At 73.4% G+C, this 55,545-nt stretch carries 52 protein-coding genes and 2 tRNA genes (2 of these 54 only partly in view); 28 read left to right on the forward strand and 26 right to left on the reverse strand.

What is annotated here, in order from left to right:
• The 3 genes in view from CNQ36_RS03655 to CNQ36_RS03665 are tightly spaced (at most 43 nt apart) and all read right to left on the reverse strand, a layout consistent with a single transcriptional unit that may run on beyond the window.
• Positions 1 to 392: the beginning of an acetate and sugar kinases/Hsc70/actin family protein gene (locus CNQ36_RS03655; protein WP_050782564.1), read on the reverse strand. It extends 412 nt beyond the left edge of the window; only the first 392 of its 804 coding nucleotides appear in the window; its start codon is at positions 390 to 392; the stop codon falls past the left edge of the window.
• Positions 389 to 760 carry a TraR/DksA family transcriptional regulator gene (locus CNQ36_RS03660; protein WP_004935162.1) on the reverse strand — a complete coding sequence of 124 codons (372 nt, stop codon included), beginning with the start codon at positions 758 to 760 and terminating at the stop codon, positions 389 to 391. The genes CNQ36_RS03655 and CNQ36_RS03660 overlap by 4 nt, the downstream gene beginning before the upstream one ends.
• Positions 761 to 803: 43 nt before the next feature.
• Positions 804 to 1,130 carry a TraR/DksA family transcriptional regulator gene (locus CNQ36_RS03665; protein WP_004935159.1) on the reverse strand — a complete coding sequence of 109 codons (327 nt, stop codon included), beginning with the start codon at positions 1,128 to 1,130 and terminating at the stop codon, positions 804 to 806.
• Positions 1,131 to 1,402: 272 nt separating this feature from the next.
• On the opposite strand from CNQ36_RS03665, the gene CNQ36_RS03670 reads away from it, so the two are divergent.
• From CNQ36_RS03670 to secD, 4 genes are read left to right on the forward strand one after another with little or no spacing between them, the layout of a single operon-like run.
• Positions 1,403 to 2,380, forward strand: coding sequence for a HAMP domain-containing sensor histidine kinase (locus CNQ36_RS03670; protein WP_121544911.1), 978 nt, complete (start codon positions 1,403 to 1,405; stop codon positions 2,378 to 2,380).
• Positions 2,377 to 3,063, forward strand: a complete 687-nt coding sequence (locus CNQ36_RS03675) for a response regulator (protein ID WP_121544912.1) — start codon at positions 2,377 to 2,379, stop codon at positions 3,061 to 3,063. Before CNQ36_RS03670 ends, CNQ36_RS03675 begins: the two co-directional genes overlap by 4 nt.
• Positions 3,060 to 3,470 carry a hypothetical protein gene (locus tag CNQ36_RS34585; protein WP_163013191.1) on the forward strand — a complete coding sequence of 137 codons (411 nt, stop codon included), beginning with the start codon at positions 3,060 to 3,062 and terminating at the stop codon, positions 3,468 to 3,470. Before CNQ36_RS03675 ends, CNQ36_RS34585 begins: the two co-directional genes overlap by 4 nt.
• 43 nt (positions 3,471 to 3,513) lie before the next feature.
• Entirely contained in the window at positions 3,514 to 5,847 is a 2,334-nt protein-coding gene (gene secD / locus CNQ36_RS03680; protein WP_163013192.1) for a protein translocase subunit SecD, read from the forward strand.
• 59 nt (positions 5,848 to 5,906) lie between these two features.
• Here the strand turns inward: secD and CNQ36_RS03685 are convergent, their stop codons facing one another.
• On the reverse strand, positions 5,907 to 7,793 hold the full coding sequence (locus CNQ36_RS03685) for an ABC transporter ATP-binding protein (protein ID WP_121544913.1): 1,887 nt from the start codon (positions 7,791 to 7,793) through the stop codon (positions 5,907 to 5,909).
• A 156-nt stretch (positions 7,794 to 7,949) separates the two neighbouring features.
• On the opposite strand from CNQ36_RS03685, the gene CNQ36_RS03690 reads away from it, so the two are divergent.
• The 4 genes from CNQ36_RS03690 to CNQ36_RS03705 all read left to right on the forward strand — a co-directional run bounded on the left by CNQ36_RS03690 (position 7,950) and on the right by CNQ36_RS03705 (position 13,457).
• On the forward strand, positions 7,950 to 8,849 hold the full coding sequence (locus CNQ36_RS03690) for a lysylphosphatidylglycerol synthase transmembrane domain-containing protein (protein ID WP_121548353.1): 900 nt from the start codon (positions 7,950 to 7,952) through the stop codon (positions 8,847 to 8,849).
• 179 nt (positions 8,850 to 9,028) lie between these two features.
• Entirely contained in the window at positions 9,029 to 10,126 is a 1,098-nt protein-coding gene (locus CNQ36_RS03695; RefSeq protein WP_121544914.1) for a mechanosensitive ion channel family protein, read from the forward strand.
• 146 nt (positions 10,127 to 10,272) lie between these two features.
• Complete coding sequence (locus tag CNQ36_RS03700) at positions 10,273 to 12,492, forward strand: NADP-dependent isocitrate dehydrogenase (protein WP_004935145.1); 2,220 nt, start codon at positions 10,273 to 10,275, stop codon at positions 12,490 to 12,492.
• A gap of 167 nt (positions 12,493 to 12,659) precedes the next feature.
• Positions 12,660 to 13,457: an N-formylglutamate amidohydrolase gene (locus CNQ36_RS03705; RefSeq protein ID WP_121544915.1), complete on the forward strand. Its 798-nt coding sequence runs from the start codon at positions 12,660 to 12,662 to the stop codon at positions 13,455 to 13,457.
• Positions 13,458 to 13,479: 22 nt separating this feature from the next.
• On the opposite strand, the gene CNQ36_RS03710 is transcribed toward CNQ36_RS03705, so the two are convergent.
• From CNQ36_RS03710 to CNQ36_RS03720, 3 genes are read right to left on the reverse strand one after another with little or no spacing between them, the layout of a single operon-like run.
• Positions 13,480 to 13,953 carry a hypothetical protein gene (locus tag CNQ36_RS03710; RefSeq protein ID WP_228313120.1) on the reverse strand — a complete coding sequence of 158 codons (474 nt, stop codon included), beginning with the start codon at positions 13,951 to 13,953 and terminating at the stop codon, positions 13,480 to 13,482.
• 5 nt (positions 13,954 to 13,958) lie between these two features.
• Positions 13,959 to 14,534: an RNA polymerase sigma factor gene (locus CNQ36_RS03715; protein WP_004935135.1), complete on the reverse strand. Its 576-nt coding sequence runs from the start codon at positions 14,532 to 14,534 to the stop codon at positions 13,959 to 13,961.
• A gap of 59 nt (positions 14,535 to 14,593) precedes the next feature.
• On the reverse strand, positions 14,594 to 16,024 hold the full coding sequence (locus CNQ36_RS03720; RefSeq protein ID WP_121544916.1) for a S8/S53 family peptidase: 1,431 nt from the start codon (positions 16,022 to 16,024) through the stop codon (positions 14,594 to 14,596).
• 166 nt (positions 16,025 to 16,190) lie between these two features.
• Here CNQ36_RS03720 and CNQ36_RS03725 point away from each other — a divergent pair, with 166 nt between their 5' ends.
• Entirely contained in the window at positions 16,191 to 18,764 is a 2,574-nt protein-coding gene (locus tag CNQ36_RS03725) for a CHAT domain-containing protein (RefSeq protein WP_228313121.1), read from the forward strand.
• 151 nt (positions 18,765 to 18,915) lie between these two features.
• On the opposite strand, the gene CNQ36_RS03730 is transcribed toward CNQ36_RS03725, so the two are convergent.
• Positions 18,916 to 20,607, reverse strand: a complete 1,692-nt coding sequence (locus tag CNQ36_RS03730; protein WP_121544917.1) for a LuxR family transcriptional regulator AbsR2 — start codon at positions 20,605 to 20,607, stop codon at positions 18,916 to 18,918.
• Positions 20,608 to 20,705: 98 nt separating this feature from the next.
• Here CNQ36_RS03730 and absR1 point away from each other — a divergent pair, with 98 nt between their 5' ends.
• On the forward strand, positions 20,706 to 21,791 hold the full coding sequence (gene absR1 / locus CNQ36_RS03735; RefSeq protein WP_121544918.1) for a beta-glucuronidase AbsR1: 1,086 nt from the start codon (positions 20,706 to 20,708) through the stop codon (positions 21,789 to 21,791).
• A gap of 151 nt (positions 21,792 to 21,942) precedes the next feature.
• On the opposite strand, the gene CNQ36_RS03740 is transcribed toward absR1, so the two are convergent.
• The 7 genes from CNQ36_RS03740 to CNQ36_RS03770 all read right to left on the reverse strand — a co-directional run bounded on the left by CNQ36_RS03740 (position 21,943) and on the right by CNQ36_RS03770 (position 27,781).
• Positions 21,943 to 22,016: transfer RNA gene (locus CNQ36_RS03740), tRNA-Pro, on the reverse strand.
• A 68-nt stretch (positions 22,017 to 22,084) separates the two neighbouring features.
• Positions 22,085 to 23,413 (reverse strand): MFS transporter, encoded by a 1,329-nt coding sequence (locus tag CNQ36_RS03745; RefSeq protein ID WP_121544919.1) that lies wholly within the window; start codon positions 23,411 to 23,413, stop codon positions 22,085 to 22,087.
• A gap of 169 nt (positions 23,414 to 23,582) precedes the next feature.
• Positions 23,583 to 24,533: a VOC family protein gene (locus CNQ36_RS03750; protein ID WP_121544920.1), complete on the reverse strand. Its 951-nt coding sequence runs from the start codon at positions 24,531 to 24,533 to the stop codon at positions 23,583 to 23,585.
• Positions 24,514 to 25,629, reverse strand: a complete 1,116-nt coding sequence (locus tag CNQ36_RS03755) for a 4-oxalomesaconate tautomerase (RefSeq protein WP_228312910.1) — start codon at positions 25,627 to 25,629, stop codon at positions 24,514 to 24,516. The genes CNQ36_RS03750 and CNQ36_RS03755 overlap by 20 nt, the downstream gene beginning before the upstream one ends.
• Positions 25,626 to 26,333: a 4-carboxy-4-hydroxy-2-oxoadipate aldolase/oxaloacetate decarboxylase gene (locus CNQ36_RS03760; RefSeq protein WP_121544921.1), complete on the reverse strand. Its 708-nt coding sequence runs from the start codon at positions 26,331 to 26,333 to the stop codon at positions 25,626 to 25,628. Before CNQ36_RS03760 ends, CNQ36_RS03755 begins: the two co-directional genes overlap by 4 nt.
• On the reverse strand, positions 26,330 to 27,082 hold the full coding sequence (locus tag CNQ36_RS03765; protein ID WP_121544922.1) for a PIG-L deacetylase family protein: 753 nt from the start codon (positions 27,080 to 27,082) through the stop codon (positions 26,330 to 26,332). The genes CNQ36_RS03760 and CNQ36_RS03765 overlap by 4 nt, the downstream gene beginning before the upstream one ends.
• Before the next feature lie 48 nt (positions 27,083 to 27,130).
• Entirely contained in the window at positions 27,131 to 27,781 is a 651-nt protein-coding gene (locus tag CNQ36_RS03770; RefSeq protein WP_121544923.1) for a GntR family transcriptional regulator, read from the reverse strand.
• Between the two features lie 186 nt (positions 27,782 to 27,967).
• On the opposite strand from CNQ36_RS03770, the gene CNQ36_RS03775 reads away from it, so the two are divergent.
• A complete protein-coding gene (locus CNQ36_RS03775; RefSeq protein WP_121544924.1) occupies positions 27,968 to 29,122 on the forward strand; it encodes a Gfo/Idh/MocA family protein in 1,155 nt (384 codons plus the stop codon).
• Positions 29,123 to 29,274: 152 nt separating this feature from the next.
• On the opposite strand, the gene CNQ36_RS03780 is transcribed toward CNQ36_RS03775, so the two are convergent.
• Positions 29,275 to 30,309, reverse strand: a complete 1,035-nt coding sequence (locus CNQ36_RS03780) for a LacI family DNA-binding transcriptional regulator (RefSeq protein WP_121544925.1) — start codon at positions 30,307 to 30,309, stop codon at positions 29,275 to 29,277.
• 107 nt (positions 30,310 to 30,416) lie between these two features.
• On the opposite strand from CNQ36_RS03780, the gene CNQ36_RS03785 reads away from it, so the two are divergent.
• The 3 genes from CNQ36_RS03785 to CNQ36_RS03795 are packed head-to-tail and all read left to right on the forward strand — an operon-like array spanning position 30,417 to position 33,445.
• A complete protein-coding gene (locus tag CNQ36_RS03785; RefSeq protein ID WP_121544926.1) occupies positions 30,417 to 31,592 on the forward strand; it encodes a phytanoyl-CoA dioxygenase family protein in 1,176 nt (391 codons plus the stop codon).
• A gap of 18 nt (positions 31,593 to 31,610) precedes the next feature.
• Positions 31,611 to 32,387 carry an SDR family oxidoreductase gene (locus CNQ36_RS03790; RefSeq protein WP_004935096.1) on the forward strand — a complete coding sequence of 259 codons (777 nt, stop codon included), beginning with the start codon at positions 31,611 to 31,613 and terminating at the stop codon, positions 32,385 to 32,387.
• A 53-nt stretch (positions 32,388 to 32,440) separates the two neighbouring features.
• Complete coding sequence (locus CNQ36_RS03795) at positions 32,441 to 33,445, forward strand: Gfo/Idh/MocA family protein (RefSeq protein WP_121544927.1); 1,005 nt, start codon at positions 32,441 to 32,443, stop codon at positions 33,443 to 33,445.
• Positions 33,446 to 33,488: 43 nt separating this feature from the next.
• On the opposite strand, the gene CNQ36_RS03800 is transcribed toward CNQ36_RS03795, so the two are convergent.
• Genes CNQ36_RS03800 through CNQ36_RS03820 form a run of 5 tightly spaced genes read right to left on the reverse strand, consistent with a single transcriptional unit; the run spans position 33,489 to position 38,423 of the window.
• Entirely contained in the window at positions 33,489 to 34,508 is a 1,020-nt protein-coding gene (locus CNQ36_RS03800; RefSeq protein WP_121544928.1) for a Gfo/Idh/MocA family protein, read from the reverse strand.
• Between the two features lie 25 nt (positions 34,509 to 34,533).
• On the reverse strand, positions 34,534 to 35,436 hold the full coding sequence (locus CNQ36_RS03805; protein WP_004935087.1) for a sugar phosphate isomerase/epimerase family protein: 903 nt from the start codon (positions 35,434 to 35,436) through the stop codon (positions 34,534 to 34,536).
• A 1-nt stretch (position 35,437) separates the two neighbouring features.
• On the reverse strand, positions 35,438 to 36,322 hold the full coding sequence (locus CNQ36_RS03810) for an ATP-binding cassette domain-containing protein (protein ID WP_004935084.1): 885 nt from the start codon (positions 36,320 to 36,322) through the stop codon (positions 35,438 to 35,440).
• Positions 36,323 to 36,327: 5 nt separating this feature from the next.
• Entirely contained in the window at positions 36,328 to 37,404 is a 1,077-nt protein-coding gene (locus tag CNQ36_RS03815; protein ID WP_040907871.1) for an ABC transporter permease, read from the reverse strand.
• Positions 37,404 to 38,423, reverse strand: a complete 1,020-nt coding sequence (locus tag CNQ36_RS03820) for a sugar ABC transporter substrate-binding protein (protein WP_121544929.1) — start codon at positions 38,421 to 38,423, stop codon at positions 37,404 to 37,406. The genes CNQ36_RS03815 and CNQ36_RS03820 overlap by 1 nt, the downstream gene beginning before the upstream one ends.
• 316 nt (positions 38,424 to 38,739) lie before the next feature.
• On the opposite strand from CNQ36_RS03820, the gene iolC reads away from it, so the two are divergent.
• Genes iolC through CNQ36_RS03845 form a run of 5 tightly spaced genes read left to right on the forward strand, consistent with a single transcriptional unit; the run spans position 38,740 to position 44,236 of the window.
• Entirely contained in the window at positions 38,740 to 39,732 is a 993-nt protein-coding gene (gene iolC, locus CNQ36_RS03825; protein ID WP_004935076.1) for a 5-dehydro-2-deoxygluconokinase, read from the forward strand.
• Positions 39,733 to 39,745: 13 nt separating this feature from the next.
• Positions 39,746 to 40,621 carry a Cgl0159 family (beta/alpha)8-fold protein gene (locus CNQ36_RS03830; protein ID WP_121544930.1) on the forward strand — a complete coding sequence of 292 codons (876 nt, stop codon included), beginning with the start codon at positions 39,746 to 39,748 and terminating at the stop codon, positions 40,619 to 40,621.
• A gap of 37 nt (positions 40,622 to 40,658) precedes the next feature.
• The gene (iolB, locus tag CNQ36_RS03835) at positions 40,659 to 41,549 is read left to right on the forward strand and encodes a 5-deoxy-glucuronate isomerase (RefSeq protein ID WP_121544931.1); all 891 of its coding nucleotides are present in this window, start codon (positions 40,659 to 40,661) and stop codon (positions 41,547 to 41,549) included.
• Positions 41,546 to 43,417, forward strand: a complete 1,872-nt coding sequence (gene iolD / locus CNQ36_RS03840) for a 3D-(3,5/4)-trihydroxycyclohexane-1,2-dione acylhydrolase (decyclizing) (protein ID WP_121544932.1) — start codon at positions 41,546 to 41,548, stop codon at positions 43,415 to 43,417. The genes iolB and iolD overlap by 4 nt, the downstream gene beginning before the upstream one ends.
• Positions 43,418 to 43,450: 33 nt before the next feature.
• The gene (locus CNQ36_RS03845; protein ID WP_121544933.1) at positions 43,451 to 44,236 is read left to right on the forward strand and encodes a GntR family transcriptional regulator; all 786 of its coding nucleotides are present in this window, start codon (positions 43,451 to 43,453) and stop codon (positions 44,234 to 44,236) included.
• Between the two features lie 12 nt (positions 44,237 to 44,248).
• On the opposite strand, the gene CNQ36_RS03850 is transcribed toward CNQ36_RS03845, so the two are convergent.
• Entirely contained in the window at positions 44,249 to 45,229 is a 981-nt protein-coding gene (locus tag CNQ36_RS03850) for an aldo/keto reductase (RefSeq protein ID WP_121544934.1), read from the reverse strand.
• A gap of 190 nt (positions 45,230 to 45,419) precedes the next feature.
• Between CNQ36_RS03850 and CNQ36_RS03855 the strand changes: the two genes are divergently transcribed.
• Positions 45,420 to 46,388: an endonuclease/exonuclease/phosphatase family protein gene (locus CNQ36_RS03855; protein WP_228313122.1), complete on the forward strand. Its 969-nt coding sequence runs from the start codon at positions 45,420 to 45,422 to the stop codon at positions 46,386 to 46,388.
• Positions 46,389 to 46,620: 232 nt separating this feature from the next.
• On the opposite strand, the gene CNQ36_RS03860 is transcribed toward CNQ36_RS03855, so the two are convergent.
• A tRNA-Pro gene (locus tag CNQ36_RS03860) sits at positions 46,621 to 46,694 on the reverse strand.
• A gap of 99 nt (positions 46,695 to 46,793) precedes the next feature.
• Between CNQ36_RS03860 and CNQ36_RS03865 the strand changes: the two genes are divergently transcribed.
• Positions 46,794 to 47,318, forward strand: a complete 525-nt coding sequence (locus tag CNQ36_RS03865) for a DUF309 domain-containing protein (RefSeq protein ID WP_121544935.1) — start codon at positions 46,794 to 46,796, stop codon at positions 47,316 to 47,318.
• A gap of 55 nt (positions 47,319 to 47,373) precedes the next feature.
• The gene (gene cobF / locus CNQ36_RS03870; RefSeq protein ID WP_121544936.1) at positions 47,374 to 48,147 is read left to right on the forward strand and encodes a precorrin-6A synthase (deacetylating); all 774 of its coding nucleotides are present in this window, start codon (positions 47,374 to 47,376) and stop codon (positions 48,145 to 48,147) included.
• 38 nt (positions 48,148 to 48,185) lie between these two features.
• On the opposite strand, the gene CNQ36_RS03875 is transcribed toward cobF, so the two are convergent.
• Positions 48,186 to 48,935, reverse strand: a complete 750-nt coding sequence (locus CNQ36_RS03875; protein ID WP_121544937.1) for a cobalt-precorrin-6A reductase — start codon at positions 48,933 to 48,935, stop codon at positions 48,186 to 48,188.
• A 120-nt stretch (positions 48,936 to 49,055) separates the two neighbouring features.
• On the opposite strand from CNQ36_RS03875, the gene CNQ36_RS03880 reads away from it, so the two are divergent.
• Positions 49,056 to 50,474 carry a diacylglycerol/lipid kinase family protein gene (locus CNQ36_RS03880; protein WP_121544938.1) on the forward strand — a complete coding sequence of 473 codons (1,419 nt, stop codon included), beginning with the start codon at positions 49,056 to 49,058 and terminating at the stop codon, positions 50,472 to 50,474.
• On the opposite strand, the gene CNQ36_RS03885 is transcribed toward CNQ36_RS03880, so the two are convergent.
• Entirely contained in the window at positions 50,460 to 51,233 is a 774-nt protein-coding gene (locus CNQ36_RS03885) for a sulfite exporter TauE/SafE family protein (RefSeq protein ID WP_121544939.1), read from the reverse strand. The two genes, CNQ36_RS03880 and CNQ36_RS03885, sit on opposite strands and share 15 nt — an antisense overlap.
• Before the next feature lie 76 nt (positions 51,234 to 51,309).
• Positions 51,310 to 52,497: a thiolase family protein gene (locus CNQ36_RS03890; protein ID WP_121544940.1), complete on the reverse strand. Its 1,188-nt coding sequence runs from the start codon at positions 52,495 to 52,497 to the stop codon at positions 51,310 to 51,312.
• A gap of 270 nt (positions 52,498 to 52,767) precedes the next feature.
• Here CNQ36_RS03890 and CNQ36_RS03895 point away from each other — a divergent pair, with 270 nt between their 5' ends.
• From CNQ36_RS03895 to CNQ36_RS03915, 5 genes are all read left to right on the forward strand, one after another.
• A complete protein-coding gene (locus CNQ36_RS03895; protein ID WP_004935043.1) occupies positions 52,768 to 53,250 on the forward strand; it encodes a Dps family protein in 483 nt (160 codons plus the stop codon).
• Between the two features lie 42 nt (positions 53,251 to 53,292).
• Positions 53,293 to 53,625, forward strand: a complete 333-nt coding sequence (locus CNQ36_RS03900; RefSeq protein WP_004935039.1) for a DUF3140 domain-containing protein — start codon at positions 53,293 to 53,295, stop codon at positions 53,623 to 53,625.
• Positions 53,626 to 53,627: 2 nt separating this feature from the next.
• Positions 53,628 to 54,284 (forward strand): HhH-GDP family DNA glycosylase, encoded by a 657-nt coding sequence (locus CNQ36_RS03905; protein WP_121544941.1) that lies wholly within the window; start codon positions 53,628 to 53,630, stop codon positions 54,282 to 54,284.
• Positions 54,285 to 54,398: 114 nt separating this feature from the next.
• Complete coding sequence (locus CNQ36_RS03910) at positions 54,399 to 55,211, forward strand: SAM-dependent methyltransferase (RefSeq protein ID WP_121544942.1); 813 nt, start codon at positions 54,399 to 54,401, stop codon at positions 55,209 to 55,211.
• Between the two features lie 31 nt (positions 55,212 to 55,242).
• Positions 55,243 to 55,545 carry the 5' portion of an NUDIX hydrolase family protein gene (locus CNQ36_RS03915; RefSeq protein WP_040907868.1) on the forward strand. Its footprint extends 225 nt past the window's final position, so the window shows 303 of its 528 coding nt (coding positions 1-303); its start codon is at positions 55,243 to 55,245; its stop codon lies off the right edge, out of view.

A 55,545-nucleotide genomic window follows, 5' to 3' on the forward strand; every position in this document is an offset into this window, starting at 1 on the left:
GCCACCGCCCGCGCGCCCGGGACCGTCAGCACCGCGCGCGGACGGAGGACCTCGACCGCCGTGCGGGCCTCGGTCCGGAAGGCGAGCCCGTCCAGGACCGGCGCCGTGACGACGACCAGCGGGCGGCCGATGCGGGGCAGCCGGTGCCCCAGCAGCCGGTCCAGCATCCGGGCGGTGCCGGGGGTGTCCACGATGGTGCCGCGCTGGATGGGGTGCACGGCCCCCGAGCCGGGGAAGGTCACGGTGGGCACGTCGAGGACCATGCCCCGTCCGGCGATCCACGCGCGTGTGCGGGCGCTGCCCAGGTCGAGAGCGATACCTGAGCAGCGCCGGCACAGCGGCCAGTACCGGTGCCGTGGCGGAGCCGTGCGGGGGCGCCGGATCACGGTCACCGGCCGGCCTCCCTCACCTGCTGGCAGCGCCCGCAGTAGCGGGCCTGGGGGACGATCAGCAGGCGGTGGCGTTCGACGGTCCGGCGGCACAGGTGGCAGACGCCGTAGTCGCCGGAGTCCATCCGGGCGAGCGCCGCCTCGACGTCGGCGAGCACCATGCGGGCGGAGGCCGCCAGCTTGATGCCGACCTCGATCTGGGCGGCGTCCGACTGCCGGCGCCGGTCGTCGGCACGGCTCGAGGAGTAGGTGGCGAACTGCCGCAGCTGCTCCTGCCGGAACAGCTGCTGCTCGTGCAGGTTCTCGCGCAGCGCGGCGAGGTCCTCGGAGGTGAGGACCGAGTCGCGCTCACCGATGGTCTGATGGGTCACCACTGCACCCCTTGGGCAGAGCGGGAGAGGAGGACGGATGCGGTCAGGCCGCGCGGCGCTGGCAGGCCACGCAGTACCGGGTGTGCGGGAGGATCTCCAGCCGCTCCGGCGGTACGGCCTTGGAGCAGCCGAGGCAGGTGCCGTAGGTGCCGCCGTCGACGCGGGCGAAGGCGTCGTCGATCTCGGCGAGGACCCGCTTGATGGCGTCCTTCTGCGTCGACATCAGGTGGTCCTCGGGGCTCTGCCCGGTTTCGTCGAGGGCCTTGAGCTGCGCCAGCCGGGTCGAGCGGGCGTGTTCGAGGCGCTGCCGGACCTCGTCTGCGGCCGGGTTCGCGGAACGGGGTTCGGTGCGGGGCAGGTCGAGCGACACGGAAGGTCCTCCTTCATGGCGTACGGGTGTTGAGTCCACCCTCGCCCGTTTCCCGCCCCCCGCCCATTGGGCGCGGTACCCATCTGTGCCGGGTCCGAGGACCCACCCCGTTGGGAGTGGGTCGGGCGGGCCTCGGGAAATGGGGCGCGTGGCCCATCGACCCGGGGGCGGTCCCCGGTGCACCCTGGCCGGTGTCCGCCGGGACATGGGGCCCGCTGCCACGAAACGGGGCGGAGTGACCGACAGTAGAGGCAGACGAGAAAGAGGAAGGCGTGACCTCCGTGTCCCTGTACTGGCGGATCTTCGGGCTCAACGCGGTGGTGCTGGGTGGTGCCACCGCGCTGCTGCTGTGGGCCCCGGTGACCGTGTCCGTTCCGGTGCTGCTCACCGAGGCGGTGATCCTGGTGGGCGGCCTGGGCGTCATGCTCGTCGCCAACGCGGCGCTGCTGCGCATCGGGCTGGCCCCGCTGGACCGGGTGACGCGGCTGATGACCACCGTCGACCTGCTGCGTCCCGGTCAGCGGCTGCCCGTGCGCGGCGGCGGTGAGGTCGCCGAGCTGGTCAGCACGTTCAACTCGATGCTGGAGCGGCTGGAGGGGGAACGCGCCGCGAGCAGCGCCCGCGCGATCCTCGCCCAGGAGGCCGAGCGGCGCCGTATCGCCCAGGAGCTGCACGACGAGGTCGGGCAGAGCATGACCGCCGTGCTGCTGGCCCTGAAGAGGGCTTCCGACGAGGCGTCTCAGCCGCTGCGCGGTGAACTGCAGCAGGCGCAGGAGATCACCCGGGAGAGCCTGGACGAGGTGCGCCGGCTGGTGCGCCGGCTGCGTCCCGGCGTACTGGACGATCTCGGGCTGGTGAGCGCGGTCACCTCGCTCGCCACGGAGTTCGCCACGCACACCGGGCTGCGCGTGCGGCGCCGCTTCGACTCCGATCTGCCCTCCCTCGACCACGAGACGGAGCTGGTGATCTACCGGGTGGCGCAGGAGAGCCTGACCAATGCCGCGCGGCACGCCGAGGCGCGGAGCGTGGAGGTGAGCCTGCGCGGCGCCGACGGGTGCGTCGTCCTGGAGGTGGGCGACGACGGCCGCGGCATCGGCGCCGCGCGCGAGGGCGCCGGACTCCGCGGGATGCGGGAACGGGCCCTGCTGATCGGGGCGGGCCTGGACATCACCAGCCCCGACAGCACCTCCGCCACACCGGCCGGCACCCGCGTCCGGCTGACCGTGCCCGCCGTCAGGAAGCAGTCATGAACCACCAGGACACCCACGACGACCACCGGACGCACGCGCCGATCCGGATCCTGCTCGCCGACGACCACGCGCTGGTGCGGCGCGGTGTCCGGCTCATCCTCGACCGGGAGCCGGACCTGCGGGTGGTCGCGGAGGCGGGTGACGGGGCGGAGGCGATCGCCATGGCCCGCACCCACGACGTCGACCTGGCCGTCCTGGACATCGCCATGCCCCGGCTGACCGGTCTGCAGGCGGCGCGCGAGCTGACCGCGCTGAAGCCGGGGCTGCGCATCCTGATGCTGACGATGCACGACAACGAGCAGTACCTGTTCCAGGCGCTCAAGGCCGGGGCCGGCGGCTATGTGCTGAAGTCCGTCGCGGACCGGGATCTGGTCGCCGCCTGCCGGGCCGCGATGCGGGACGAGCCGTTCCTGTACCCGGGCGCGGTGACCGCGCTGATCCGCAACTACCTCGACCGGGTCCGGCACGGCGAGGAGGCTCCCGAGCAGCTGCTGACCCCGCGCGAGGAGGAGGTGCTCAAGCTCGTCGCCGAGGGGCACTCCTCGAAGGAGATCGCCGAACTGCTGTTCATCAGCGTCAAGACGGTGCAGCGGCACCGTGAGAACCTGCTGCACAAGCTGGGTCTGCGGGACCGCCTCGAGCTGACCCGCTACGCGATCCGAGCCGGGCTCGTCGAGCCTTGACGACCTGCCGGCGGCGACGCTCCGCCCTCCTTCCGTTCCGGGCCGCCTCGGCGGCCCTCGCCGCGTTCGCGGCCGTACTGCTGACCCTCGGGTTCACCGGCGGCACGGAACCCGTGTCCGCCACCGGTGCGTTCTCCGCGCCGGTCTCCCGCTCGGCGTACTCCTCCGACACCCTCCCGCACGGCGACGACGCCTACGTCGGCGCGCGCACCCTGTTCAGCAGGCCGGAGCGGGACGCCGGCGAGCGGACGGTGCCCGCCGGGCACCTGCTCTTCACCGCGGCGCACACTCCGCCGGTGCCGCCCCGCCCGGCCCGGCCCGCGCCGGTGGCCGGGCACGCGCCGCCGGCCGCCGCGCACGTCCCGTCGGATCTCGGGCGGGCACCGCCCCCGGCCTCCAGCACCTGAGATCCCTCTTCTTCCTTTTTCCGCGTGCCTGCTGGAGGCATCTGTGAAACGTCCCGCCCGCGTCAGGGCGTTGTTCGCGCTCGCCGTGATCGCCGTATCCGTGTTCATCGCCGTCACCGTGCCGGTCCGTCTGGGTCTCGACCTGCGGGGCGGCACCCAGATCGTGCTGGAGACCCGCTCCACCGAAACCCTCGACGCCGACGCCGAGGCCACCGACCGCACCCTGGAGGTCCTGCGCGGCCGTATCGACGCGCTCGGTGTCGCCGAACCGGGCATCGTCCGCTCCGGCGACAACCGGATCATCGTCGAGCTGCCGGGCCTGCAGGACCCGCGGCAGGCCGCCGAGGTCCTGGGCCGCACCGCACAGCTCTCCGTGCACCCGGTGCTCGGCCCCGGCGCCCAGTCGGACAAGGAGCTGCCCGAGGGCGAGCGCGTCCTGGCCGACGAGGAGGGCGAGGCGCTGCACCTGGGGAAGGCCTCGCTCACGGGCCAGGACGTGAAGGGCGCCGAGGCGCTCTTCGACCAGCAGGGCGGCGCCGGCTGGCACGTCACCGTGGACTTCCGGGACAGCAAGGGCTGGGCCGGGCTGACCGGCGAGGCCGCCTGCCATCCGGCGGGCGATCCGCAGCGCCGGGTCGCGATCGTGCTGGACAACAAGATCATCTCCTCGCCGCAGGTCGACCCGTCCGTCGCCTGTGGCGCGGGCATCACCGGAGGGTCCACCCAGATCACCGGCTCCTTCACCAACGAGGAGGCCAAGGAGCTCGCGCTGCTCGTGCACGGCGGCGCCCTGCCGGTGCCGGTCGAGACGGTGGAGCAGCGGACCGTGGGCCCGACGCTGGGCGCCGAGGCCATCGAGGCCAGTGCCTGGGCCGCCGTCGTCGGCACCGCCCTGACCGCGGTCTTCATCATCGTGGTCTACCGGCTCATGGGTGTGCTGGCCACGCTGGCCCTGCTCTGCTACGGCCTCATCTCCTACGCCGGTCTGGCGGCCCTGGGCGCGACCCTGACCCTGCCCGGTCTCGCCGGCTTCGTGCTGGCCATCGGCATGGCCGTGGACGCCAACGTGCTGGTCTTCGAACGGGCCCGGGAGGAGTACGGCGCCCGCAACCGGCCCAGCAGCCGCTCGGCGCTCACCGCCGGGTTCAAGGGCGCCTTCAGCGCCATCGCGGACTCCAACGTCACCACGCTGATCGCGGCGGCGCTGCTGTTCGTGCTCGCCTCCGGTCCGGTGAAGGGCTTCGGTGTCACCCTGGGCATCGGTGTCATCGCCTCCATGATCAGCGCCCTGGTGATCACCCGGGTGCTCGCGGAGTTCGCGGTGGCCCGCCGCTGGGTGCACCGCCGTCCCCGGACGACCGGTCTGGCCTCCATCGGCCGGGTCCGCACCTACCTGACCCGCCGCGACCCGCAGCTGATGCGCCGTCCGCGGCGCTGGCTGGCGGTGTCCGCCGTCGTGCTCGTCGTCGCCGGCGCGGGCATCGTGGTGCGCGGGTTGAACTTCGGCGTGGAGTTCACCGGCGGCCGTCTGATCGAGTACTCCACCAGCGACGCCGTGGACCCGGACCGGGCCCGTGAGGCGCTGGCGGACGCGGGGTTCCCGCAGGCCGTGGTGCAGTCCTCCGGGGAGAACCGGCTGACGGTGCGCACCGAGGAGCTGACCAACGCGCAAGCGGTGGAGGTGGCCGACGCCGTCGCCGGGGTCGGCGGCGGTGCGGAGAAGGTGCGCGACGAGCTGATCGGCCCGAGCCTCGGCGACGAGCTCCGGCGCAACGCGCTGATCGCGCTCGGTCTGGCGCTCGGCGCGCAGCTGCTGTACCTGGCCTTCCGGTTCCGCTGGATGTTCGGCGCCGGCGCGGTGAGCGCGCTGGCCCACGACGTGGTCATCCTCACCGGCATCTTCGCCTGGCTGGGGAAGCCGATCGACGGGGTGTTCCTGGCCGCGCTGCTCACCGTGATCGGTTATTCGGTGAACGACTCCGTGGTGGTCTTCGACCGGATCCGCGAGCTGTGGCGGAAGGACGGCAAGGCGCCGCTGGCGCAGGTCACCAACCGGGCGATCCTGCAGACGGTGCCGCGCACGGTCAACACCGGTATTGGTGTGATCTTCATTCTGGCCGCGCTGGCCGTGCTGGGCGGTGACTCGCTCACCGACTTCGCGCTCGCCCTGCTGATCGGCATGCTCGTGGGCACGTACTCGTCGGTCCTGACCGCCTCGCCGCTCGCCGTCGAGCTCGACGCGCGCTCGGGCGGGGGCAGGGGCGGGGGCAGGGGCGGCCGGGGCCGCGGCCGGGGCCGGGGCTCCGCCGGGCGGACGAAGACCGCCGCCGCGGAGGACCGTCCGGACCGGGCCGGGGCGGCCACGCGGGCCCGGTGAGTGCGTGCGGGGTGGGTGCCGTCTCCGGACGGCACCCACCCCGCGGGGATCCCGTGGTCCTACACCGCCGCCGCGGACTCCCCCGCCTGCTGCTCGAACTGGGTGCGGTACAGCTCGGCGTAGCGGCCGTCCGCGGCGAGCAGTTCCTCGTGGGTGCCGCGTTCCACGATCCGGCCGGCCTCGACCACCAGGATGAGGTCGGCGGCGCGGACGGTGGACAGCCGGTGGGCGATCACGATCGCCGTCCTGCCCTCCAGCGCCTCCGTGAGCGCCTCCTGCACGGCCGCCTCGGAGGTGTTGTCCAGGTGGGCGGTGGCCTCGTCGAGGATGACGACGCGCTGGCGGGCGAGCAGCAGCCGGGCGATCGTCATGCGCTGGCGCTCCCCGCCGGAGAGCCGGTAGCCGCGCTCGCCGACCACCGTGTCGAGGCCGTCGGGCAGCGACGTCACGAGGGTGTCGAGGCGGGCCCGGCGCAGCGCGTCCCACAGGTCGGCGTCGGCCGCGTCCGGGCGGGCCAGCAGCAGGTTGGCGCGGACCGTGTCGTGGAAGAGGTGACCGTCCTGGGTGACCATGCCCAGGGTGGCCCGCAGCGACGCCGCGGCCAGGTCCCGGACGTCGACGCCGCCCACGCGCACGGCGCCGGCGTCGACGTCGTACAGGCGCGGCAGCAGCTGGGCGATGGTCGACTTGCCCGCTCCCGAGGAGCCCACGAGGGCGACTGTCCTGCCCGGCTCGGCGCGGAAGGAGACGCCGTGCAGGACCTCGTCGCCGCCGCGCTGGTCGAGGGTGGCGACCTCCTCCAGGGACGCCAGGGAGACCTTGTCGGCCGACGGGTAGCCGAAGCGGACGTCGTCGAACTCGACGGAGACCGGACCGTCGGGCACCTCGCGCGCGTCCGGCCTCTCCCGGATCAGCGGCTCGAGGTCCAGCACCTCGAAGACCCGCTCGAAGCTGACCAGCGCGCTCATCACCTCCACCCGGGCGCCGGCGAGCGAGGTGAGCGGCGCGTACAGCCGGGTCAGCAGCAGCGCCAGGGCCACCACCGCGCCGGGCTCCAGGGTGCCGGCGAGGGCGAGCCGCCCACCGAGGCCGTAGACGAGGGCCAGGGCGAGGGCGGAGACGAGGGTCAGCGCGGTGACGAACACCGTCTGCGCCGTGGCCGTACGGATGCCGATGTCCCGCACGCGGCGGGCGCGCAGCGCGAACTCCAGCGACTCCTCCTCGGGGCGTCCGAACAGCTTCACCAGGGTGGCGCCCGGTGCGGAGAACCGCTCCGTCATCCGGGTGCCCATGGCCGCGTTCAGGGCGGCGGCCTCGCGCTGCATCCCGGCCATCCGGCGGCCCATGCGCCGGGCCGGGACCACGAACACGGGCAGCAGCGCCAGGGCGAGCAGGGTGATCTGCCAGGACAGGGTGAGCATCACGGCGAGGGCGAGCACCAGGGTGACCAGGCTGCCGACCACGGTCGACAGGGTGTTGCTGAAGGCGCGCTGCGCGCCGATGACGTCGTTGTTGAGACGGGAGACGAGCGCTCCCGTACGGGTGCGTGTGAAGAACGCGACGGGCATCCGCTGCACATGGTCGAAGACCGCGGTCCGCAGGTCGAGGATGAGTTCCTCGCCGAGCGCCGCCGACAGTCTGCGGCCGAGTACGCCGAGGGCCGCCTCCACGACCGCGATCACGGCGATGAGCAGGGCCAGGCGGACCACCCGGCCCCCGTCGCCGCCGGAGACGATGGCGTCCATCACGCGCCCGGCGAGTACGGGGGTCGCGACGGCGAGCGCCGCGGTGGCCGTGCCGAGGAGCACGAAGAGGGTGAGACGGCGGCGGTGGGGGCGGGCGAAGGCGCCCACGCGGCGCAGCGTCTCCCTGGTGAGGGGACGGTGTTGGTCCTCGGCGGTCATGACGCTGCGCAGCTGTGTCCACGCTGTGGTCTCCATGCTCATGCAGGAGAACGTAGGACCTCGACCATGATTGAGGTCAAGGAGGCCCCCGCCCCGCCACCCGGCCGTCGGCGGACGTCCGCGCCGGGGCCATCCGCCGTTGGCGCCGGGCGCGCAGGATCGGTGGTCGTGACGGGGACGATCCGCCGGATCCTGTGCGTGCTGCCGCTGCTGCTGGTCACCGTGGTCGCGGTGCGGCACCGGTCGGTGCTGGCCGAGGGCTTCGCCCAGCTGGCGACCGCCCGGTGGCCCTGGCTGCTGGCCGCGGCGGGCGCGACGTGTCTGACCTGGGTGGCCGCCGCGTGCACCCGGCAGGGCGCGGTCCCCGAGCGGCTGCCCGGGCGGCGGCTGCTGGCCACGCAGTTCGCGGCGGGCGCGGCGAACCACCTGCTGCCGACGGGGCTGGGCGCGAGCGCGGTCAATCTGCGGTTCATGACGGTGTGCGGGCTGTCGCCAGCCCGCTCCTCGGCCGCCCTGGCGCTGTATCTGCTGGCGGAGTCCGTCGGCCGGGTGGGGCTGCTGGCGGCGCTGCTCGTCGCGTTCCCCGGCGCGCTGGACCCCGGCTCGCTGCTGCCCGACGGGGCGTTCGGTCCGCTGCTGCTGGTGGCCGTCGCCGTGCCGGTCCTCGCGGCGGGCGTGCTGGCGTGTGTACGGCGGCTGCGGGCGGCGGTGTGCTCGTTCCTGCGCACCGCGCTGGGCGAGGCGCGGTCGGTGCACGCGCTGCCCTCCCGGGCGCTGGCGCTGTGGGGCGGTGCGCTGGCCTTCCCCGCGCTGCAGGCGACCGCGCTGGTCCTGGTGGGTGTGGCGTTCGGGCTGCCGGTGCCGCCGGCGCACATGGCGGTGGCGTATCTGGCGGCGACGGTCGCGGTGGCGCTGGTGCCGACTCCGGGCGGGCTCGGCTCGGTGGAGGCGGCGCTGGTCGTGGCGCTGGTGACGGTGGGCGGGGCCGCGGCGGCCGCCACGGCGGTGGTCCTGGTGTTCCGGGTCATCACGGTGTGGCTGCCGCTGCTGCCGGGGGCGCTGACCCTGGGCGCGCTGGTGCGGCTGAAGGTGATCTGACCCGGGCGACGGGCGGGCCGGTACGAACTCCCCGCGGAATACGGCAGGATGAGCGCTCGCGCCGACCGCAGGTCAGGGGCGGTCGGCACGACGTACATCCCGTGGAAACCGAGCAGGTGACGATACGTGACACGATTTCACATACGGCCGTGGGCCAGGGCGTTCGCCGGAGGTGAGCGGTGACCCGCGCGCTCACCGGGCAGGACCTGCTGTACGCCGGCATCGCGGTGGCGGCCGGACTGCTGGCGGCGTTCCTGCTGCGGGCCCTGCTGCGCTGGCTGGGCCGGCACGCCGACCGCACCCGCTGGCGCGGCGACGACGTCCTGGTGGACGCGCTGCGCATGATCGCGCCGTGGGCGGCGATCGCCGGCGGCGCGGCCTCCGCGGCGGCTGCGCTGCCGCTGACCCGGACCGTGCAGCACAACGTCAACCAGGTGCTGACGCTGCTGGTCATCTTCGCCGCGACCATCTCGGCGGCACGGGTGGTGGCGGGGCTGGTGCGGTCGGTCACCCAGTCCCGGTCGGGTGTCGCCGGGTCGGCCACCATCTTCATGAACATCACCCGGATCCTGGTCCTCGCGATCGGCTTCCTGGTGGGCCTGCAGACGCTGGGCATCTCGATCGCCCCGCTGCTCACCGCCCTGGGCGTCGGCGGTCTCGCGGTCGCGCTGGCGCTGCAGGACACGCTCGCCAACCTGTTCGCGGGCATCCACATCCTCGCCTCCAAGACCGTGCAGCCCGGTGACTACATCCGGCTGAGCAGCGGCGAGGAGGGCTACGTGGAGGACATCAACTGGCGTCAGACGACCGTCCGCGCGCTCTCCAACAACCTGGTGGTCATCCCCAACGGGCAGCTCGCCAAGACGAACATGACCAACTTCATGCGCCCCGAGCAGAAGCTGACGATCCTGGTGCAGGCCGGGGTGTCGTACGACAGCGACCTGGAGCAGGTGGAGCGGGTCACGACGGAGGTCGTCGCCGAGGTGATGACGGGGATCACCGGCGCCGTGCCGGAGCACGAGCCCGCGGTGCGTTTCCACACCTTCGGGGACTCCCGCATCGGCTTCACGGTGATCCTGGGCGTCGGCGAGTTCAGCGACCAGTACCGGATCAAGCACGAGTTCATCAAGCGCCTGCACCGGCGCTACCGCGAGGAGGGCATCCGCATCCCCTCGCCGGCGCGGACGGTGGCGCTCCAGCAGGGCGCGGTGGTGCTCCCGCAGCAGCGCACGGCGGAACCCGGGGCGGAGGACATGACCGCCACCCGGCCGATCTGAGCACACCGCCCGGGTGATCTCCCGCCACGCCGGAAGGACCGTGGCGGGAGGACGGCCGGAAGTGGGCACGGACCCCTGTCGAGCTCCGGCCGGTCAGGAGATATCTTGATGTCGAGCAATGTTGCAGACGTGGAGCGGAGCACCCGGTGACTGACTCGACCATCATCTATACGCACACTGACGAGGCCCCGGCCCTGGCAACGTATTCCTTCCTGCCGGTGGTCCAGGCGTACGCCTCGCAGGCGGGTGTCACCGTGGAGACGCGTGACATCTCGCTGGCCGGGCGCATCATCGCCGTGTTCCCGGAGTACCTGGCCGAGGACCAGCGCATCCCCGACGCCCTCGCCGAGCTGGGTGAGCTGGCCAAGACGCCCGCGGCCAACATCATCAAGCTGCCGAACATCTCGGCGTCGATCCCGCAGCTCAAGGCCGCGATCGCCGAGCTCCAGGGCCAGGGCTACGCGCTGCCGGACTACCCGGACGACCCGAAGACCGACGAGGAGCGCGAGATCCGCGCCCGCTACGACAAGATCAAGGGTTCCGCCGTGAACCCGGTCCTGCGTGAGGGCAACTCGGACCGCCGCGCCCCCGCCTCGGTGAAGAACTACGCCAAGAACCACCCGCACCGCATGGGCGCCTGGAGCGCCGACTCCAAGACCGACGTCGCCACCATGGGCGCGGACGACTTCCGCTCCACCGAGAAGTCGGTCGTCATCGCCGAGGACGGCGCGCTGCGCATCGAGCTCAAGGGCGACGACGGCAGCACCACCGTGCTGCGCGAGTCCGTGCCGGTCCGCGAGGGCGAGGTCGTCGACGCCTCCGTGATGCGCGTCGGCGCGCTGCGCGAGTTCCTGACCGCGCAGGTCGCCCGCGCGAAGCAGGAGGGCGTGCTGTTCTCCGTGCACCTCAAGGCCACGATGATGAAGGTCTCCGACCCGATCGTCTTCGGCCACGTGGTGCGCGCCTTCTTCCCGAAGACGTTCGCCCGGTACGGCGACAAGCTCGCCGCGGCCGGCCTGACCCCGAACGACGGTCTGGGCGGCATCTACAAGGGCCTGGAGGGCCTGCCCGAGGGCGCCGAGATCAAGGCGTCCTTCGACGCCGAGCTCGCCGAGGGCCCGGAGCTGGCGATGGTCGACTCCGACAAGGGCATCACCAACCTGCACGTCCCCTCGGACGTCATCGTCGACGCCTCCATGCCGGCGATGATCCGCACCTCCGGCCACATGTGGGGCCCGGACGGCCAGGAGGCCGACACCCTCGCGGTGCTCCCGGACTCCAGCTACGCCGGTGTCTACCAGGCCGTGATCGACGACTGCCGCGCCAACGGCGCCTACGACCCGTCCACCATGGGCTCGGTCCCGAACGTCGGTCTGATGGCGCAGAAGGCCGAGGAGTACGGCAGCCACGACAAGACCTTCGAGATCCCCACCACGGGCACCGTCCGTCTGGTCGACCAGGCCGGCAACGCCGTCATCGAGCAGACCGTGTCCGCCGGTGACATCTTCCGCGCCTGCCAGACCAAGGACGCCCCGATCCGCGACTGGGTGAAGCTGGCCGTCACCCGCGCCCGCGCCACCGGCGACCCGGCGGTCTTCTGGCTGGACGCCACCCGCGCGCACGACGCCAACCTGATCGCCAAGGTCGAGCAGTACCTGCCGGAGCACGACACCGAGGGCCTGGACATCCGCGTCCTGGCCCCCGTCGAGGCGACGAAGCTGTCGGTGGAGCGCATCCGCCGCGGCGAGAACACGATCTCGGTGACCGGCAACGTGCTCCGCGACTACCTGACCGACCTCTTCCCCATCCTGGAGCTGGGCACCAGCGCCAAGATGCTGTCGGTCGTCCCGCTGATGGCGGGCGGCGGCCTGTTCGAGACGGGCGCCGGCGGCTCGGCCCCGAAGCACGTGCAGCAGCTGGTCAAGGAGGACTACCTGCGCTGGGACTCCCTCGGTGAGTTCTTCGCGCTGGTGCCGTCGCTCGAGCAGTACGCCACGGCCACGGGCAACGCGCGTGCCAAGGTCCTCGCCGACACCCTCGACCGCGCCACGGCGACCTTCCTCAACGAGGACAAGTCCCCGACCCGTCGCGTCGGCGGCATCGACAACCGCGGCAGCCACTTCTACCTGTCCCTGTACTGGGCGCAGGAGCTGGCCGCGCAGACCGACGACGCGGACCTGGCGAAGGCCTTCGCCCCGCTCGCCGAGACCCTCTCCGCCAACGAGGCGAAGATCGTCGACGAGCTGAACGCCGTCCAGGGCAAGCCGGCCGAGATCGGCGGCTACTACCAGCCCGACCCGGCCCTGGCCGCCAAGGTCATGCGCCCCTCCACCACGTGGAACGAGGCGCTGGCGTCCCTGAGCTGACGCCTCGGGACCCCGTGTTCCGCCCCGGCCGGCGATGCGCCCGGCCGGGGCGGAGCCGTGTCGGCGTCCGGGGAGGGGCACGGAGGGCCTCGGTCCGTGGGCGTTGTCAGTGCCGTATGGCACCTTGATCGTGCCCGACCCACTGACGACGCTTCCGGAGCAGCCGTATGACCGACGTCCCGCCGTCCTTCGAGTTCCTTCCCGGCGACGCGGACTCGCCCGTGATCCTCCATGTTCCGCACTCCGCGCGGGAGATACCGGCCGATGTGCGGCCTGGGATCGTGCTGGACGACGCCGGGCTGGAGCGGGAGCTGGACCACATCACGGACTCGCACACCGCGGCGGTCGCCGAGGCGGCGGCCGGGGCGGCCGGGGTCGCGCCGTGGCGGTTCGTGAACCGGCTCTCCCGTCTGGTCGTCGATCCCGAGCGGTTCCCGGACGAGCGGGAGGAGATGCTGGCGGTCGGCATGGGCGCGGTCTACACCCGGACCACGCACAAGGACAAGCTGCGGCCCGACGGCTTCGACCCGGGACCGCTGGTCGAGCGGTACTTCCGTCCGTACGCGGAGGCGATGACGGAGGCGGTCTCCGAGCGGCTCGCGGCGACCGGGCGGGCGGTGATCATCGACGTGCACTCGTATCCGAGCGCGCCGCTGCCCTACGAACTGCACGGGGACGGGCCGCGGCCGGAGGTGTGCCTGGGCACCGACTCCTTCCACACCCCGCCCGCGCTGCTCGACGCCGCCCGCGAGGCGTTCGCGGCGTGCGGGGAGACGGGGCTGGACAGCCCGTTCGCCGGGACGTACGTGCCGCTGGAGTTCTACGGGAAGCGGGCGGAGGTGTCCGCGCTGATGGTGGAGATCCGCCGGGACACGTACATGTCCGAACCGGGCGGCCCCGCCGGGCCCGGGCTGCCCCGGCTCGCGTCGGCACTCGCCGCGCTGATCGACGCCGTCTCCCGCTGACCCCGCCGCCGGGCCGGAGGGGTCAGGTGCGGAGCCACTCCGTGACGACCACGTCCGCGCCGGTGTGCAGGCGCAGGGCGAAGGGGCCCGACGGCGGGGTGTCCGCGGTGAAGCGGCCCATGTCGTCGGTGGTGAGGGTGGCGGCCGGCTGCGGTCCGCCGAGCACCTCGACGCGGGCCGGCCCGGGCGGCAGCACCTGGCCCATCAGCCCCTGCGAGGTCACCTCGACGTCCAGCGTCACCTCACCGGCCTCGAAGGTGAGCATGCGCGGCGGGTCCGCCGCCCCCCGCACCGGGATGGCGTCCACCAGCGAGTCGAAGGTCAGCTCGGCCACCCGGGCGTCGAGGTCGTGCAGCGCGTAGGCGTCGACGGCGATCTGCAGCAGGGCCGGCGGCAGCGGGTCCAGCACGGCGGCCGCCTGCCGCAGTTCCTCCTCCAGCAGCCCGGTGTCGAAGTCCCCTTCGTCGTAGGTCTCTTCGCCGTTCATGTCGTCCATGTCGCTCACGTGGTCCCCCGTGCCTCGAGCCGGGCCCGCAGCCGGCGCAGACAGCGCTGGCGCAGCGGCCCGATGCTGCCCACCGCGATGTCGAGCGCGGCGGACACCTCCTGATAACTGGGTGGCGGCGAGGCGATCAGGACACGCAGCAACTGCCTGCACCGCTCGCCCAGTTCCTCGAACTCCTGCCACAGCCGCCGCACGCGTTCGCTCTGCGCGGCCGCCTCCTCCGCCTCCAGCAGCGACTGCTCCGGCGTCCCGTCCTCGCTGACCCGGTCCAGCAGCTGCGGATCGTCGGTCAGCATCAGCCTGCGCGCGTTCCTGTGCACCTTCAGGCACTCGTGCCGCGCGGTGCTGGCCAGCCAGGAGCCCGCCTTGTCGGGCTCCCGGATCCGCCCCAGGTGCTGGGCGAAGCGGAACCACACCGTCTGGTAGACCTCGTGCGCGTCGGCGTCGGAGAGCCGGTGGGCGCGCACCACGGACCACACCAGCGGGCCCAGGCCCTCCACGATCGCCTTCCAGGCCGCCGCGTCACCGCCGACAGCGGACCGGACCAACGCGCCGACTTCCCTACGCTCCACGGTCCCACCCCTCGTGTACGGCACGACATCGTACGCCGCGGAGGGGATGACTCCGGCCCTCATGCCCGTGCGGAGGGTGGTGAGACCCGTACCGGGCGCCAGGTGGGCGGAAGGAGCGCGGGCACGTGCGCCCCGCGCACTTCCGCGAACTCGGTGTTCGCCTGCAACAGTTGCCGGCGGGCCTCGCGGGGATCGGTCTCCGCCCGCGCGGTCATGTGGGCGGCGACCATGCCGACGGCGACAGGGGTGGCGAACGAGGTCCCGCTCCACTGGGCGAGCCCTTCGAACATCACCTGGTCCGGCTTGGCGGAGACGCCGTCCTCGCTCAGCACGCCGGTGTGGCGCGGGTGGTGACAGGTGCAGGGGTACGTGAAGCCGTAGCGGCAGGCGTCGTAGGTGGAGTGCTGGTACACGTACGGGACGGGGGTCTCGAAGCCGGTCAGGGCGCCGGTGAGGCGCTCGCCGGGGGCGTATGCCTTGACCCAGCCGCCGTGGTTGCTGAAGCAGGCTCCGGACTCGCCGTCGGCGCGCAGCGCGCCCACGGACAGCACGGCGTTCTCGTAGCCGGGCAGGTCGGCGTAGGCGGCGGGCCAGAAGGGCGTGGCGCTGCCGTTGTTGCCGGCGGCGGCGACCAGCAGGGTGGGCCGGTCGCGCAGTTCCCGCATGAAGGCGTCGACGCCGAGGAGTCCGTCGGTGCGGCCGTTGGAGGTGCCGGCGGACAGGCTGATGACGTCGGGCCAGCCGTCCCGGTCGACGGCTTCGAAGAGCTTCTCGCCGAACTCGGACTCCAGGACGGCCCCCGCGTCGTTCAGCGTGCCGCGGACGGTGATGTCGGTGTTGGGCGCGACGGCGGCGACGAGTCCGGCGATGAACGTGCCGTGCCCGCAGTACTGCTGGAGGATCCCGTCGCCGTCGCACTCCGCCACCTGGGCGTCGCCCCGGGTGTGGGCGAGCGGCGGGTAGGAGCGGTGGTCGCGCATCAGCCCGGTGTCGATGACGAGCACGGCGACGGCGGAGCCGGGGTCGTGCACGCCTTCTGCGGCGGCGGGGTTGGGCCCGGCGGCGCGCGACGCGGGCACGGGCTCGTCGCCGGGGCAGGCGTTGACCGCGATCGACACCACGTGGTTGCGGCTGACCAGCCGGCGCCCGGTGCGGCCCTCGGCCGCCGCCAGCGCGCGCAGCGCTCCCGCGACCGCCGGGTCGCCGCTGCCGTCTCCCTGGCCGGGGTCGGCGACCCGGATGCGAGTGATGCCGGAGCGGTTGGTCTCCGGGCCGGCCCGGCGCACCTGCTCCGGGGTGAGTCCGGCGAACGTGGTGAAGTGCCGGCGGACGGTGTCCTCGACGACGCGGGCCTCCTCGCCGTCGCGGGCCAGGACGACGCCCTTCTCGTAGAGGAACTCGCCCGCGTCGTCGGGCCCCACGGCCAGGGGGACGTCGGGCATCGAGCGCTGGATCTGGGTGAACTGCTCTCGGAATCGCTGTGGTGCCATGGCGTGTCCCCCCACTGGTGCGAAGGCGGCCGGTGCCGCGGAGCTGTCGTGATGAAGAGCCCCGCGGCGGACGTTTGATACAACGTCACACCTGTGAGGCGCGGTCGTGGACGACTACCATCGTGGGGTGACAGCGGGAAGCGACACGGTGCTGGACCTGCTGCCGATGGTGTTCGCCGACCCGGGTGAGGCGCTGGCGCGGGCGGAACAGGTGCTGGGCGGCCGTCCCGCGCCCCTGCACGCCTCCGTCGCCCATCAGGTGATCGGCATCTGGCAGCGGGACTTCGGCGACTTGCGGCTGGCCCTGACCCATCTGCGGCGGGCCCGGCTCTGGGCGGCGCGCGCGGACTCGGCCGAACGGGAGGCGGACGTCCTCGCCACGCTCGGCGTCGCACTGGTGCACGCGGGGCGCACCCGGCAGGGCATGGACGCGCTGCGGCGGGGCGTCGAGCGCGGCGCCGGGCACACGCGTGCGCGGGTGCTGTTCCGCCGGGCGTACGCGTGGTGGGTGCTGGGCCATCACAGGGAGGCGCTGGAGGACGTACGGCGGGCCATTCCCGTGCTGCGACAGGCCGAGGACGTGATCTGGACGGCGCGCGCGCTGACGCTGCGGGCGACGGTGCACCTGGCGCTGGGTTCGGTGGAGCGGGCGGACGCCGACTTCACGGCGGCCGAGGCGCTGTGGGAGACCACCGGCCAGGAGCACGACAAGGCGGACGCCGTGGAGAGCCGGGGGCTGGCCGCGTTCCGTTCCGGTGACGTCCCGGCGGCGCTGCGGCTGCTCGACGAGGCGGAGGAACGGTACGCCAAGCTGGGCACGCCGACGTTCATGCTGAACATCCGGCGTTGCGAGGTGCTGATGGCGGCCGGCCTGGCAGCGGAGGCGCTGGCCGAGGCGGACGCGGCGATCCGGGCGCTGGACGGGATCGGCGGGCAGTCCACGCGCAAGGCGGAACTGCTGCTGGCGGCCGCGCGGGCGGCCCGGCTCGCGGGTGAGCCGGGGACCGCGATCGCCCGCGCGGCGCTCGCCGTGCGGCTGTTCGCGGGGCAGCGGCGCACCTGGTGGGAGACGCACGCGCGGCTGGTGCTGACCGAGTCCCGGCACGCGGCCGGGCGCGGTTCCGGCCGGCTGGTCGCGGACGCGGCGGCGGTCGCGGAGAAGCTGGCCGCGCTCGGCGCGCCGGCCGCCCCGGAGGCGTCCCTGCTGGCGGGCCGGATCGCGCTGGACCTCGGCTGGACGGCGGACGCGGAGCGGCATCTCGCGGTGGCCGCGCGCAGCAGACGCGGCGGGCCGCCGCTCGCCCGGATGACGGGCTGGGCGGCGCAGGCGCTGCGCGCGCAGGCCGCCGGGTCCGCGCGGGGCGTGCTGGAGGCCTGCCGGCGCGGCCTCGACGTGCTCGACGACCACCGGATGACGCTGGGCGCCTCGGAGCTGCGGGCCCGCGCCACCGCGCAGGGCGCGGAGCTTGCCGCGCTCGCCCAGAAGGCCAGTCTGGTCTCGGGCGGGCCGCGGCGGCTGCTGGTGTGGAGCGAGCGGTGGCGGGCGACCGCGCTGTCCGCGCCGCCCACCCGGCCGCCCGCCGACCTCGCCCTGCTGACGGGGATGACCGCCTACCGGGAGATCGCCGCCCGCGCGGAGGAGGCCCGCATGGAGGGCAGGCCCGTGCCGACGCTGGAGCGGGAACAGCGGCGCCTGGAACGGGAGATCCGCTCCAGGACGCTGCACATGCGCGGTGAGACCCCCGAGGGCGGGGACCGTTTCGACGTCGGCCGGCTGCTCGCGCGGCTGGCCGAGGGCGACGACGGGCAGCTGGTGGAACTGGCCGTGCTCGACGGGCGGGTGCAGGTGCTGCTCTGCGGGCAGGGACGGGTGCGGAGGTTCGAGGCGGGGCTGCTGGCGGCGGCGGAGACCGAGGCCGAGCACGTGCAGGCGGGGCTGCGGCGGCTGGCGCATCCGGGGGCCCAGGCGCGGCTGCCGGTGGTGGAGGCGGCGGGGCGGCGGCTGGAGGAACTGCTGCTGGGTCCGGCGGCGGCGCACCTGGGCAGCGGCCCGGTGGTGATCGTGCCGCCCGGGCGGCTGCACCGGGTGCCGTGGGCGGTGCTGCCGTCGCTGCGGGAGCGGGTGCTGAGTGTGTCGCCGTCGGCGAGCAGCTGGCTGCGCGCCCGGGAGACGGCGCCGCCGCCCGGTGGCCGCCAGGTGCTGGTGCGCGGGCCGGGCCTCGCCACGGGCGGCGCGGAGGTGCCCGTGCTGGCCGGCCGCTACGACGGTGCGACCGTGCTGGAGCACGACGACGCGACGGTGCCGCGGGTGCTGCGGGAACTGGACGGGGCGGGGCTGGCGCACATCGCCGCGCACGGCGCGTTCCGCGCGGACGGCCCGCTGTTCTCGTCCCTGCGGATGGCCGACGGCCCGCTGATCGTGCACGACTTCGAGCGGCTGGACCGCAGTCCGTACCGGATCATCCTGTCCTGTTGCGACACCGCCCGGTTCGCCACCGTGGGCGCGGACGAACTGCTGGGTCTGGTCACGGCGTTGCTGCCGCTGGGCACGGCGGGCGTGGTGGCGTGCAGCGCGCCCGTGAACGACGCCGCGGTGGTCCCGCTGACGCTCGCCCTGCACAAGTCCCTCGACACCGGGCTCTCCTTGGCGGAGGCCCTGCGCGACGCCCGCGCCGCCCTGCCGCCCGACGCGCTGCACCGGGCCACGGGGTGGGCCTTCACCGCCTTCGGGGCGGCGTGATCACGCCGTCGGCGACCGCGGGTGGGTCGTGGTTCCTCGCGCAGTTCCCCGCGCCCCTTCAGGTGGGTCGGCCGTACCGGCCTCGAAGGGGCGCGGGGAACTGCGCGACCAGCCACGGACAGCCGCCTGCGAAACAAGACTCCCCGAGCCGTCAGGCGGTCCGGCGGGGCACGGGGGCGCCCAGCCGGGTGTACGCGCCGTACAAGTGGTTGCCTACCGTGCGGACGGAAAGGGTGAGGCGTTCGGCGATCTGGCGGTTGCTCAGTCCCTGTGCGGCCAGCGTGACGATCTGCCGTTGACGTGAGGTGAGTTCACCGAGGACGAGGCCCGCTAGGGCGGGGGTGCGGGCGTCCTCGCAGCGGCGGGCGAGCGCGATCGCACGCGTGCGGGAGGTGCGCGCGGCGTGCGGCTCCCGGTGGGCGGCGACGGCCTGGGCGTACGCCTCCGCGGCGAACAGCAGGAGGCCGCGCCGCTCGAACTCCTCTCCCACCCGGTCGAGGAGGGTCCCGTCGCCCCGGGTGAGGGCGTCGGCGTGGTCGGCGAAGACGCCGGTGAGCCGGCCGGCGGCCCGCGCGGGGGTGCCGAGGCGCACGGCGTCGTAGGGGTCGCCGTGCGGATCGGGGGTCCCCTCGGCGCGGGTGAGTTCGGTGTGACAGGACCGGTCGGCGGGGGCGGTGCGCAGGCCCTCGCGGGCCCAGGCGGCCGCCTCCCGCAGTGCGCCGCGCAGCCGCGCGCAGCGGGCGCGCAGCGCCGCGTAGCCGGCCGGGAGCGGCGCCCCCTCGGCGACCAGCCAGTCCCCCACCGGCGCCGGGACATCCGCCACGTCGGCCCGTTCGATCCGCCGGGTCAGCTCCGCCGCCTCCGCGCGCAGGGCGGGGGCGTGGTCCTCGGGGTCGCGTGCGAGCCGACGGGCCCGGAGCCGGCCGGCGGCGGCCCGCAGGACCGGGCCGTGCAGGGGGTGGGTGAGGCGTACAGCGCCGTGGTCGTCGACGTGGACCAGGCCCTCGGTCTCCAGGCGTTCCAGGACGGCGAGGTCGAGGCCGTCGCCGCCGGGCGGCAGGGGTTCGGCGAAGGCGAGGCGGTCGAGCGTCTCGCGCTCCCCGGGGCGGGTGCGGTCCAGGAGGCGGGCGGTGCGTTCCCGCAGGGCCGGTGTGAGGGGCAGCGGGCCCCGCCCTTCCCAGGTGCCCGGGATCCCGGTGGGTCTGCCGTGCGCGCGTACCGCGTCCAGAAGGTCGCGCAGCAGCCGCAGGTCCCCGTGGCACAGCCGGTGCAGCCGGTTCACGGTGAGCGGCTCCGGGGTGTGGTCCGCGCCGGTGGAGAGCAGCCTCGCGGTGTCCTCCCGGGGCAGCGGACGCAGCGCCAGACGGGGCAGCAGTTCCCCGGTCCACAGCCGGGCCACGGCGGCGGGCGCCGGCTCGCCGTCGGTGACCACGACCAGCAGCCGGGTGCGCCGGTGCACGGCGAGCTGGTGGACCAGCGCGGCGGAGGCGTCGTCGAGCAGGTGGGCGTCGTCGACGAGCAGCGTCCGCACCCCGGAGAGGTGGTGCAGCGCGTCGTGCAGGGTGACGGGGCCGGGCAGCAGCGGGGCGAAGGCGGCGAAGGGCAGCTCGCCGGCCCGCGGCGTTCCGGTGACGCGGGCGCAGTCCGAGTCGCGCGAGACCTCGGTGACGAGCCGGGTCTTGCCGCGGCCCGCCGGTCCGGTCACCACCAGGCCGCGCCCCGCGCCGGTCAGCGAGCGCCGCAGCAGGTCGAGTTCGTCCTGGCGGCCGGTGAACGGCCAGGGCGGCCGCAGGGTCGCCGCCTCCCTCTCGTACGGCCCGGTGGTGTCTGGTCGCAAGGTCATCACGAGAACAGGAGCACGGGTACTCATGCCTGATACAGGGCCACTTGAGCAGACCCCGACTCAGGCGTCCGGCGCCGCGGCACGGCAGCCTGTGGTCCATGACCGTTCGCCACTGCTCGCTGCCGCCGCAGCCGGCCCCCGCGTATCCGCCGGGGCTGGCCGCCGAGCGGCTCGGCGCGCTGGCCGGCGGGCGGCGGCTGTGGGTCAACGGCACCGTGCTGCACTACTGCTTCTTCGACGGCGGGACGGCGGGTTCGGAGATCGCCGTTCCCGGTGCCGCGCGGACCCGTTGGGTTCCCTGGGGCGGCGCCAAGGAGCAGCAGGACGTGGTGCGCGAGTGCTTCGCCGAGTGGCAGGGTCTCGGGACGGGACTGACGTTCACCGAGGTCCGCGACCGCACCGAGGCGGAGCTGCGCATCGGGTTCCAGCCCGGTGACGGTTGCTGGTCGGCCGTGGGCAGGGAGGCGCTCCGGGTCGGCGCGCACGAGCGCACCATGAACTTCGGCTGGGACCTGACCGCTCCGGGTGAACGCGCCACGGCCCTGCACCAGATCGGGCACGCGCTCGGGATGCTGCACGAACACCAGAGCCCGCACGCCGGCATCCACTGGGACGACGAGTCCGTCTACGCCGAACTGGCGGGCCACCCCCACCACTGGAGCCGGGAGCGGACCTACCACAACGTCCTGCGCAAGCTCGCTCCCGAGGAGGCCAACGGTGCCGTCTGGGACCCGCAGTCGATCATGCAGGACGGGTTCCCGCCGGGGCTGATACTGGAGCCGGAGCAGTACCGCGGCGGTGTGCACCCGCCCGGCGCCCTCTCGCCGGCCGACAAGGACTTCGTGCTCCGCAGGTACCCGCCGGCCGATCCGCCGCGGCCGCCCCCGCTGGTGCCGTTCCGCTCGGTGCCGCTGGGGCTGGGCGCCGGCGAGCAGGCGGACTTCCGCATCGATCCGCCGGAGACCCGCGACTACACGGTGGGCACCTTCGGCGACGCGGACAGGGTCCTCGTGCTCTTCGAGGAGCGGGACGGCGAGCCCCGCTTCCTGGCGGGCCAGGACGACGGCGGCACCCCGCGCGACGCGACCGTCGCGGCCCGGCTGGTCAAGGGCCGCCGCTACTACGTCCGGGTCCGCCTGTACTGCGCGTGGGGTCCGGGCGAGACGGCGGTCATGTGCTGGTAACGGCACCGGCCGCGCACACCAGAGCCATTTCCGGCGCCGGGGGAGCGGCCGGAGGGCGTCACCTTCAGGGGGAGGGTGACGTTCTCCGGCCCGCGCGCAACGGCCGGGAGCCCCACCGGATTCCTCCGGCAGGGCTCCCGGCCGACTTCTGTCGGGACGACAGGATTTGAACCTGCGACCCCTTGACCCCCAGTCAAGTGCGCTACCAAGCTGCGCCACGTCCCGATGCGTTTCGCGTGGCGAACCACGTGATCACGCAGGTCAACAGTACCCCATCGGGACGGGGAGGCCGCTCAGCCGGTGACGGCCGGCCGCCTCGGCAGGCCGTCCCGCTCCGCCGAGCGCGCGGTCCGCAGCGCGGCGACGCCGATGAAGACCATCGACGCCGTGCCCGCCAGGGCGAAGGCCGTGAAGCCCCAGTCGCCCCGGTCCGCGGCGAGCAGCTGGCCGCCCAGCCACGGCCCGAAGACCGCGCCGAAGCGGCCCATGCCGGAGGTCCAGCCGACCGCCGTGGCGCGGTGCGCGGGGGCGGAGCCGATGGACACGGTCGCGTAGATCATCGTCTGGGCGCTGTTGAGGAACACCCCGGTGAGGAAGACGACCACGAAGGTCAGGGCCAGCGGCATGTGGACGCTGAGCAGGAACACGCCGCCGGCGGTCAGCGCGAACCAGATCGCCGAGATGCGCGGGGCGCCGAAGCGGTCGGAGGCCCGGCCGGCGACCAGCATGCCGACGATGCCGCCGAGGTTGAACAGCACGACGAAGGTGAGCGCGGAGCCGAGCTCGTAGCCCTCGCCGCGCATCAGGGTGGGCAGCCAGGTGGCGACGCCGTAGACGAGGAGCAGGCCGCCGAAGGAGGCCAGCCAGTACAGCAGCGTCTGGACCCATTCGCCGCCGCGGAACAGGTCGAGCAGGTTGGCCCAGCGGGCGCCGGCCACGGGCTTGCCGGTGGCGCCGGCGGGCAGCTCGGCGTCGTAGCGGGAGGCCAGCGCGCGGGCCTCCTCGAGGCGTCCGCGGGCGACGAGGAAGCTCAGCGACTCGGGCAGGAACCGGGCGAGCACGGGGACGAAGAGCAGGGGGGCCACACAGACCCAGAAGGCGGCGCGCCAGCCGAGCGGTTCGACGATCCACAGGGCCACGTAGGCGGAGAGGATGCCGCCGGCGTGGTGGGCGGTCATCAGCAGGCCGATGGTGAGGGCGGCGCGGGCGCGCGGGGCGTAGTCGGAGACCATGCTGATCGCGGTGGGCAGGAGGCCGCCGAGGCCGATGCCGGCCAGGGTCCGGCCGAGGCCGAAGACGGCGACGCCGCCGGAGACCGCGCAGAGGCCGGAGGCCAGCGAGAACAGCGTGACGCAGGAGACCATCAGCTTCTTGCGGCCGATGCGGTCGGCGACGGTGCCCGCGGTCAGCGCGCCGACGAGCATGCCGAAGGTGGCGTAGCTGCCGAGGTCGCCGGCCTGGGCCGAGGTGATGCCGAGGGCCTTCTCCTCGAGCATGTGGGGCAGGACCGAGCCGTAGATGAACATGTCCAGGCCGTCGAAGAGGACGGCGAGCCAGCACAGGCCGACGACCAGCAGGGCCAGTCTGCTGCCGCGGGCGGACAGCGCGGAGGAGGAGGACATCGTTGTTTTCCTCTCGTCCAGGAGGAGTTGCCTGGAGGGGACGTGTGATGGAGCGACGCTAGGGACCCCGCCCAAGTAGTGTCAACGCTTTTGTTGACAATCTCAGCGACAATTCAGGGGCGGGTCGCGCACGGACGTGCGCGACCCGCCCCCGGTGGTGCGGCGTGCGTCAGGCGACCGGCGGTGTGCCGTGGGTGTGGAACGACTCGATGGTCCTCAGGCCCCAGGCCTGCCCCTTGGCGCGCTCCGCCTCGGTCCAGGTGATCAGCGGCCAGTCGGGGGCCAGCACCAGACGGGTGAGCGGATTGCACAGTTCGATGCGGTTGCCCCCCGGCTCGTAGACGTAGAGGAAGAACGTCTGCTGGATGGCGTGCTTGTGCGGGCCCGTCTCGATGAACACGCCGGTGTCGATGGCGAGGTCGGCGGCGCGCAGGATGTCCTCACGGGTGTCGGCCGCGAAGGCGATGTGGTGGAGCCGGCCGGAGGAGCCGGTCCAGTCCTCGGTGTAGACGACGTCGTACGACTTGTCCGTGAAGGTCAGCCAACGGGCCGCGATCCTCCCGGAGTCGAGCCGGATCTGCTCGGTGGGCCGGGCGCCCAGGAGCTGTTCCTGGAACTCGGCGTTGGCGAGCACGTCGGCGGCGAGGAAGTTGACGTGGTCGAGGCGGCGTACGCCGACGCCCCGGTTGGGCCTGGCCTGCGGCTGGTTCTTCAGCGCCGGCTTCAGCTCGTCGGGGGCCCGGTAGTGCTCGCTCTCCCAGTACAGGGCGTGCTCGTGGCCGTCGGGGTCGGCGGTGAGGTAGAGCTTGCCGAGGCCGGGCTCGTCCTCGGCCCACCTCCCGGGGCGTCCCGCCGCCTCCAGGGCCGCCACCCTGCGCCGCAGCGCCTCCTCGCCGGAGGCGCGCAGCGCGAGCCGGCCGAGTCCGGGCCGGTCACGGGCGGTCAGCACCAGGCTGTGGTGTTCGTAGTCGTCGTAGGTACGCAGGTAGACGGTGTCGCCGTCCTGGCCGTTGACGGTCAGTCCGAGGTAGTCGGTGAAGAAGGCGACGCTGGCGTCCAGATCGGGTGTGAACAGCTGGGCGTGGCCGACATGGGCGATGTCACCGAGCGGCGGAGTCACGGGTGCCTCCAGGGAGTTGGGCGGGAGTCGGCGCCGTCCCGGCGGACCGGGGGAAGACGGTGCCGTCGAAGATCTTGCGCGCGGTGCGCACGACGGCGGTACGGCGGACCACGGCGGAGCCGGGGTCGACGCGGACGTCGACCTCCAGGAAGCCGGTGGGGTGTTCGACCCGCACCCGGTCGCCGGATCCGGGGAGCCGGGCGATCCCCTCCCCCACACCGCCCGGGACGCGCAGTCCGGCCGCCACGCTCGCGGCGCCCAGGACGCCGATGGAGGTGTGGCAGCGCACCGGGATGAAGGTGCGGGTGGTGACGGCGCCGCCGTGCCGGGGCGGGGCGAGCAGGGTCAGTTTGGGTACGGTGGCGCCCTCGACGTCCCCGAGGCCCATCAGGTGTCCGGCCGCCAGCCGGATCTCCCGGAGCCGGCCGGCGAGTGCCGTGTCCTGTTCCAGCTCGGCGGGCGTCTCGTACCCCGTGACCCGCAGCGCGGCGGCGGGGATCAGCACGACCGGCATCCCGTTGTCGACGCAGGTCACCTCGGTGCCGGCGATCGTGTCGCGGACGTTGCCGGTGGGCAGCAGCGGTCCGGCGCCCTGCGGGAACTCGATGACGACCGGGGCGGCCGTGCCCGGCACCCCGGAAATTGCGGCGGTACCGGTGTGGTCGACGCGTCCGCCCGGGGTCGGGAAGGTGGCGACGGCGCGTTCGCCGGTGTTGAGCATGCGGATGCGTACGGAGGTCCGGTCGTCCCCGGCCGGCACCAGCCCGCGCTCGACGGCGAACGGGCCCACCCCGGCGAGGATGTTGCCGCAGTTCTGTCGGTCGGTGACCTCGGGCGCGTCCACGGCGACCTGGAGGAACAGGTAGTCGACGTCCGCGTCCGGGTCGGCCGAGCGGGAGACCACGGCGACCTTGCTGGTCAGCGGGTGACCGCCGCCCAGGCCGTCGATCTGTCGCGGGTCGGGGCTGCCCATGATCCGCAGCAGCAGGGCGTCCCGGGCCGCGGCGTCGGCGGGCAGGTCGCCGGCGAGGAAGTAGGCCCCCTTGGAGGTGCCGCCGCGCATCAGCGTGCAGCGCACCTCCTCGCCGCCGGTCACGGCCGTCCCCCCGCGGTGTACTCGTCGTACGACCGGTAGGTGACGCCGAGTTCCTTCAGCCTCTCCCTCAGTCCGTAGCGGTCCAGGCCGAGTTGCCCCTCGATGAAGGCGGCGCGCGAGGCGGCCTCCTTCTTCTCGCGGGCCTCGGAGGCCTCGGCGACCCGCCGGGCGCTCTCGCGGGGCACGACCACCACGCCGTCGTCGTCGGCGACGATCACGTCACCGGGGCGGATCACCCGGCCGTCGACCGCGACCGGCACGTTGACCGAACCGCCGGTGGCCTTCACGGTGCCCTGCGCGGAGACCGCGCGGGACCAGGCTGCGAAGCCCAGCTCGCGCAGCTCCTGGGTGTCGCGGATGCCCGCGTCGATGACCAGGCCGCGCACGCCGCGCCGTCGCAGCGCGGTGGCGAACAGTTCGCCGAACATGCCGTCGGTGGACGGGGAGGTGGTGGTGACGACCAGGATGTCGCCCTCGCCGCACTGCTCCACGGCGGCGTGGATCATCAGGTTGTCGCCGGGCCAGGAGAGCACGGTGACCGCGGTGCCCGCGACGCGTACGCCCTGCTGGATGGGCCGTATCCCCGGTCCGAGCAGCCCGGTGCGGCCCATGGCCTCACTGATCGTGGCCACGCCGTATCCGGCGAGCGCCTCGACGTCCTCGGCTTCGGCCTTGGGGGGGTTGGTGACGACGACGCCGCTCATGCGAGCTCCTTCGCGATCTGCGGGTACGGGCGCATGAACGCCTCGGCCATGGTCGTGTGCGGCAGGCCGAGGTTCGGGCCCGCGTTGCGCTTGAGCTGGACGCCGCGGCGGACGGCCAGGTCGGTGTAGTAGTCCCACAGGTGCCGCTGGGCGCCGAGGCACTCCATCGCCTCGCGCTTGGTCTCCCACACCTCGGTGATGTCCAGGAGCACTTCGGGCCGGAAACCGCTCATCTCGGGCTGGTGCGGCTCGAAGAAGAAGACGGGCGGGGCTCCGATGATCTCTCCCTGGCCCGGGTAGCCGATGGCCTGGGCGAGGACGCGGGCCTCCAGGGCCATGCGGTGGGCGGCCGGATGGTCGCCGTTGTACGGGTCCTCGGCGGGGTGGGTGAGTACCACGTCGGGCTGGGTGGCGCGGTAGACCCCGACCAGCCGGTCGGTCAGTTCGGGGGTGGCGAGCAGCGGGTAGTCACCGGCGTCGAAGAAGAGGACCTCGGCGCCGAGGGCCGCGGCGGCCCTCTCGGCCTCCTCCCGGCGCATCGCCTTGATCTCGTCCAGTTTCCTCCCCTCGCGCCAGGCCTTGGCGGACTCGCCGCGCTCGCCGAAGGTCAGGCACGCGATGGTGACCTTCTCCCCGCGCGAGGCGGCCAGGGCGATGGCGCCGCCCGCCCGCCACACGAAGTCACCCGCGTGCGCGGTGACGACGAGCGTCGATCGGGGCACCGCGGCGGGCGCGTCGGCATGCGTCATGACTGAGGATCTCCTTGGTGACAGGTGACGCCCGCCCCGGTGCGTGCGTCAGTCGCGCAGCGCCTCGATCACGCTGGCGAGGTGGGCGCGGACGGCTTCCTCGGCCGCCCGCGGGTCCCTGGCCGCGATCGCCTCGATCATGGCCAGGTGCTCGTTCAGGGATTGCTGGGGCCGCCCCGGCCGCAGCGCCAGCTGGAAGCGATGACGCACCAGTTGGGCGTTGAGCCGCTCCAGGAGTTCCACGGCCGTCAGCTGGCCGGAGAACTCCCGCACCTTGGCGTGGAGTTCGTGGTTGAGGTCCGAGTAGGTGAGCGGCTCGCCATCGGCCACGGCCTTGCGCATCGCCGTGCCCAGGTCCTGGAGCTCGGTGACCTGCGCGTCGGTGACGGCCGCCGCCGCCTTCGCCGCGCAGAGACCTTCCAGGACCAGACGGCACTCGGTGATGGCGACCGCCTCGTCCACGGTCACCACCCGCACCCGTGAACCACGGTTGCGGATCCGCTCCACGAGCCCCTGGGACTCCAGCTCGATCAGCGCGGCCCGGATGCTGGCCCGGGTCACACCGAACTGCTCGGCCAGTTCGTTCTCCACCAGCCGCTGCGCCGGCGCCATCTCGCCGCGCAGGATCGCCTCCCGCAACTGCCCGAGCGCGAGCCGTCTGGCCTGCTCCCCGGTGCCCGGTCCGGCTTGGTTCGGCATGGTTGCCCTCCCTGTGTGAGTGCTTGCTGAACGTAAATCTAGCCAGACAGCACTGTCAACAATTTTGTTCGCCAAAATGCGGGCAAGCCCGCGTCGCATGTTTGTCCTGTCAAACGGTTGACATGATCCTTCGTCCCGCACAGGGTGGGCGGGACAGCACAGGGAACGGGCCGGAGTGAGGCTTTCATGGTGGATGCACTGGGTGTCGCCGTCGTCGGATTCGGATGGATGGGACGGGTCCACACCCAGGCGTACGCACGCGTGCGGCACCACTACCCGCAGCTCGCCGTCCGCCCCGAACTGGTCACGGTCGCCGAGGAGGTGCCGGGCCGGGCGGAGGAGGCCGCCGCGCAGTTCGGGTTCGCCTCGACGACCCGCGACTGGCGGGAGGTGGCCGCCGATCCCCGGGTGCGGGCCGTCAGCATCACCGCCCCGAACTTCCTGCACCGCGAGATCGGTGTCGCGATGGCCGAGGCCGGCAAGCACATCTGGATCGAGAAGCCGGTCGGCCTGACGGCCGAGGACGCCCGCGCGGTCGCGGACGCCGTCGCCGAGGCCGGTGTGCAGGGCGCGGTCGGCTTCAACTACCGCAACGCGCCCGCCGTGGAGGCGGCCCGCGACCTGATCGCCTCCGGTGACATCGGCACCGTCACGCATGTCCGCGTCCGGCTCTTCAGCGACTACGCGGCACATCCCGAGGGCGCGCTGACATGGCGCTACGAGCGGCAGCGCGGCGGCAGCGGGGTGCTCGGCGACCTGGCCTCGCACGGCGCCGACCTGGCCCGCTTCCTGCTCGGCGACATCGACTCGCTGACCGCGGACACGGCGGTCTTCCTGCCCGAGCGGGCCCGCGCCACCGGCGCCACGGCCGGCCACTCCCGCGCGGCCGGCGGTGAACTCGGGCCGGTGGAGAACGAGGACTACGTCAGCTGTCTGCTGCGGTTCGCCTCCGGGGCGCGCGGGGTGCTGGAGGCGTGCCGGGTGTCGGTCGGCGAGCAGAACAACTACGGCTTCGAGGTGCACGGCACCCGGGGGGCGGTGTTCTGGGACTTCCGCCGGATGAACGAGCTGGGCGTCAGCAGGGGCACCGCCTACCAGGACCAGCCGGTCAGCACCGTGTACGTCGGGCCGGGGCACGGGGAGTTCGGCGCCTTCCAGCCGGGTGCGGCGAACGCGATGGGCTATGACGACCTGAAGGTCGTCGAGGCGTACCGCTTCCTGCGGTCGGTCGCGGAAGGGGTGCCGTACGGGGCGACGCCGGCGGACGCGGTGCACAGCGCGACGGTGCTGGACGCGATGGCGCGGTCCGCGGAGAGCGGTGCGTGGGTATCGGTGCGCTGAGGTCCGGCCCGTTCCCGCCGCCCCTTCCCGTTGCCCCGGACGCGCGGGCAGGTGGGGGTTGTTCGCGCGGTTCCCCGCGCCCCTGAAGGGGCGCGGGGAACCGCGCGACGGGGGTCTGGGGGCGAAGCCCCCAGGATGCGGCCCACGGAGCGTCACCCCGTCATCGCCGGGGGCGGCATGTTGTAGGGGGTCACCACCTGGATCGCGGAGGGGTGGGTGGGGCCCGCCGGCGGCAGTGCCCCGTGCGCCCGCATCACCAGATGGCACGCCTCCCGCACATCGTGGCGCAGATCGTGGTGCAGCACCGCGGACAGCCGGTGCTCACGCAGCAGCCGCGTGTTGTCGTGGTCGAGGTCGTGCGCGACGAACACGGCGCACTCGCGGCCCGCGTCCTCGAAGGCCCCCAGCGTGGCGATATTGCCGCCGCCGATCGAGTACACCGCGCGGATCGCCGGATCCCGGTCCAGCGCGGCCCTGACCAGGTCGTACTGAGTGGCGTCCAGGCCCTGCCCCTCGGCGATCTCGACGAGGACGCGCCCGGGGTGCCGGGCGCGCATGGCGCCCCGGAAGCCCATCTCCCGCTCCTCCTCGTTGCGGAAGAAGCCGCTGGAGAGGCTGGTGAGCACATTGCCCGGCCGGTCGCCCAGCCACTGCCCCATGAGATAGGCGGCGGTGGCGCCCGCCGCCCGGTTGTCGCTGCCGACATGACCGATCCGGGCGCTCGCGGGCAGGTCCGTCACCAGGGTCACCACCGGCACGCCGGACGCCGCGAGCCGGGCGACGGCGGCGGTGATCTCGGGGACGTCGGGCGCCTTGAGGATCACCCCCTGGGAGCCGCGCCGCCCGATCCGGTCGAGGACCGCGGCCAGGTCCCCCGCCGGGCCCGTCTCACGGAAGTGGAAGCGCGAGCGGACCACCGCCGGGTGCAGGGAGGGCAGTTCGGCCTCGAGGGCGGCGCGTACCGCGGTGGAGAACCGCTCCGGTGACTGCATCACGATGTCGACCATGAACGTCCGGCCGACGAGCCGGACCTGGGTGCGCTGCCGCTCCAGGTCGGACACCGCCCGGTGCACCTCCCGCGCGGTGCTCTCCCGCACCCCTCCCCTGCCGTTGAGGACGCGGTCCACCGTGGCCTCGCTCAACCCGGCCTGACGTGCGATTTCCCGGATCGGGAAGGGGTGGCCCACTGCCGCTCCTGAGGGGTTTTTGATGGCTTCCTGCTGGTTGTTCGAAGGGTTTGTACTGACAAGAATGACATCACCCGCGTCGCTCCGTGACCCGAAGGGACGACCCCATGTCCGCATCCTCCCCCGCGCGGATCTCCGCGCCCGCCGCCTGGCTCTCCGGGCGGGACTGCGACCTGGACGCCTTCCGCGCGCTGGTCGAGCAGCAGACCGAGGCCGCCGCCTACCCGCACGCCAGTGCCGTCGAGCGGAACGTCCTGCTCTACGACGCCGACCGGCTCGCCCTGGCCGACCGCCGCGAGGTCCAGGCCGAGCTGGTGCGCGCCTTCGCCGACGGCCCCGGCATCGCGGTGGTCCGCGGCGCCTTCGCCGAACCGGCCGTGGTGGACCGGATGACCGCAGTGTTCGACGCCCTGATCGCCGGGCAGCGCGCCTCGGGCGCCGTCGCCGGCGACCACTTCGCCAGGCCGGGCGCCAACGACCGGGTGTGGAACGCCCTGGAGAAGGCGGCCCTGCACGACCCGGAGGCGTTCGCCGAGTACTACGCCAACGAGACGCTCGCCCTGGTCTCCTCGGCCTGGCTCGGCCCCGGTTACCAGGTCACCTCCCAGGTCAACGTGGTCAACCCGGGCGGCGCCGCACAGACCGTGCACCGCGACTACCACCTCGGCTTCCTCTCGGACGAGGCCGCCGCCGGCTACCCGGCGCATGTGCACCGCCTCTCCCCCGTGCTCACCCTCCAGGGCGCGGTGGCGCACTGCGACATGCCCGTCGAGTCCGGGCCGACGCTGTACCTGCCGCACTCGCAGAAGTACGAGCCGGGCTATCTCGCCTGGCGGCGACCGGAGTTCCGGGCGTACTTCGAGGAGCACCACGTACAGCTGCCGCTGGCCAAGGGCGACGCGGTGTTCTTCAACCCCGCGCTGTTCCACGCCGCCGGCGCCAACCACTCGGCGGACATCCGGCGCATGGCCAACCTGCTCCAGGTGTCCTCGGCGTTCGGCCGGGCGATGGAGACGGTGGACCGCGAGGCCGTGGCGGGCGCCGTCTATCCGGTGCTCCTCAGGCGCCGGGGCGAGGGCGCCGGAGAGCAGTGGCTGGAGAACGTGATCGCGGCGAGCGCCGAGGGATACCCGTTCCCCACCAACCTCGACAGCGACCCGCCGGCCGACGGGCTGGCCCCGCCCTCGCAGGCCGACGTCGTGCGCCGGGCCCTGCGCGAGGGCTGGACCGCGCGGACCCTGCGGGGCGAACTGCGGGCCGGCGCCAAGCGGCGCGAGAGCTGAAGGGGACCGGACACCGTCATGGGACTTCTCGACGACAAGGTCGTCCTCGTCAACGGCGGCAGCCAGGGCGTCGGCGCCGCCGTCGCGCGGGCCGCGGTCCGCGAGGGGGCGGTGGTGGCCGTGAGCGGCCGGCGCCCGGAACCCGGTGAGGCGCTGGTCGCCGAGCTGGCCGCCGCCGGCGGCAAGGCGATGTTCGTCCGTGCCGACCTGGCCGACGCCGAGCAGGCCAGGGCGTGTGTCGCGCGGACGGTGGAGGCGTACGGGCGGGTCGACTGCCTGGTCAACTCCGCCGGGCTGACCTCGCGCGGGACGCTGCTCGACACCACGCCCGAGCTGTTCGACGAGCACATCGCGATCAACCTGAAGGGGCCGTTCTTCGCCATGCAGGCCGCCGTCGCGGACATGGTGCGGCGCGCGGCGCCCGGCACGGTCGTCAACGTCATCACCTCGTCGGCGCACGGCGGGCAGCCGTTCCTCGCGCCGTACGTCGCCGCGAAGGCCGGGCTCGCCGGGCTGACCCGGAACGCGGCGCACGCCCACCGCTGGGACCGGATCCGGATCAACGGCCTGAACATCGGCTGGACCGCCACCGAGGGCGAGGACGCCACCCAGCGCGCCTTCCACGGCGCGGGGGACGACTGGCGCGAGCAGGCCGCCGCACGGCTGCCGATGGGGAAGCTGGGCCAACCGGACGAGATCGCCGGCTTCGTGGTCCTGCTGCTCTCCGACCGCTCCGGGGTGGTCACCGGCTCCGTGATCGACTGGGACCAGAACGTCCTGGGCGGCCTCGACTGACCTGCCCGCACGCACCACCCGTACCGACCCGCGAAGCAAGGAGCACCGCCCCCATGCGCATCGGAATCCTCGGCCTCGGCCGTATCGGCGCCTTCCACGCCGAGACCCTGTCCGGGCTCGGCGCCGTCGAGTCCCTCGTCGTCTCCGACCCGTTCACGGACGCCGCGAAGGCCGCCGCCGAGCGGTTCGGCGCGGAGGTCGCGGACTCCCCCGAGGCCCTGCTCGCGGCCGGGGTGGACGGCGTGGTCGTCGCCGCCGCGACCGATGCCCATCCGGCGCTGATCGTGGCCTGTGCGGAGGCGGGCGTGCCCGTCTTCTGCGAGAAGCCCGTGGCCCGCACCATGGCCGAGGGCGTGGAGGTGCTGAAGGCCGTCGGGGGCCGTGACGTGCCGGTCCAGATCGGCTTCAACCGCCGCTTCGACGCCGGTTTCGTCGCCGCGCGGGCCGCCGTGCGGAGCGGGGAGCTGGGCACGCTGCACACCGTGCGCTCCACCACGCTCGACCCGGCGCCGCCGCCGGCCGCGTACATCGCCGCGTCCGGGGGCATTTTCCGGGACTGCTCGGTGCACGACTTCGACATCATCCGCTGGGTGACCGGCCGCGAGGTGACCGAGGTGTACGCGGCCGGCGGCAACCGGGGCGCCGGCTACATCCGGGAGGCGGGCGACGCCGACACCACCGGAGCGGTCCTCACCCTGGACGACGGAACCCTCGCGGTGGTCTCCAACAGCCGTCACAACGCGCGGGGTTACGACGTGCGCATGGAGATCCACGGCTTCACCGACTCCATCGCGGTGGGCCTGGAGGACAAGCTGCCGCTGCGGTCGGTGGAGCCGGGCGTGACCTTCCCCGCGGGCACCCCGCACGACTTCTTCATGGACCGCTTCGCCGCCGCCTACCGCGCCGAACTGACCGCGTTCACCGAGGTCGTGGCCGGCTCCCGGCCCTCGCCGTGCACCATCGCGGACGCCCTGGAGGCGGGCTGGATCGCCGAGGCGTGCACCCTGTCCCTGCACGAGCACCGCCCCGTCGCCCTCGAGGAGGTACAGCAGGCATGAGCGAGCCCGGCGGCCGGGAACCCCCGCGCCGCCGGGACGCCCGTCAGCGGTACTGGGCCGACTTCTCCACCAGGGCGACCTCCACCCGGCCGCCCTCCTCGAGGGCCCGCACGCCCGCCTCGCAGACGGCCGCCGCGGCGTAGCCGTCCCAGGTGCTGGGGCCGGTGACCCCGCCGCGGCGGGTGGTGTCGACCCAGGCCTGGATCTCGTCGTCGTAGGCCTGGGCGAAGCGGTCGGTCCAGTCCTGGGTGATGGTCCCGCCCCAGCGGCCGGCCATGTGGGTGACCAGGGCGTGGCCGTCGCCGATGCGTGCGGTGCCGCGTTCGCAGACCACCTCTGCCTGCACCTGGTAGCCGAAGCCGCAGTTGACGAAGATCTCCACGTCGGAGAGCGCGCCGCCGTCGGTCTCCAGGACGACGAACTGCGGGTCGCGCAGTCCGTCGGGGGCGCCGGACGACGGCGTGGGGCGCAGAACCGTCACGGCGCTGATCTCGTGGCCGAGCAGCCAGCGGGTGGCGTCCACCTCGTGGGCCACGGAGTCGCTGATGAGCATGGCGCTGGTGAAGAAGGGCGGGCTGGCCACGTTGCGGTGCCGGTTGTGCAGCATCAGGGGACGGCCCAGCTGTCCGCTCTCCAGCAGGGCCTTGAGCCGCACGTACTCGGTGTCGTAGCGGCGCATGAAGCCGACCTGGACCCGGCGGTGGCCGAGGGCCTGTTCGGCTTCCATCACGCGCAGCGCGGAGGCCGCGTCGGGGGTGAGCGGCTTCTCGCACAGGACGGGCAGGTCGTGCGCGAACGCGGCGAGCAGGGCGGCCTCGTGGGCCGGCCCCGGGGAGGCGACGAGCACGGCGTCGACGTCGGCCGCCGCCATCGCGGCGGCCGGGTCGGTGTACGCGGCGCAGCCGTCGACGCCCGCGGCGACCGCCTTGGCCCGTTCGGCGTCGGTGTCCACGACGGCGGTGACCCGCGCGCCGCTGACGACCCGGTCGATCCGGCGTACGTGGTCCGCGCCCATGCGGCCGGTGCCGATGACGGCGACGCGCAGTGGTTCGCGCCGGTTCATCTCTCTCGCCTCCCCTTCCGGGACGTCAGGCGCCGCAGGAGCGGAGGAACTTGCGGGTGCGCTCGGCGATGGGGAGCGGCTTGTCCGGCTCGCAGGGGTACATGTCCTGCTCGACGATGGCGAACAGGTCCACGCCGAGCTTCTGGGCGGCGGTGAGGACCGGCCCCAGTTCGGGGACGCCGGCGGGCGGTTCGCACATCACTCCGCGCTGCACGGCCGGTCCGAACGGGATCTCGTTGCTGACGACGTCGGCGAGGATCTCCGGGTCGACCTGCTTGAGGTGGAGGTAGCCGATCCGCTCGCCGTAGGTCTCGATCAGCTTGACGCTGTCGCCGCCGCAGTAGGCGTAGTGGCCGGTGTCCAGGCACAGGTTGACCAGGCCGGAGTCGGTGGAGTCGAGGAAGCGTTCGACGTGTTCCTCGGTGTCGATGTGGGTGTCGGCGTGCGGGTGGACGACGATGTCGAGCCCGTACGTCTCCTTGACCTCGCGGCCCAGGCGTTCCATGCCCCGGGTGAGGTGGCCCCACTGCTCGGTGCTGAGCTCCGGGGCCTCGAGGATCTCGGCGGTCTTGTCGTCGCGCCAGAACGACGGGATGACGACCAGGTGCTTCGCGTCCATGTCCCGGGTGAGCGCGGCGACGCGGCTGACCTGTTCCCAGGTGGCGTCCCATTCGGACGGGCCGCGGTGCAGTCCGCAGAAGATGGTGCCGGCCGAGACCCTCAGGCCCCGCCTGGTCACCTCGTCGGTGAGGCGGGCCGGGTCGGTGGGGAGGTAGCCGTAGGGGCCGAGTTCGATCCAGGAGTAGCCGGCCTGGGCGACCTCGTCGAGGAAGCGCTGCCAGGGCACCTGCTGGGGGTCGTCGGGGAACCAGACGCCCCAGGAGTCGGGGGCGGAGCCGACCCGGATGCGGTCGAGCGCGACTGCCATGTCAGGACTTTCCTTCCGGAGTTGCGGCTACGGGGGCCGGGAGGTCGCCCTCCCCGGGGAGTTCCTCGGTGTCGACGCCGCGGACCTGCGCCAGCTCGTGCTTGAGCGCGGTGAGTTCGGCGCCGCCGGCCATGTGGTTGGTCAGTTCCTCGAGGCCGACCTCGCTGCGGGAGGCGGTCAGTTCCATGGTGCCCAGGCGCAGCACGCTGAAGTGGTCGCCGACCATGTAGGCGTGGTGCGGGTTGTGGGTGATGAAGATGACGCCGAGGCCGCGGTCGCGGGCCATGGCGATGTACTTCAGGACGACGCCGGACTGCTTGACGCCGAGGGCGGCGGTCGGCTCGTCGAGGATGAGGACGCGGGCGCCGAAGTAGACGGCGCGGGCGATGGCGACGCACTGGCGCTGGCCGCCGGAGAGCGTGCCGATGGGCTGCTCCAGGTCGTCCAGGACGATGCCCATGTTGCGCAGTTCCTCGTCGGCCGTCCTCTTCATCCGGTCGATGTCGAGGCGGCGGACCGGCCAGGGGCCCTTGGTCATCTCCGAGCCGAGGAAGAAGTTGCGCCACACCGGCATCAGCGGGACGACCGCGAGGTCCTGGTAGACGGTGGCGATGCCCCTGTCGAGGGCCTCGCGCGGGGTGGAGAACCGCACGGGCTCGCCGTCGACGAGGAACTCGCCCTCGGTGTGCTGGTGCAGACCCGAGATGATCTTGATGAGGGTGGACTTGCCCGCGCCGTTGTCGCCGAGGACGCAGGTCACCTTGCCGGGGTGGACGGTGAGGTCGACTCCGTGCAGGGCGCGGATGTTGCCGTAGGACTTGCCCGCGGCGCGGAGTTCGACGAGGGGACGGTCGCCGCCGGGGGTGGAGGTCGTCTTGTCGGTCATGGGGGTCACCTCCGGGTCGCGGTGCGCTGGACCCACAGATTGATGAGGACGGCGCCGAGCAGCATCACGCCGAGGAAGGCCTTGAACCAGTCGGGGTTCCAGCCGGCGTAGACGATGCCCTGCTGCACCATGCCGAACATGAAGGCGCCGAAGACCGGGCCGATCGCGGAGCCGTAGCCGCCGGTCAGCAGACAGCCGCCGATGACCGCCGCGGCGATGTAGATGAGCTCCTGGCCCACGCCCTCGCCGGACTGCACGGTGTTGAAGGAGAACAGGTTGTGCATGCCGACGAACCAGGCGCCGAAGCCGACCAGCATGAACAGGGAGATCTTGGTGAAGGTCACGGGGACGCCGACCGCGCGGGCGCTGTCCTTGTTGCCGCCGACCGCGAAGATCCAGTTGCCGTACTTGGTGCGCAGCAGCACCCAGGTGGCCAGGGCGGCGAAGACGAGCCACCACACCACGGTGATCTTCACCTGTACGCCGCCGACCTCGAAGGAGGAGGCGAAGAGGCTCTTGGCCTGCTCGAAGCCGTCCATGTCGCTGATGTCGTCGGTGGCGACGTTCCCGGTGACCAGCTTGGTCACCGCGAGGTTGACGCCCTGCAGGATCAGGAAGGTGCCGAGGGTGACCAGGAAGCTGGGCAGCCCGGTCCTGACCAGCATCCAGCCGTTGAACGCCCCGATGCCCAGGGAGACCGCCAGGGCGACGATCACTCCCATCCACACGTTCATCGTGAGCTGGTAGCTGAGCATGCTCGCGGTGAGCGCCGAGGTCACGACGGCGACACCGGCGGAGAGGTCGAACTCGCCGCCGATCATCAGCAGGGCCACCGGCAGCGCCATGATCCCGATGACCGACGACTGGTACAGGATGTTCGCCATGGAGCCGGCGTCCCGCACCGGCGGGGCGGCGAACAGGAAGAACACCACGACGGCCACGGCTCCGAGGAACACGCCGACCTCGGGGCGGGCGAGCAGCCGCAGCACCGGCGAGCGCCGCACGGTGCGGCCGTCGGTCTGTTTCGGGCCGGGGGCCGGCGGTGTGTCCACCGCCGGCTCAGCCTGTCGGGCCATGCTCATCACCGAGTGCCCTTGGCGGCGTACTGGGACACCGCGTCGACGTTGGACTTGTCCACGAACGCCGGGCCGGTCAGCACCGGCTGCTCCCCGCCGCCGCTGTAGTTGCCGTTGTTCTTGTAGAGCCAGAGGCCGTCGACGGCGAGGTAGCCCTGCAGGTACGGCTGCTGGTCCACGGCGAACTGGATGTCGCCGGCCTGGATCGCCTTGGTCAGGTCCTTGTTGAGGTCGAAGGTGGCGACCTTCGCCTTGCTGCCCGCGTCGCCCACCGACTGCACCGCGGTCGGCGCGAAGGGCGCGCCGAGGGTGACGACGTAGTCGATGGCGGAATCCTGCTTCAGCTTGGCGGTGATCGTCGACTTCACCGACGGCATGTCGGTGCCGTTGACGTTGAGGATCTGGGTCTTGCCCTCGAAGGTCTTCTTCACCCCGTCGCACCGCTGGGTGAGGCCGACGTTGCCCTGCTCGTGGATGACGCAGACGGCGTTGCTCGCGCCGACCTCGTTGAGCTTCTTGCCGAACGCCTCGCCCGCCACCGACTCGTCCTGGCCGAAGAACTCCAGGAGGTCGAGCTCCTTCCAGTCGGTCAGACCGGAGTTGAGGCCGACGACGGGGATGCCGGCCGCGTTGGCCTTGGCTATGACGGCCTTCAGCGCGTCGGGCTTGGCGAGGGTGACCGCGATGCCGTCGACCTTCTGGTCGATCGCGTTCTGCACCAGGGTGGCCTGGCTGCCGGCGTTCGGGTCGGCCGAGTAGACGAGGTCGACGTTGTCCTTGGCGGCGGCGGCCTCGGCGCCCTTGCGGACGATGTCCCAGAAGGTGTCACCGGGCGCCTGGTGGGTGACCAGGGCGACCTTCATGCGCGGCGTCGACGCCTTGCCGGCGGACGCGTCGGCTCCGCCCTCCTCGGACTTCTTGCCTCCGGAACCGCTGGAGCAGCCGGCGAGGGTCAGGGCGGCTGCCGCCGCGACCGCGACGAACGACGCGATTCTGCGGGGGCGGATGTGAGAAGAGCGGTCCATCTGTCCTGCACCTCACTGTGCTACGCGGGGAAAGGGCGGGAGTCCGAGGAATCCGGTGCCCGGAGCCTCGGGAGTCCGGGTGTGCCGTGAACACGGCGGTCGTGCTGGGACGCGATCCAATCCCCAGAACCGCCTGCTGTCAATACTTTGTTAAGACATCATTTCACTAACTAGTCCGAATGTAAGTACAAACTATTGACAGCGCCGCCCTCCGAGACCTACACCTGTGAGGCGGCAGGTCCCTGGAATCCACGCCCCCCACCGTGGCAGGGCGTCCTGGGACCCGCATCCCCAGCAGCTCGAGGAGCGTCGCTCAATGGCCGACTCACCACACTATTTCGATCTGATCACCATGGGTCGCATCGGGGTCGATCTTTATCCACTGGAGACCGGCGTTCCGCTGGCGCGGGTGGAGACGTTCGGGAAATTCCTGGGCGGATCGGCCGCCAACGTCGCGGTGGCGGCCGCCCGGCTGGGCCGCTCGGCCGCGGTGATCACCCGCACCGGTGACGACCCGTTCGGCGCCTACCTGCACGAGGCGCTGAAGGGGTTCGGCGTGGACGACCGCTGGGTGACGCCGGTGGCCGCGTACCCCACGCCGGTCACCTTCTGCGAGATCTTCCCGCCCGACGACTTCCCGCTGTACTTCTACCGCCGGCCCAAGGCCCCCGACCTGGAGATCCACGCCGCCGAGCTGGACCTGGCCGCCGTGCGCGCGGCCGGGATCTTCTGGATCACCGGCACCGGTCTGAGCGAGGAGCCGAGCCGCTCGGCCACCCTCGCCGCCCTGGAGGCCCGCGCCAAGGCCGGCACCACCGTCTTCGACCTGGACTGGCGCCCGATGTTCTGGCGCGACCCCGAACAGGCCCGCCCGTACTACCGGGAGGCGCTGCGCCACGCCACGGTCGCGGTCGGCAACCTCGACGAGTGCGAGGTCGCCACCGGGGTGCGCGAGCCCGACGCCTGCGCCGAGGCGCTGCTGGCGGCCGGGGTGGAGCTGGCCGTGGTCAAGCAGGGCCCCCGGGGAGTGCTCGCCGTGCACCGCGACGGCACCCGGGCCGAGGTGCCGCCGGTGCCGGTCGAGGTGGTCAACGGCCTCGGCGCGGGCGACGCCTTCGGCGGCTCGCTCTGCCACGGTCTACTCTCCGGCTGGGACCTGGAGCGGATCATGCGCCACGCCAACGCGGCCGGCGCCCTCGTCGCCTCGCGCCTCGCCTGTTCGTCCGCCATGCCGACCGGGCCGGAGGTGGCGGACCTCCTCGCGCGGGCCGCGTCGCCGGACGCGGCGGACCTGCCGAGCCAGTCCTGAACGGAGCACTTCCTTGAATCTCAGCATCCCCGACCTCACCACGGTCCGGGCCCGCAACCCGGAGGCCGTCGCCGAGGCCGCCGCCCGCCGGGCACGGCGCCCGCTGCTCGGCGACAGCGGCCGGCTGATGATCGTGGCCGCCGACCACCCCGCCAGGGGCGCGCTCGGCATCGGCGACCGGCGCCTGGCCATGGCGGACCGCGCCGACCTGCTGGAACGTCTCTGCGTCGCGCTGTCCCGCCCCGGTGTGGACGGGGTGCTGGCCACCGCCGACATCCTGGAGGACCTGCTGCTCCTCGGGGCGCTGGAGAACAAGGTCGTCATGGGCTCGATGAACCGGGGCGGTCTGGCCGGGGCGTCCTTCGAGATGGACGACCGCTTCACCGGCCACCGCGCCGAGGACATCGCCCGGCTGGGCTGGGACGCGGGCAAGCTGCTGCTCCGCGTCGACTACGACGACCCCGGCTCCCTGACCACCATGGAGTCCGCCGCCCGCGCCGTCGACGCCATGGCCGAACGCCGGCTGCCGGTGTTCGTGGAGCCGTTCGTCTCCCGCCGGGTGGACGGCCGGGTCCGCAACGACCTGTCCGCCGAGGCCGTCACCCGCTCCATCGCCCTCGCCTCCGGGCTGGGCGGCACCTCCGCCTACACCTGGCTGAAGCTGCCGGTCACCGACGACGTCGACGACATGCCCGAGGTGCTGCGGGCCTCGACGCTGCCCGTCGTGCTGCTCGGCGGCGAGGTCGGCGACCAGGATGCGGCGTACGAGCGGTGGGGCAAGGCGCTGCGGCTGCCCACCGTGCAGGGCATGGTCGTCGGCCGCTCGCTGCTCTACCCGGCGCAGGGCAGTGTGGAGACGGCGGTGGACACGGCCGTCGGACTGCTGTGAGACGCGTGAGAAGCCTGTTCGAAGACGGAGGCACGGCATGACACATCACCTTCCGGCGGGCAGGGCCACCGCCGGCCCGTACGTCGTCGACGTGACCCCCAAGGCCGCCGGCTGGGACCACTCCAGCCTGCGCGTCCTGGAGCTGCCCGCGGGCGGCACGCACACCTTCGACACCGGGGACAGCGAGTGGATCGTGCTGCCGCTGAGCGGTGGCTGCACGGTCGTCGCCGACGACGACTTCGGCCACGACTCCTTCGAACTCACCGGCCGCGACGGGGTGTTCGACGGTGTCACCGACTTCGCCTATGTCCCGCGCGACGCCCGTGCGACGGTTTCCTCGGCGGGCGGCGGACGGTTCGCGCTCACCGGCGCCCGCTGCACCCGCCGGCTGCCCGCCCGTTACGGGCCGGCCTCCGGCGTACCGGTGGAGCTGCGCGGCACCGGGAACTGCTCACGGCAGGTCAACAACTTCGGCGCGGCGGGCGTGTTCGAGTGCGACAAACTCATCGCGGTCGAGGTGCTCACCCCCGGCGGCAACTGGTCGTCCTTCCCGCCGCACAAGCACGACGAGCACCGGCCGGGCGAGGAGTCCGTGCTGGAAGAGGTCTACTACTTCGAGTTCGCCGGCCACGAGGGCACCCCCGGCCTCGGCTACCAGCGGGTCTCCCCCTCCGGACCGGGCCGGACGGACGTACTGGCCGAGGTGCGCGACGGCGACGTCGTCCTCATCCCGGACGGCTGGCACGGGCCCTCCATGGCCGTGCCCGGCCACCACATGTACTACCTCAACGTCATGGCCGGCCCCGGGGCCGAACGCGCCTGGCTGATCTGCGACCACCCCGACCACGCCTGGATCCGGGACACCTGGCCGGACCAGCCCGTCGACCCCCGACTCCCCCTCTACACCGCACCGGAGAGGTCAGCATGAGCGCCACCACCCGCCGACTGACGACCGCCCAGGCGCTGGTGCGGTTCCTGTCCGCCCAGTACACCGAGCGGGACGGCGTGCGCCGCCGGCTGATCGCGGGCACCTGGGGCATCTTCGGCCACGGGAACGTGGCCGGCGTCGGGCAGGCGCTCGTCGAGTACGCCGATGTCATGCCGTACCACCAGGGCCGCAACGAGCAGGCGATGGTGCACGCGGCGGTCGGCCACGCCCGGCAGCTGAACCGGCTCTCGGCGCAGGCGGTGACGACCTCCATCGGCCCCGGTGCCACCAACCTGGTCACCGGGGCCGCCCTGGCCACGATCAACCGGCTGCCGGTGCTCCTGCTGCCCGGCGACTACTTCGCCTCCCGCGTCGCCGACCCGCTGCTCCAGCAGCTGGAGCACCCCGTCGAGGCCGATGTGTCGGTCAACGACACACTCCGCCCGGTGTCGCGGTACTTCGACCGCGTCACCCGCCCCGAGGCGCTGATCCCGTCCGCGCTGAACGCCGTGCGGGTGCTCGCCGACCCGGCCGAGACCGGTGCGGTGACGCTGGCCCTCCCCCAGGACGTGCAGGCGGAGGCGTACGACTGGCCGGAGGAGTTCTTCGCCGACCGCGTCTGGTCCGTGCGCCGTCCCGCCCCGGACCCGGCGGAGCTGGCGGCGGCCGTGGCGGCCGTACGGGCCGCGCGGCGGCCGCTGGTCGTCGCGGGCGGCGGGATCCACCACAGCGAGGCCGAGGAGGCGCTGCGGGCGTTCGTGGACGCCACCGGGATCCCGGTGGCCTCCACCCAGGCCGGCAAGGGCTCCCTGCGCCACGACCACCCCGCCGACCTCGGCGGCATCGGCCACACCGGCACGGCGGTGAGCGACGAACTCGCCCGCACCGCCGACCTGGTGATCGGCGTCGGTACCCGCTACTCCGACTTCACCACCGCCTCCGGCACCCTCTTCCAGAACCCTGACGTGCGGTTCCTCAACCTCAACATCACCGGCTTCGACGCGCACAAGCTGGCTGCCCGCACCCTGGTCTGCGACGCGCGGACCGGTCTGGAGCAGCTGTCCGGGGCGCTCGCCGGCCACCGCGTGGAGCCGTCCTACGAGGCGGAGTACCGGTCCGGGAAGGAACGCTGGGAACGGGTCGTCGAGGCCGCCTACCACGCCGCCGACGACACGGCCGTACCGACGCAGACACAGGTGCTCGGCGCGCTCGACGCGGTCGTCGGCGACGAGGACGTGGTGATCAACGCGGCCGGTTCGCTCCCCGGCGACCTGCACAAGCTGTGGCGGGCGCGCAGCCCCCGCCAGTACCACCTGGAGTACGGCTACTCCTGCATGGGCTACGAGATCCCCGCCGCGCTCGGCGTCCAGCAGGCCGCTCCCGGCACCCCGGTCTGGGCGCTGGTGGGCGACGGCACCTATCTGATGAACCCGACGGAGATCGTCACCGCCGTCCAGGAGAACCTCCCGGTCAACCTGGTCCTGGTGCAGAACCACGGGTACGCCTCGATCGGCGGCCTGTCGGAGTCGGTGGGCGCCGAGCGGTTCGGCACCGCCTACCGTCACCGGGCCGCCGACGGCACCTTCACCGGCGCCCCGCTGCCCGTGGACCTCGCCGCGAACGCGGCCAGCCTCGGCATGGACGTACTGCGCGCCGGGACCGTGCGGGAGCTGCGCGGCGCGCTGGCCGAGGCCCGCGCCTCCGGCCGGCCGACGTGCGTGTACGTGGAGACCGACCCCGCTCCCACCGCTCCCCCGGCCGAGGCCTGGTGGGACGTGCCGGTGGCCGAGGTGTCCGCGCGCGAGGCCGCCGTCGAGGCGCGCGCACGGTACGACTCCGAGGTCGCCGGCCGCCGCCGCCACCTCTGATCCCCGCCCGCGCTGCTACAGGAAGGCACGTCCATGGCGAAGACCGGCGACCCCGAACACGCCGCGACCGGACCCGCGCTGAGCACCCTGGACTTCGCCCTGGACCGGGGCAGTCCGGTGCCGCTGTACCACCAGCTCGCGCAGCAGCTGGAGGCGGCGATACAGCAGGGCGTCCTCGCCCCCGGCAACCTGCTGGGCAACGAGGTCGACCTGTCCGTGCGGCTCGGGCTGTCCCGCCCCACCGTCCGCCAGGCCATCCAGTCCCTCGTCGACAAGGGGCTGCTGGTCCGGCGGCGCGGGGTGGGCACGCAGGTGGTGCACAGCCAGGTCAGGCGCCCCCTGGAGCTGAGCAGTCTCTACGACGACCTGGAGGCGGCCGGGCAGGGCCCGACCACGGAGGTGGTGCGCAACGAGACGGTCCCGGCGCCCGCGGAGGCGGCGGCGGCCCTCGGTCTGGCCGAGGGCGCCGAGGTCGTCCTGCTGGAACGCCTGCGCCGCACCCACGGCCGGCCGGTCGCCCTGCTGTGCAACTACCTTCCGTCGGGACTGCTCGGCCTCGACAGCGCCCGCCTCGAGGCGACCGGCCTGTACCGGATGATGCGCTCGGCCGGCATCACCCTGCACAGCGCCCGCCAGACCGTCGGCGCCCGCGCGGCCACCGCGGCGGAGGGCTCCCGGCTGGAGGAGAAGGAGGGCGCCGCCCTGCTCACCATGCAGCGCACGGCCTACGACGACACCGGGCGGCAGGTGGAGTACGGCACCCACATCTACCGTGCGTCCCGGTACTCGTTCGAGTTCCAGCTGCTGGTCAGACCCTGAGGCCCGCGGTGCTCAGTGCGCGGCGTCCAGCCGGGCCCGCTGCTCCGCCGACAGCTCCAGGTCCACCGCGGCCAGGTTCTCCTCCAGCTGCGCCAGGGACGACACCCCGGCCAGCGGGAGGACCGGCAGCTCGTGGCCGATCTGCCAGGCCAGCACGACCTGGTTGAGGGTCGCCCCGGTCTCCCGCGCCACGTCGCGCAGCACGGCGAGGCGGGCCGGGGTGCCCGGGTGATCGTAGTCGCCGGGCAGGCGTTCGGGGCGGGTGTAGGCGCCCTTGAGCAGCGGCGAGTACGCGACCAGGGTCAGGGTGGGCTCGGCGCGCAGGTAGCCGGCCAGCTCCGCGCCCGCGTGACCGAGGCTGCCGTCGGGGAAGAGGTCGCCGGGGACGTCGGTGCGCGACCGCAGGTAGCTGTGCTGGTACTGCAGGACCTCGTAGCCGGGCAGTCCGGCCGCCGCCGCGAGGGCGCGGGCCCGTTCCACCCGCCACACGGCCTGGTTGCTCACGCCGAGCAGTCCCACCGCGCCCTCGGCGACCAGGGCGCCGAAGCCCTCGACCGTCTCGCGCTGGGGGACGGTGTGGTCGTCGATGTGCGCGTACAGCAGGTCCAGCCGCTCCAGCCCGAGCCGCTCGCGGCTGCGTTCGGACGCCTCCCGGATCACCTTCGCGGACAGTCCCTCGGGGTTGTCGGTGTAGCTCGTGCCGGGGGCGAGGGGGCGGGCGCCGAGCTTGGTGGCGAAGACGATCTCGTCCCCGGCCCCGCGGCTGCGGCGCCAGCGGCCGAGCAGTTCCTCGCTCTGGCCGCCCTGGCCGCCGTCGGTCCAGAAGGCGTAGTTGTCGGACGTGTCGACGAAGTTCCCGCCGGCCTCGGCATAGCGGTCGAGCAGGGCGAAGGAGGTCTTCTCGTCGGTCACCGATCCGAACAGCATCGCGCCGAGCGCGAGCACGCTCACCCGGCGGCTGTGCGGACCGGTGCCGATGGTGCGGTACTTCATGGGGATACCTTCCGGTTCCAGCCCCGTTGTCGGGGCACGGCACGGGAGTCTTCCGCTTGAAGCGCACTTCAAGTCAAGGGTGCCGAGGGCGACTTGGGGCGCCGGAAACCGATCGACCGCGCGCCGCGTCCTGATCAGCGAGCCGAACGGACGGGAATGCCAGGTGGAACAGCGGGACAGCGGCGCGGCGGTGGCGGGAGGGACGGCGGCCGCACGGCCGGTACGGCGCGGGTGGGACCGCACCCGGGGCCGGGTGCTCGCCGGGTGCGCGGTGCTGACGGCCGGACTGCTGGCCTTCCACCGGGCGGTGCCCAACTCGGTGGGGCGCGTGGGCAGTCTGCTGGAGGTGTTCCTGCCCTGGCTCGGTCTGGTGACCGTCCTGCTGCTCGGCCTGGCGCTGCTGCGCCGTTCGGTCGTCGCCCTGGTGGCCCTGCTGCTTCCCGCGGCGGTGTGGACGTACCTCTTCGGCGGGCTGCTCCTGCCCGACGCGGGGGCGGGCCCGCGGGACCTGGTCGTGGTGCAGCACAACGTCAGCGACGAGAACACCGATCCGGCGGGCACGGCCCGCGCCCTGAGCGGCGCCCGGCCCGATCTCATCGCGCTGCAGGAGCTGGTGCCCCCGGCGCTCGCGGTCTACCAGAGGACACTCGCCGCGGACTACCCGTACCACGCGGTCCGGGGCACCGTCGGGCTGTGGTCGAAGCATCCGCTCACCGGCGTCCGGCCGCTGGACATCAAGCCGCGCGGGATCACGGAGCCCTGGAACCGCGGGCTGCGGGCCGTGGCCGGCACGCCGCACGGCGAGGCCGCGGTACTCGTCGCGCACCTGCCCTCGGTCCGCGTCGGGACGGGCGGCCTCGCCTCCTCCCGGCGCGACGAGAGCGCCGGCCTGCTCGGCGAGGCGGTCGCCGCCGAGCCGCTGGAGACGGTGATCCTGCTGGGCGACCTCAACGGCACCGCGGACGACCGGGGGCTGGCCCCGCTGACCTCACGGATGGGCGTGGCGGAGCGCGGCTTCGCCCTCAGTTTCCCCGCGGCCCTGCCGGTGGCCCGGATCGACCAGGTGATGGCCCGCTCGGCCACCGTCGCCCACATCCGCACCCTGCCCGCGACGGGCAGCGACCATCTGCCGGTCGCGGCCCGGGTCACCCTGCGCTGACACCGGCGGCCCGCTGGACGTCCCGGCCCCTTAGCGCGGTCCCGCCGCCGCTGGAGCCGGGTGCCGACGTCCTTGCCGGCTCGGGCAGTTGGCCGCGGGCCGTGCGCGGGGCTGTCGGGACGGCACCGCGGGAGGCCGCCACGCTCCGTCCTTGCTCCGCAAACGGGTCGAGGGCCCTGTCCACCTGAGTGGACAGGGCCCTCGACCTGGGCTCCGGGCCCGACGTGCACCGTCGGGACGACAGGATTTGAACCTGCGACCCCTTGACCCCCAGTCAAGTGCGCTACCAAGCTGCGCCACGTCCCGGTGCGATCGCGTGCGGTGAACCGCGTGATCGCGCGACCATCACTTTACCCCACACCCCCGGGGCGCCCCGAATCGGACCGGGCGCGGGACAATCGGCGTATGGGCAGCATGGACAGCACGTCGTCGGGCCGGACGGCCGCCGCGCGGGACCGGGACAGTGAGGGGCGGGCCCGCAACGCCCGGCCGCGGGACGGGCTCGGACGGCCGCTGCCGTACGGCGCCGAGGGGGTGCCCCGGCAGCCCGAGGGGGTGGTGCGGCGGCCGGAGGAGAGTGTCGCGGAGGCGCAGCGGCTGCTGGACGAGGGGAAGCCGTTCCACGCGCACGAGGTGTTCGAGGACGCCTGGAAGTCGGGGCCGGAGGAGGAGCGCGAGCTGTGGCGGGGGCTGGCCCAGCTGGCCGTGGGGCTCACCCATGCCGCGCGCGGGAACGCCACCGGCGGGGCGCGGCTGCTGCGGCGCGGGGCCGGTGCGGCGGAGGCGTGGGCCGCGGAGGCGGGACGCCGGCCGCACGGGATCGATCTTCCCGGTGTGATCGCCTGGGCACGTGACCTGGCGGCCGAAGTGGAGGCGGGCGCCCGGGTGGACGCGGGAGTACGGGCGCCGCGGCTGCGGGAGGCGTCCTGACGCGGAGACCGGGTGCGGTGCACGCTCGGCCGGAGGCGTGCGGCAGACTCGGGGCGTGCGAGAGATTCATGTCATCGGTATCGGCGCGGGCGACCCCGACCAGCTGACCCTGCAGGCGGTCAAGGCGCTGCGGAGCACGGACGTGTTCTTCATCCTGGACAAGGGCGAGGCGAAGGCGGACCTGACCCGGCTGCGCCGGGACATGCTCGACGCGCACGTCCCGGACGGCTCCTACCGGGTCGTCGAGGCGCGGGACCCGGAGCGGGACCGCACGGCGGGCGGGCCGGCGTACTCCCCCGCCGTCGGGGACTGGCGCAGCGCCCGCGCGGACATCTACGAGCGGATGATCTCCGAGGAGCTGGACGAGGACCGGACCGGGGCGTTCCTGGTGTGGGGCGATCCCTCGCTGTACGACAGCACGATAGGCGTCCTGGAGGAGGTCCTCCGGCGCGGCCGTGTCGCCTTCGCCTACGACGTCGTGCCGGGCATCAGCAGTGTCTCGGCGCTGGTCGCCCGGCACCGCACGGGGCTCAACCGGGTCGCCCGCCCGGTGCAGATCACCACCGGCCGGCGGCTCGCGGAGGGGTTCCCGGAGGGCGTCGACGACGTGGTGGTGATGCTGGACGCCCACCAGGGCTTCCGCGCGTACGCCGACCAGGACATCGACATCTACTGGGGCGCCTACATCGGCACCCCGGACGAGATCCTCGTCTCCGGACCGATCGCCGAGGCCGCCCCCCGCATCGAGCGGCTCCGGGCGGAGGCCCGCGAACGCAAGGGCTGGATCATGGACACGTATCTGCTGCGCCGCCGGCCGGCCGAGGGCTGAGCGGCGGGTCCGGCCGGCCGGCGACCGTCCGCCGGGTCTCACGGCCGGGCGAGGGCGTCCAGTCGCTCCAGGACCGCCGGTACGTCGCCGGCCGGGGTGACTCCGTCCGGCAGGGGCGGGCGGCGTACGACGACGACCGGGAGGCCGAGGTCGCGGGCGGCGGTGAGTTTCGCGGCGGTCGCCGCGCCGCCGCTGTCCTTCGTCACCAGCACGTCGACGCGGTGCTCGCGCAGCAGGGCCGTCTCGCCCGCCACGGTGAAGGGGCCGCGGGCCAGCACCACGCGTGTGTGCGGCGGCAGGGGCGGTTCGGGGGGCTCGACCGACCGGACGACGAAGGACAGGTCCGTCAGGGAGGCGAAGGCCGCGAGGCCGAGGCGGCCGGTCGTGAGGAAGGCCCGGTGTCCGAGCCGGGGCAGCAGCTCCGCCGCCTCCGGCAGTGAGGCGACCGGGTGCCACCGGTCGCCGGGGCCCGGCCGCCAGCCGGGGCGGCGCAGCACCACCAGGGGCAGTCCGGCGGCGGCCGTGGCCCGAACCGCGTTCGCCGTGATGGCCCGGGCGAAGGGGTGGGTGGCGTCGACCACCGCGTCCACGCCCCGTTCGCGCAGCCAGTCGACGAGACCCTCCGCGCCGCCGAAGCCGCCGACGCGCACCTCCCCGGCGACCGCGCCCGGCCGGGACACCCGTCCGGCGAGGGAGGTGGTCACCCGGAGTCCGGGGCGGGCGGACAGCTCGGCGGCCAGTGCGCGCGCCTCGGCGGTGCCGCCGAGAATGAGGACGTGGGGGGCCATGGAGCCGAGGGTACGAGGCCCGGGCGCCCTGTCCGGCGGCGGGCCGCCCGCGAAGATCGCCGTCCCGCCGCACACACGTACGCACACGTCCTACGATGACGCCGGGTGACTGGAGGAGGCATGGCCGTGGACTGGAGCGGGCGGGGCTATCACGCCCAGCGGTGGGCGGCGCGGGGGGCGCTGGCCGCCGCCGTGCTGGCGGTGGCGACCCCGCTGGTCTACGGCGGGCTGACCGGCCTGCTGCTGCTGGTGTGCGGGGTCGCGGGACTGGGGCTCAGCGCGGCCGCGCTGTGGTGGACGCTGACCCTGCGGGGCCCGCTGCGGTGGGTGTCCGCCCTGGTCGCCGTGTGTGTGCCGGCGGGGCTGATCACCCTGTTCGCCGTGACGCTGTTCTGGGCGCTGCTGGTGTCCCTCGCGCTGTGGGGTCTGGCCGTGTGGAGCGGCAGGTTCGCGCTGCGCGGAACGGGCGGCGGGCACGCCCCGGCCCGGGAGCGGCGGCTGCCGCCGCCCCGGAAGCCGGTGCTGATCATGAATCCCCGGTCCGGCGGCGGCAAGGTGGGCCGGTTCCGGCTGCGGGAGAAGGCGGAGCGTCTGGGCGCCCGGGTCGTGCTGCTCGAGCCCGGCAAGCAGCACGACGTCACCGCGCTGGCCCGGGCCGCCGTCGCCGACGGGGCGGATCTGCTGGGCGCCGCCGGCGGTGACGGGACCCAGGCCCTGGTCGCGGCCGTGGCCGCCGAGCACGACATCCCGTTCCTGGTCATCAGCGCCGGGACGCGCAATCACTTCGCCCTGGACCTCGGCCTCGACCGCGGCGACCCGGCGGCCTGTCTGGACGCGCTCACGGACGGCGTCGAACTCCGTGTCGACCTGGGGTTCGCGGGCGGTCAGCCGTTCGTGAACAACGCGTCCTTCGGCGCGTACGCGGCGATCGTGCAGAGCCCCGCCTACCGCGACGACAAGATCGGCACCAGTCTGGAGATGCTGCCCGACCTGCTCACCGGCCAGCAGGGGCCCCGGCTGGTCGCCCGCGCCGGGGACACCACGCTCGTCGCCCCGCAGGCCGTGCTGGTCAGCAACAACCCCTACCGCACCGGCGACCCGTTCGGCCTCGGGCGGCGGGAGCGGCTGGACTCGGCCGCGCTGGGCGTCCTCGGGGTGCGGCTGGAGGGAGCCATCAGCGCCGCGGCGCTGCTGCTGAACCCCGAGCCGAGCGGGCTGACCATCGTGACCGCCACCGAGGTCGTCATCGAGGCGGACCGCGCCGAGATCGATGCCGGCGTCGACGGGGAGGCCATGGTCCTGCCCGCCCCCGTCCACTGCCGCATCGCGCCCGGCGCGCTGCGCGTCCGGGTGCCGCGCAAGCGGCCCGGCGTCACACCCGCCCCGCCGCGGCTGGACTGGAAGCGGCTGCGCAAGCTGGCGGCGACGGTCGGCCGTACCGCCGCGCCCAGCCGGCTGCACCGCCCGCACGGGGCGCGGGATCCGCACCGGCCGGCCGGGCGCAACGAACCGGCCGGGCCCCGCTCAGGGCACCAGTAGCTGCACGCCGCCCACGACCGTCGCCGCGATCACCAGTTGCTCGAACAGGCGCTGGTTGATCCGGTTCACCGCCCATCTGCCGAGGAGCGCGCCGGGTACCACGAACAGCACCAGCACCGCGTCGAGGAGCAGCGAGTCGGCGTCGATCAGGCCGAGGCCGGCGCTGAAGGGCAGCTTGGAGGTGTTGACGATGAGGAAGAAGAACGCCGAGGTGCCCAGGAAGCCGAGCTTCCGGAAGCCCGCGGAGAGCAGGTACATCGACATCACCGGGCCGCCCGCGTTGGCGACCATGGTGGTGAAGCCGCCGAGGACTCCGTAGGAGCGGGCCTTGGCGCGGCCGGCCCGGGTGGTGACGGCGTCGGGTTCCCCCGTCGCGTCGGCCGTCCGCCGCCGCCACACCGTCACCCCGGCCATCATCAGCAGGATCGCTCCGATGGAGGTCCGGACGATCCCGTCGTCCGCCCACACCAGGAACAGGGTCCCGGCGACGACGCCCGCCGCGACCGCCGGGAACAGCTTCCACAGCGTGGGCCAGTGGGCGTGCCTGCGGTAGGTGAGGACGGCGAGCACGTCCCCGGCGATCAGGATGGGCAGCAGGACGCCGGTGGAGGCCTTGGCCGGCAGTACGGCCGCGAAGATGGCGAGGCTGACCGTGTTGGCCCCGCTGACGGCGGTCTTGGAGAAGCCGACGAGCAGGGCCGCGAAGGCGAGCGCGGCGAATTCCCAGCCGTTGAGGTGCCACAGCGTCATCATGTCCATTTCGGGGACCGATGCTATGCGCAGGCGATCGGCGCCCGTGCGGACGGTCTCGATGGACGGCGTCCCGGGGTGGTGGTCAGTGCCTCTCGACCAGCAGCGCGCTGCCCTGTCCCACGCCCACGCACATCGTCGCCAGGCCCCGTTCGGCGCCGGTGCGGCGCATGCGGTGCAGCAGGGTGGTGAGGATGCGGGCGCCGGAGCAGCCCAGCGGATGGCCCAGCGCGATCGCGCCGCCGCCGGCGTTGACCAGGCCGGGGTCGACGCCCAGCTGGTCGACGCAGGCCAGCGCCTGCGCCGCGAACGCCTCGTTGAACTCCGCCTCCTGGAGGTCGCCGACGCTCCAGCCGGCCCGGGCGAGCACCTTGCGGGTGGCGGGGACGGGGCCGATGCCCATGACGTCCGGGTGGACGCCCGCGGAGGCGCCGGCGACATAGCGGCCGAGCGACTCCAGGCCGAGCTCGTTGAGGGCCTCCTCGCTGACGAGGATCAGGCCGGCGGCGCCGTCGTTCATCGGGGAGGCGTTGCCCGCGGTGACCGAACCGCCCGCGCGGAACGCCGGCTTCAGCCGGGCCAGCTTCTCGGCGGAGGTGTCCTCGCGGATGCACTCGTCGGCGTCGACGACCACCCCGTCCGGCCGGGTCACGGGCAGCAGTTCGTCGTCGAAGTGCCCGTTCGCCCGGGCGGCTGCGGCGCGTTGGTGGCTGCGCAGGGCGAACGCGTCCTGCCGCTCGCGCGTGACGCCGTACCGGGTGGCGACCTCCTCGGCCGTCTCACCCATGGCCAGCAGGCCGTGCAGGTCCTTCATCGCGGGGTTGACCAGCCGCCAGCCGAGTCGGGTGTCCGCGGTCTCCATGCGGTGCGGGAGGGCCTCGTCGGGACGGGGCAGGACGAAGGGGGCCCGGCTCATCGACTCGGAGCCGCCCGCGACGACGATGTCGGCCTCGCCGGACGCGATGGTGCGGGCGGCGGCGGTGACGGCCTCGAGTCCGGAGGCGCAGAGCCGGTTGACGGTGGCGCCGGGGACGGATTCGGGGAGGCCGGCGAGGAGCGCGGCCATCCGGGCGACGTTGCGGTTGTCCTCGCCCGCCTGGTTGGCGGCGCCCCAGTAGACGTCGTCGACGCGGGCCGGGTCCAGCGCGGGCACGTCGGCGACCAGACCGCGGATCACGGCGGCGGCGAGGTCGTCGGGACGTACGGTGGAGAGGGCTCCGCGCAACTTGCCGATGGGGGTGCGGCGGGCGGCGGCGAAGTGGACGGGACGCACGACAGGACTCCTGACCGATGCCGGTGGCGGTGCGGTGACCGCGGCATTTTAATTATCACCGCTAGTTTTTGACTATAGACCGCGGGACTGCCGCCTGGGAAGATCCCCGGCTGGCCCCGTCGCCCTCCGCGGGCCGTGTTTGTGCGGGAGGGGCGGGGGCACCCGCGCGCTCAGGGAGTGGTCGCGGAGCGCCGCCCGCCAGGGAGAGAGCGCACGCGGGGCACCGCTCCGCGGGACCACGGACGTCACGAGAAGGAGGAACAGCACCCCATGACCGTCGTGAGGAGCACCCTGCCCGACGAGGCCCGCCGGGTTTCCTGCGAGGCCCTCCAGGACACCCTGGTGGACCTGCTCGGGCTGTCACTGATCGGGAAGCAGGCGCACTGGAACGTCGTGGGTCCCCGGTTCCGCTCCGTCCACCTCCAGCTGGACGAGGTGGTCTCGGCCGCGCGCACCCACGCCGACACGGTGGCGGAGCGCGCCGCGACGCTGGGCGTGCCGCCGGACGGCCGCCCGGAGACCATCGCCAAGGTCTTCTCGCTGCCGGCCCCGAAGGAGGGCTGGCTGCGCGACTCGGAGGCCATCGAGGTGATGACGGAGGCGCTCGGCTCGGCGGTCCTGCGCCTGCGCGAGCGTATAGACGCCACCGAGAAGGCGGACCCGGTCACCCAGGACCTGCTGATCTCGGTCACCGCGGACCTGGAGAAGCAGCGCTGGATGTTCGAGGCGGAGAACTCCCCCGGCGGGTCCTGACCGCCCCGGCACCGGAGAACACACGCACGTAAGGGGCACAACATGAGCGACGCCCTCGAAATGGACGCGCTGTGGGAGGACTTCCATCGCGTGGTGAACATGACCTCGGCGGAACTCGCGGCCTGGCTGCGGGTGAGCGACGCCGGTGAGACCACCGAGCCGCTGCCGGACCGGGCGGGCAGCGAGACCGGGCAGCACGTCCTCGCCATCCTGCAGAAGCGCCGCACCGATCTCACCGACGACGACCTCCGGGTGATGGAGGAGGTCGTGGACGCCGTCACCGCGCAGACGGACCCGGAGAACGAGCCCGCGGCCGAGGACACACCCCGTCGGCACCGTCTGATGACCCTCGGCCACGACCCGCTCAAGGCCTGACCGTGACCGGCCGGGACGAGCGGGTGGTCGGCGCCCTGGTCGGCGCGCACGGCCGGACGTACGCAGAGGAGGCCGGCATCACGCTGCGGGACACCCCGCAGCCGCTGTACCGGCTGCTGGTGCTGGCCCATCTGCTCAGCGCCCGGATCAGGGGATCGATCGCCGTGGCCGCCGCCCGTGCCCTGCACGAGGCGGGGCTGCGCGATCCCCGCCGCATGGCCGGCGCCGATTGGCAGGAACGGGTGGACGCGCTGGGGCGGGGCGGCTACCGGCGCTACGACGAGCGCACCGCCACCCAACTCGGTGAGGCGGCGGAGCTGCTGAACGAACGCTGGGGCGGGGACCTGCGCAGGCTGCGCAGGGAGGCGGACGGTGACACCGGTGAACTGCGCCGGCTGCTCCAGGAGTTCCCCGGCATGGGCCCGGCCGGCGCCGACATCTTCCTGCGCGAGGTCCAGCGCGTCTGGCCCGATACCTCCCCGCGGCTGGACGCCAAGGCCCTGCAGGGCGCCGAGCGGCTGGGGCTGCCGAGGGACCCGGAGCGGCTCCTCGGGCTCGCCGGGCGCACCGAACCGGCCGTGCTCGCCGCGGCGTTGGTCCGCTCGGCGATCGACAAGGACGTGGCCGAGGACTCGCTGGAGCGCGCCGGCGCCCGGTGACCCGGCCGTCCCGGCCTCCGCCTCCCCCCGTTCGCGGGACAACGTGATCACCGCGCGGCACAATGGCCGCGACGGCCCGGCACGGGCCGCGCGGGCAAGGGAGAGGGAGAGACCGTGAGTGAGAGCCACACCCCGCCGAGCGGCTCGGCGAGGCTGAACACCGGTGTGGCGCACAACGCGCGCGTGTGGAACTACTGGATCGGCGGCAAGGACAACTACGAGGTCGACCAGCGGGTCGGCGACCACGTCGCCTCGATCAACCCGGTCGTCCGGGACATCGCCCGCGCCGACCGGGACTTCCTGGGCCGCGCGGTGGCGTATCTGACCGGCGAGCGCCGTGTGCGGCAGTTCCTCGACATAGGCACCGGGCTGCCAACGGCCGACAACACCCATGAGATCGCGCAGCGGATCGCGCCGGACTCGCGGATCGTCTACGTCGACAACGACCCGATCGTGCTGGTGCACGCCCGCACCCTGCTGACCGGCGCGAGCCAGGGCGCGACCGACTACATCGACGCCGATGTGCACGACCCGGACGCCATACTGGAGCGCGCCGCCGGGACCCTGGACCTCACGCGGCCCGTCGCGGTGATGATGCTGGGGATCCTCAACTTCGTGCTGGACACCGACAAGGCGCGGGACATCGTCCGCCGGATCATGGCGTCGGTGCCCTCCGGCAGTTTCCTGGTCCTCACGCACCCCACGTTCGACCCCGAGGTCGGCGGCGAACTGCAGGTCCCGGCCATGGAGTTCTGGAACGAGAACGCCACTCCCCCGATCACTGCCCGGAGCGCCGCGGACATCGGCTCGTTCCTCGAGGGGCTGGAACTCGTCGGGCCCGGGCTGGTGTCCTGCTCCCAGTGGCGTGCCGCGCCCGGATCCGATCTCGTGGTGCCCCAGTACGGCGCGGTAGCCGTGAAGCCTTGACCGCTGAAAGTATGATCAAGCAATGTCTGACATGACCGAAACCACGCCGGGCTGGCTGTCCTCCGACGAGCTGGAGATGGCACGCGCCCAGATGCCGATCCTGTACGTCGAGGCCGTGCCCGTGCGCGTCGACGACAGCGGTGAAGTCACCAGCGTCGGTCTGCTGCTGCGCATCGGGCCCGACGGCACGGTCAGCCGGACGCTGGTCTCCGGCCGGGTGCTGCACCACGAACGCGTCCGTGACGCCCTGCTGCGCCATCTGGAGAAGGACCTCGGACCGGTGGCGCTGCCGCGGGTGCCGGCGTCGCTGCAGCCGTTCACGGTCGCCGAGTAC

This window comes from Streptomyces fungicidicus (genome assembly GCF_003665435.1).
GTDB classification, from domain to species: domain Bacteria; phylum Actinomycetota; class Actinomycetes; order Streptomycetales; family Streptomycetaceae; genus Streptomyces; species Streptomyces fungicidicus.

Bases quoted from the DNA above. Each gene is read 5' to 3' on its own strand.
- CNQ36_RS03675 (WP_121544912.1), top strand. From the start codon at position 2,377: ATGAACCACCAGGACACCCACGACGACCACCGGACGCACGCGCCGATC.
- CNQ36_RS03685 (WP_121544913.1), bottom strand. From the start codon at position 7,793: ATGAGCATGGAGACCACAGCGTGGACACAGCTGCGCAGCGTCATGACC.
- CNQ36_RS03705 (WP_121544915.1), top strand. From the start codon at position 12,660: ATGACCGACGTCCCGCCGTCCTTCGAGTTCCTTCCCGGCGACGCGGAC.
- CNQ36_RS03710 (WP_228313120.1), bottom strand. From the start codon at position 13,953: ATGGACGACATGAACGGCGAAGAGACCTACGACGAAGGGGACTTCGAC.
- CNQ36_RS03720 (WP_121544916.1), bottom strand. From the start codon at position 16,024: ATGGCACCACAGCGATTCCGAGAGCAGTTCACCCAGATCCAGCGCTCG.
- CNQ36_RS03725 (WP_228313121.1), top strand. From the start codon at position 16,191: ATGGTGTTCGCCGACCCGGGTGAGGCGCTGGCGCGGGCGGAACAGGTG.
- CNQ36_RS03730 (WP_121544917.1), bottom strand. From the start codon at position 20,607: ATGACCTTGCGACCAGACACCACCGGGCCGTACGAGAGGGAGGCGGCG.
- absR1 (WP_121544918.1), top strand. From the start codon at position 20,706: ATGACCGTTCGCCACTGCTCGCTGCCGCCGCAGCCGGCCCCCGCGTAT.
- CNQ36_RS03745 (WP_121544919.1), bottom strand. From the start codon at position 23,413: ATGTCCTCCTCCTCCGCGCTGTCCGCCCGCGGCAGCAGACTGGCCCTG.
- CNQ36_RS03760 (WP_121544921.1), bottom strand. From the start codon at position 26,333: ATGAGCGGCGTCGTCGTCACCAACCCCCCCAAGGCCGAAGCCGAGGAC.
- CNQ36_RS03765 (WP_121544922.1), bottom strand. From the start codon at position 27,082: ATGACGCATGCCGACGCGCCCGCCGCGGTGCCCCGATCGACGCTCGTC.
- CNQ36_RS03770 (WP_121544923.1), bottom strand. From the start codon at position 27,781: ATGCCGAACCAAGCCGGACCGGGCACCGGGGAGCAGGCCAGACGGCTC.
- CNQ36_RS03775 (WP_121544924.1), top strand. From the start codon at position 27,968: ATGGTGGATGCACTGGGTGTCGCCGTCGTCGGATTCGGATGGATGGGA.
- CNQ36_RS03785 (WP_121544926.1), top strand. From the start codon at position 30,417: ATGTCCGCATCCTCCCCCGCGCGGATCTCCGCGCCCGCCGCCTGGCTC.
- CNQ36_RS03790 (WP_004935096.1), top strand. From the start codon at position 31,611: ATGGGACTTCTCGACGACAAGGTCGTCCTCGTCAACGGCGGCAGCCAG.
- CNQ36_RS03795 (WP_121544927.1), top strand. From the start codon at position 32,441: ATGCGCATCGGAATCCTCGGCCTCGGCCGTATCGGCGCCTTCCACGCC.
- CNQ36_RS03800 (WP_121544928.1), bottom strand. From the start codon at position 34,508: ATGAACCGGCGCGAACCACTGCGCGTCGCCGTCATCGGCACCGGCCGC.
- CNQ36_RS03805 (WP_004935087.1), bottom strand. From the start codon at position 35,436: ATGGCAGTCGCGCTCGACCGCATCCGGGTCGGCTCCGCCCCCGACTCC.
- CNQ36_RS03810 (WP_004935084.1), bottom strand. From the start codon at position 36,322: ATGACCGACAAGACGACCTCCACCCCCGGCGGCGACCGTCCCCTCGTC.
- CNQ36_RS03815 (WP_040907871.1), bottom strand. From the start codon at position 37,404: ATGAGCATGGCCCGACAGGCTGAGCCGGCGGTGGACACACCGCCGGCC.
- CNQ36_RS03820 (WP_121544929.1), bottom strand. From the start codon at position 38,423: ATGGACCGCTCTTCTCACATCCGCCCCCGCAGAATCGCGTCGTTCGTC.
- iolC (WP_004935076.1), top strand. From the start codon at position 38,740: ATGGCCGACTCACCACACTATTTCGATCTGATCACCATGGGTCGCATC.
- iolB (WP_121544931.1), top strand. From the start codon at position 40,659: ATGACACATCACCTTCCGGCGGGCAGGGCCACCGCCGGCCCGTACGTC.
- iolD (WP_121544932.1), top strand. From the start codon at position 41,546: ATGAGCGCCACCACCCGCCGACTGACGACCGCCCAGGCGCTGGTGCGG.
- CNQ36_RS03845 (WP_121544933.1), top strand. From the start codon at position 43,451: ATGGCGAAGACCGGCGACCCCGAACACGCCGCGACCGGACCCGCGCTG.
- CNQ36_RS03850 (WP_121544934.1), bottom strand. From the start codon at position 45,229: ATGAAGTACCGCACCATCGGCACCGGTCCGCACAGCCGCCGGGTGAGC.
- CNQ36_RS03865 (WP_121544935.1), top strand. From the start codon at position 46,794: ATGGGCAGCATGGACAGCACGTCGTCGGGCCGGACGGCCGCCGCGCGG.
- CNQ36_RS03875 (WP_121544937.1), bottom strand. From the start codon at position 48,935: ATGGCCCCCCACGTCCTCATTCTCGGCGGCACCGCCGAGGCGCGCGCA.
- CNQ36_RS03880 (WP_121544938.1), top strand. From the start codon at position 49,056: ATGGCCGTGGACTGGAGCGGGCGGGGCTATCACGCCCAGCGGTGGGCG.
- CNQ36_RS03885 (WP_121544939.1), bottom strand. From the start codon at position 51,233: ATGGACATGATGACGCTGTGGCACCTCAACGGCTGGGAATTCGCCGCG.
- CNQ36_RS03895 (WP_004935043.1), top strand. From the start codon at position 52,768: ATGACCGTCGTGAGGAGCACCCTGCCCGACGAGGCCCGCCGGGTTTCC.
- CNQ36_RS03900 (WP_004935039.1), top strand. From the start codon at position 53,293: ATGAGCGACGCCCTCGAAATGGACGCGCTGTGGGAGGACTTCCATCGC.